Genomic DNA, 50,986 nt, shown 5'->3' with positions numbered 1-50,986 from the left:
TCTGAAGTCCCCTGAAACCAATGGATCGGCTCCTCCAGCATGAGTTTGCCAGTGATCGAGACCCAAGCGCCAAAAATCAAACCCGTTTTCGGCGCGGTATCGATTGGCTTGAGTACGCCAAGGTCGGCATCAGGCTTTCCCTCGCCAGTAAGCGTGGTCATTCCACCACTCCTCCATCCGGCGCCGCATTCGGGTCCGCGTTCGGATCGGCGGGCTCCTCCAGCAGCATAAACCGCTCCTCCGGAGGCAACTTCGCCAGCGCATCGGCAAGGCCCGGAATCGTCCCGTCTTCCTCAAGCATGTTCTGCACGCCCTCCGCCATGGCGACATCGGGCACGAGGTTCGTGTTGATGTAGATCTGGACCGTCTCTGCCTTGAGCTTGCCAGTCTCAGCCTGCTCCTTCGCGGACGGCGTCTTGAGCGGCGGGAACCTCCACCAAACGACGGCATCTTCCTTGCCCAGCGCTGACGGGATCAGTGCAAGGTCGAGCTGCTCCAGGCACGGGCGAAGATCCACTTCCCGGCGATTGTCGATTTCGTCCCGCCAAACGGTCATGTCGCCGTCGCCGGTCGCATTCATGCCATCGGGGGATTTGCCCAGCAGCACGGTCGCGGGCATGTTGCCGGCCGCTGCCACTGGATAGATGAACACCATCAACGTCTCGGGGATGCCCGCCCAATTCATCTGGCGGTACTCGATCGTTTCCGCGCCCTCCGCGTTCGGGCCGCCCTTGCCGTTGTCCTTGACGATCGCGCGCCAGATCGAGCGGGCCGCGTTGACCGCGGTCATGCGCGCCGTCTGGAACGCCTGGATATCAGACGTGGTCTGGAAGCGCTCCGTCAGCCCCGGAATGCCGATGATCACGTTGACCGCGTCCTTGATCATGCCGGCGAAGCTGCTCTGTGCCGTGTCGCAGTTGATCACCGCAGCCAGCGCCACCTCGACCTTGCTCGCGCCCCAGAACTTCTGTTCCGTGGTGGCGGTGTAGAGGTCGGGTACCTCCTCGGCCTTGAACACGATGACCCGGCTGGGGTGGAATCGCAGTTCGGTTTCGGTGGTGCCGCGCAGGAGCTTGTAGTCGTTGAGCTGGAAGTAGGACGGCGATCCATACCAGTCGTCCGCCATGTCGAAGATCATCTCACCCAGCACGATACGGCTGTGGTGACGGACGATGAGATTGCGGATCGCTCCCAATCGGATGCGAGACGGATCGAGCGGCTGGTCTGGCGAATCCCCATCGATCCACAGGAAGATCGCGCCGCCGCCGAGACCGCGGTGGATTTCGGCCTGCTTGACCTTCTCCCACACCTTCAGCCGCTTTTCCTCGGCCTCAAGCTTAGCAATCGTCGCCTTATCGCTCTGCCATGCGCGCCGGGTGCGGACCTGCTCCTTCGCCGGCTTGTCGATCAGCTTCCGCATGATCCACGACCCGCGATAGGACTGGTCTATTTCGGCGGCGGTGAGCGGACGATGGTAATGGCGGTTGAACGTGGACGGATCGACGCTTGTGCCCAGACCCGTCAACGGGTTGTAGACCGAGTCCCCCATTCGGCGTGCGACGGGAGCGGCCGGGGGCATGGGGCGGCTGAATGCGTCAGCAATGCGCGACAGGAGGCCAGCCATTGCGACGGGCTATGGCGGCGCGGCGGGCTTAGCTACCGCCGTCAAGCGGCTTCAGGCGAGCCAGACGGAGGGGTTGTAGGTCGAGCCGCCCAACATCAGCTCCGTCAGTGCCCACACCAAGGCATCAGCGCGATCGGGTGAATGTTCGCCCACGTAGCCCGACGCGGTGAAATTGCACAACTGGTCCTCAAGGTCGGGGAATACGCCCACATGGCTGACCTTGCCCTGCTCATAGAGGGCACTGATAGGCTCTGCACGCACCGCCTTGCCACGGCTGGCGACGACCTCCTTGAAAGCCGCCTTCTTGTCCGCCGTGGACACCGTGAAGCGCACCATATCGCCGCCGTAATTACGCTCGCCGATGATCCGATCGGCCTGCCAGTGATGATAGCGCTCGACAGCCCGACGACCCCATCCTTCGGGCGACATCTGGCACGTCGCATCCTCGAGAATGTAGGCGCGGCCGTCCACGCCAAGGCCGGCGGTGACGATACCGATATCGTCGCCCTTGCCATCGCCCTTGGTTCCAGAGGGATCGACCGCGACCACGATACGGCGCATCTCCGGCGCCTCGGTGACGCGTTGGGAATCGATGCCGGGCATGATCTTCCCGTCGCCGGCCAATCGGTCTTCCAGCGCCCACAGCGCGCCATTGACCTCGCTCGCCCACTCGCCCCGCTCGAACCTCTGGCGCTTCGCCTCGGACATGCTGGCGAGTACGTCGAAATATTCGGCCGGCAGGTTGTCCCGGTTGTCGTCCGGGTTGATCAGCATCTCCGCATAGTCCTGCGGGTTCGGCAGCGCCTCCTTGGTGCCGGGCTTCACCCCGCCCCGGAATAGCTGGTAGGACCAGTGCAGCTTGGACGGCGGGTTGCAGTCGAAATAGGCCTTGAGCGCGAGATGCGCGCGGCCTGTGGCAGCAGCGATAGCGGGATCAAGCGCGACCTTCTGCGCCAGTCGGGACATCGCCATCTCGATCGAGCCCCAAGGTATCTGGCTGCTCTCGTTGAAGTACAGGGTGGCATATTCGGCGCCGAGGATCTTCTCGACCCTCTCCTTGTCGTCCAGGCCGCCGATCCAGATTTGCGAGGCGTTGGGCAGCTCAACGTAGAAATCTGTCTTGTCGAACCGCACCCGCAGCGTGGGGAAGCACAGCTTGAGCACCTTGGGCAGCGTATCCGCCCATATGCTCGTCTTGGCGTGATTGAAGCGGAACCGGAATATCGCATGCCGGCTACCGGGTGCGTTGATAGCCCGCTGGATGATCGCGCGGATCAGAAGGAACGTCTTACCCGAGCGCGATCCCCCTCGCAGCATGACGTTGCGGACCGGGCTGGCAAGGAGGCGGTTGGCCTGCTGCTGTTTCGGGGTGAGGAGGGCGGTCACGCAGTCCGGTGGCGCTCATACACATGCCAGACGTAATCTCCGGCAATCAGGCTTCCTACGTGCGTCGATTCAGCTTCCACTTCCATTCCCGTGCCAAAGACAAGGAATGTTCGCCGCACAGCAGGTTGACGCAGATCATGCTCAACCCAAATGGCGGGATTAACGCTGGCAGGATCGCGCGCCACAAGACGAATGGCACCGCCATCCGGCATCTCCACGGAGACTACGGGAGACCGCAGCGGATATTTGTAAACAACCGTCACAGCCCCGCATCCTCGCTGCTGACGGTTAGAGCAATAGCCCCCGTATGCTCGTGCTCGATCTTGTCGCCGTAAACCTTGGGGCGAAGTTTGCCCGCCATCCACTTGCGTGCATCGATCCGCAGTTTGGAGCGCTGGATATGCTCGTGGTTCAGAACCTCCTCAGTAGATCCATCCTCACGGCGGCGCTCCATCCAGTCGTTTGAGCCATCGTCCGCGATGTCCAACATCTCGTCGAAAATGGCGTCGGCCTGGGCCTCGCGCGCGCGGGCGTAACGCTCCCGAAAACTCGCGTATCGCTCATCTGCCAGCCACCGAAACACCGTCGATTGCGACGGCATATCCGGGTCGCAGCAGATCGATCGCAAGCTGCGTGCATCCGCAAGGGCAGAGCAAATCTTGTCCGCTATTTCATCGCTATACTCGCTCATACCGCCCCCACATGTTCCGGAGCCGCAACCGCCCGACACTTCTTCCGAAACGCGATCTGCCTCAGGAACGCCAACCGCTCTGCCCCGACCGCATGGAAGTACCGCAGCGCCGGCCGCTTGCCGTACATGTGGTTCACGCGCGGCCATCCGCCATCAACGAAGTTCTCCTCGAACTCCGGCGGTATGGGCCTGACCCGCTTGGTCGAATAGGGGCGGAGCGGCTGATTACTCATCCCAAGCTTCATCCTCGTTGATGGCCGCGAAGCCGTTGCGGATCGCGCGCTGAAGCAGGGGGGCGGCATACCTGCGCGCCTCCTGGGGAGCACGGTTCCAAGCGCGGAACATCTCCGTTGCCAGCCTTGCCTCCGCGTCGTCATCGTCGAACTGTGCAGTTTCCTGCTTGTGCTCGGTAAGGACCCGCGAGGCTTGCTTCTTCCCCCAGCGCTCGTCCACGGCCCGTTTCAGCATGGGCAGGCGCTGCTCCGGATCGAGTTGCGCGAGGTACTTGTGGACCTGAAACGACAGGGCAGGAGCGCGGAGAGCAGCGGGGAAGGTCTCCGCCACCATGGCCGCGTCCTGAAGCTCCTTGCGATCCTCAGGCACGTTCTGCAGCAGCAGCTCCCATTGCTGCGGGAACAGCCTCTTGCCCGTCGCGAGGTGGTCGCCCATCGCCCACGTCAGGTTGCGCCGCTGTGCGGCAATGTCCCTCCCCTCCTCCAGCCAAGCCTCGAAGCTTGGCCCGATCTGTGCGGGTGGTTCGATCGTGGCTAGGGCTGTCATGCGTGCCTCCCTCAAAATGGAACGTCGTCGTCGAGGTCGACGCCGGCGTGCGCGGGTTCCTCACGACGGTCATTGACATGGCTGGTCGCCTGTTGCCGCGGCTCATACCCACCGTTGCGGGAATCCCCGTCACGGGCGCCATCGAGCAAAGTCAGCGTGGAATTGAACGGCCGCAGAACGACCTCGGTCGAATACCGATCCGCGCCGGACTGGTCCTGCCACTTGCGGGTTTCGAGCTGGCCTTCGAGATAGACCTTCGAGCCCTTGCGCAGATATTTCTCTGCGATGGTCGCCAGCCCTTCGTTGAAGATGGCGACCTGGTGCCACTCGGTCTTCTCCTTGCGCTCGCCGGAGGATTTGTCCTTCCAGCTTTCGGACGTGGCGATGCGCAGGTTCACGACCTTGCCGCCGTTCTGGAAGGACTTGGTTTCCGGGTCGGCGCCCAGGTTGCCGATGAGGATGACCTTGTTGACGGAGCCGGCCATTATGCCATCCCCTCATCGATGAGAAACGACCATGCGATGGCCGAAGCCTTCTCCTTCGTTTCAGCGAAGCAGCGGATCGTCTGGCGGCCATCCGACCAGCAGGTAACCAACCACCCATCGTCCAGTGCTTCCATCTCAATCTTCAACATTCCTATTCTCCCAATCCGCTCCGCCCCAAGCGGAAGCGGATATGTATGTAATACATAGGGACACTTCCGCATTTACTTCCGCGTGGAATTTCAATAACTTACCAAGTCACTTCCGCACTTCCGCAAACACTTCCGCATCAATGATTTCAAACACTTAGCAACTTACTTCCGCGCACTTCCGCAGGGTCAGTCCGGCCAGTTTTGGACCCTGATTCCGCGCAGGGAATTGCGCTTGTCGAACTCCTCGATCCCCAGAATTTGAGCGTCGAACCACTTGTCCATTTGGCTGTTCGCGACGGTTTTCGGGATGTGGAATTGGCGTTGAAGCCATCCCCCCAGGAACCTGCCACCTCCACTATTCGGGGCTGAGCTAAACGGTTCTTTCGCTATCCAGCGTCGGTCGATTTCACGCAGCGCGTCCAGTGCCTGCGCGTTGGTCAGCGCGCCTGGCTGGCTTGCGGCCTTCCTCCCAGCATCTGTCGCATCCATGAGGAGACCATTGTCGGCGCGCACATAGGTGTGGATTTCGAGGTCGTGCTGGTCATTCGCCTTAACCACCGCGCCATGCACTACACGCTTGCGCTGTGGCTCTACGCCGGCCTCCGCGCAGATGCGCTGCGTATCCTCGTCGCATGCTGCCCAAAGCGCATAGGTAGCGCGCGCGCCGTCTACGAGAGCCGTAGAGCCCCGAATGGTCTCACGGGCATCGTCGGCTGTCACGATCTTGGCAGCACCATCCTTGCGCATGTGGTGGCATGCCAAAACAGTAGCGCCGGTCCGGGCGCATATCTCCGCGAACGCTGACCACATGAACTGACCAGCCGCAGGATCCTTGGTGATGTCTGCCGTGACGAATGCCTGGAGGGGATCAATGATGATCAACCGAAGGTCCGGGATGCGCTCCAGTTGCCCTAGCAGCGCCTCGAATTTATCGGTCTTGAGGAAGGCCCCTGGGCCGCCAGCGACAAGCGGCATGGGCCCGCCGACTTCTGGCAGGGGGACGATGAAAACCTTGCCATTGGCCCCTTCACGGCGCCCCCCGGTGTCGATCGCGGCAAGCCGGCGGTGCACGCTGTCTTTGCTGTCCTCCGCGTTCAGGACAAGCACGCTCCCGCTGGCGAGAACCTTGCCGCCTAAAACGCGGCGCTCTTGCCCGAAAGCCACGGCCGCCGCTATTTCCAGCGCGAGGTCCAGGGCGATGAAGCTCTTGCCAACACCTCCCATGGCCGCGAACAGGGCCGGCACGCCCTGCGGGATGGTTCCCTCGCAAAGCCACTGAATGGGTGGGGCATCGCCATAGAATCGGTCTGTGGACCAGTCGGTGATGCAAAATCCGAGCGCGTCTGGTGGGGCGCTGTCATCGTCTATGGTGGACGGCTCCGCCGGCTGCTGAAAAACAGCCGCGACTTCCTCCAACCCGTATTCCCGCGCCATGTCGTTGAAGTCGTCGCCGCCATCGGTGACGAGCCCGGCCATGTCGGGAAAGACGGCCCGGCCGCCCAAGGTGCGCGCCATGTTGATGGCGGCTTCCTTGCCGACATTGCGCTTGAGCTTGGGATGATCGAGCAAGTGCCAGTCATCGTCACCCGCGACGATCATCTCTCGACCATACCACCGGTGCGTGGCCCAGCGCGCGACTGCGGCCATGTTGCCGGTGTTCACGCACATCACCACGAGATAGCCCGTGGCTGCGCGGATCGTCGCCGCGGTGGAGAAGCCCTCGCAGAAGACTACGGGCGACTTGCCATCGTCCTTGCCTACCAGGAAATGCGCGCCCTCATGGGTGCTTCCGGGCCAGAAACGCCGCTCGCCATCCTCACGGATCGCCTGAAGCGACATGGGCCGGTTCTCGGCGTCGGAGAGCGGAACGATGACGCACGGCACATCGCCGAGCCCGAAGCGCTTGCCGGATCCTTGGCGCGTGCCGAGCCCGACGATGTCCTTTTTCGCGAGGTAGGGATGCAGGCCATCGGTGAGGGCTGAGCATGACGACCAGAAGTCGGCAGCTTCCTCCGCTGCGATCTGAAACCCTCGGAGTTGGTCGAACCTGCGAGCCTGCCGACGACGCTCGATTTCGAGGCGATCAACGCTTTCGTATTTCCCGCCCGCGAACCATTTGTGCCGCGTGCCGTCGCGCCAGTCCATGAAGATGCCATTGGCCTTGCCATCGGCGTGCATGAGATAGCGGCCGGGCTTACTGCCCTTGTGGCGCGTGTCGGATATCCGGAAGCGATGCCAGCGCCCGTCCGCCACGATCGTGCCGGGGTCCGTCTGGCATGCCGCCATGATGAACTGGCGGAATTGCTCGGTGAGGTCGTCGAGACGCTGGGACGCCATCACAGCCCCCTCCCCACCGGCGCACCAACGCTAGCCAGCCACGCGAGCGCCCCCGCCGCAGTCCGACACACCGCAACGCGCTTCCCCATGCGGTGGAGCTTATTCAGCCGCGAAACCTGGTCCGGCCGCGGCTTCTCGGTGCCGTTTTTCATCTCGATCACGGCCGATCCGCCGACCCAATCGAAGCCAAGGTCGGGCTGGCCGGCGACGACACCCATCTTCTCCGCCCGGATGCGCGCCCAATCGGACTGGCGCCCGCCGTTGGGGACGGCGTGATAGGCCAGCCCCGGCACGTGCTTGACGCGGTTTATGAGCGCGATCTGGCGCGCATCCTCGTCGGCCGAGTCCTTGTCCTTCGGCTCGACATAAATATCGGCGTCCAGAACCTCGCGCAGCGGCTCGTCGTCGGGGAGGTAGGCGAAGGCGGTCATGCGGTCACACCCTCACGGCAATAACAAATAACAAGAAATATCAATGTCCCGATGTCGCACGCATCGCCAGTATTCAAAGTGAATAGTGGCACGCCTCTACCGATCGCGATTCTAAATCCTAAGAATGCTAGAATTGCGGCGCCTAGAATTGTGTCCATTCTGCCGTTCGTTATGCGATAACCGACAAACGCGGCGGCGCCCAACTGGAAGATGATAAGAAAAGCAGTCATGCCGTCCGCACCACCTTCTGCGCGGTGATTTCTTGCGCGACGTAAGGCGCGCGAAGCCCATAGCTTCGAGCGATGCTTTCCGGTTCGGCACGGGCCAACGCCTCATCGGTGCAGCCGACCAGCCACATCCTGAACGCCACCTCGTTCTGGCTCTTGGTCTGGCGGTGGGCTCCGAACTGGCGCTTCATGCGGCCCTCAGCCCAGAAAGCACGGTGGTATGATCGCGATCGAGCCATTTCCCGATCTGCGGCGTCGAAAAGCCATCGTCGCGCAGCCGGCGCATCACGGCGCGACGTGCGGCAACGACATCCCAACGGCGCAGCGGCGACAGAATTTCGCTGGCCGAGCACCCAAACCGAGCGGCTTCCTCGCGAGCATATTGACGGACGCGGGCGGTCGTCATGCTGCGCGCCTCCGCTCGTGACGCGGACGGCGCTGATCGCGATATTGCTCGGTATAGAGCAGGCTCGCGAGCCAATCGGTTTCCGCGGCCGTCAGGGCACGGTGGCGCGATATCTCGGTGAGGAGGTCGGCGACGGTCGGGCGCTTCACAGCTCCAACTCCCGCATTGACAGCCAACGACCATCACGTCGCGGATACTCACCCGTCGCCATGTAGCGCTCGCCAAGCGCCTCGATCCACCGATGCATGTGAGCACCGGAAGAGAAGCGCGAGCCGAACGGCAGCGCATCTATCGAAACGCCATTATGCTCGGCGATGATGGCCTTGCCCGCAGTGCTTAGCGGGTAATTGCCGGCGCTGCCGGAGAAGCCAACGGCCCGGAACGGGCATGGAGGGCCGTAGCTCACAGCCCCATCTCCAGCCGCCGCGTGGTTGCATCCCGCTTGGCGCGCTCGCGATCAAGCTGCACCGCGCGGGCGTGTGCCGCAGATGCATGACGCCGCGCTTGGTGGGCGATGGCCTCAGCATTCTTGGCGCGGATGGTGGCGCGCAGCCTGCGGGCAATCCCGTACTGGCGATACGCGCTGGCGGCGAATGCTCCACCGATGAAGGTGGCGAGCATCGCTGCTAGGACGATGAAGGGCTCGACGGGGGTCATGCCGCACCTCGCAGCTCGTCAGCTTCGCGCACGATCGCGATGGCGGCCGGCAGATGGGGCCGAAGTTTCTCGGCAACTCGCATCGTTTCGGAAGGATCGCGAATGCCATCTTCCTGTGCGCGGATCAGTTCCGACGCTCCGTCGAGCAGGCCGGCAGCCGTGTGCAGATCGTTCGCAGCCGCAGCGGATACAGGGACCAGCTTGAACCCGATGCTGCCCAGCAGTTCGTCGAGCGCAGTCGGGTCGAGCGCCAGAAGGTTGAGCGCTAGGTCGATCCGCAAGGTCGACTTTTGATCACGCGCGTTGCGGATGGTCTTTTCGTCACAGCCTGCCTCCAGGCCGACCCGCGACGGGCCGTGATCGGAGGTGAGCCGCAATAGCCCGAACGACAGGCCTTTACGGGCGTCCTCTTCCGTCAACCGCCGCACGGGCGGGCGTACCTTGTTGCGGTGCGTCATTATTTGACATCTCCATGTTGAACGAAACCGCCCTCCCCCTCGCCACCGCGATCCGCCGCGTTTTGGCGCGCGTGGTGGTCGAGATACCGATCGACGGCGTTGCCGAGGGCGTTGATGGCCCACAGGACCAGAGCGCCTCCGACGAGGCAGGCGACGATCTGGAGGTCGACGATGTGGTGCGGGCTCATGCGGCCTGCTCCCCAATTTCAGTCGGCATCGGGAGGCCCATGTGAGCCGCAATCGCGCGCATCTGGAAAATGACTTTGACGCGCGCCAACTCAGCCAGCAGCGCTTGATCTTCGGCATTCAGGGGCAGGCCAACGCAACGCGCCTGCCCCCGCGCCTTGCCGCCGACCGGGGGAGGGGCGGCGAAGGTCATGCGGCACTCCGTACGAACACGGAGCCGGCCAAATTAACTGCGATATTCGTTGACGCGGGAATTTTTGCGACACAACCGCAACCGTCACACCTGTTAGGATTGTCGGATTGTCGGAACACCTTGGAATTATGTGCGCGGAGGCGTCGGCGGACGTTCGCTACCTGCCGGAACAGAATCAGTTTTCCGTCACCGTCCACAGCGGGAGAAAAACAGCCGAGTTCCGCTACACGCCGGAACAATTCCTCGCGACATCGGTCAAGGCGCGGAAGGCCGTCGAGGAGTTCATCGCGCATACCGGCGCGGACCCGCAACGAATCTGAGTTGACTCTGTCCCCTTTCGGGCCTGTCTTATCCAAACCGGATATAAATCCGGAAAGGGGGAGGCGGCGATGGGCGCCAGAGAGGACGTTGTTCCGGAGGTTGTCCTTCAGATGGACAGCCCGGCCGAATGGTTTTGGATCGATGCTCAGACGGCCGGTTGCCGCTTCTGGAACGGGCCCACCGCCTACGAGCTGCGCTTCACGCGACAGACGGCATGGGCCAGTCTCGTCGCCTGCATCCGCACGTGGCGAAAGCGCCCGCGCCGATCGTGCGAAATCGTGGCGTTCCGGCGGTAGCATCAGGCGGCGCGCTCCATCTGCTCCAGGCGCGCCTTCGCCTTTTGCCACGTGTCGACGCGCGGATAGCTCTTTCCGGACTCCAGCTCGGAGAGCCGGTTGCCGTTACCAAGTAGCTTACGCGACAAGGTCGAGGGGCTGATCTTGGCTCGTTCGCAATATGCCTTGGCACGCGCAACGAATTCGGGGATGTCATCCATGACAGGAACATGTCTAAAAAGACATGGACCGTCAAGCGGTATTAGACATTCGCAGCCACGCCCCGAATCGTGTCACTCACCCTACGTGGATCACGATGCAATCAGAAACCGGATTAGGCAGTGCCTACGGGAGAAGGAACTCAGCCTCACGGGCGTTTGGCTCACTAAGGAGCCTCGCATCGGCCAAACAACGATCCGAAATTTCCTCGACAATCCGGACGCCTCGATAACGCTCGATACCCTCGCGAATTTCGCGTTTAAGGTAGGCATTCGTGAGGAATGGCTGATCTTCGGCATCGAAGATGGCCAAGCGCAAGAAGCGGCAACCGTGCCGATCACATCCTCCCAAATTTCTGAGGCGGTCAAGGATGGCCTGGTAGAGGGATTGGCTGGGCTGATAGCTGCGGCGATGCCTGATCGCGGCCTGCCCCGTCTGGATCTTGACCAGAAGTCGAAGCGGACGAGCGGGACGCAAAAACAGGAAAAGGCCAAACGCACCGGCTGATTGCCATCGCGAGAAATCGTGTATTTTTTCACCCGATAGCGCTTGACGTGTCGTAAAAGACACGGCATTGTCTCCCCACACCACAGCGTGTGGAGGAGAAGACGATGGGTCAGCCCAGCAAAGACGACGGTTACAAATGCGGCCCGGCTGGCGTGCGATATGTCAGTGGCAGATCGGCTGCAGCCGTTCGCGCCATCGAACCCCATGCGGCGATTATCCGGCATATCATCGAGGACCAGTGGGTTGTCTTCGGTATCGCGCTTGATGCGCTGAACCACTCGACCACTCCGCGCCTCTATGGGGCCGCCTAACCATGGCCGGCAGCACGAAGGGGGTGGCGAACCCACCAGCGTTTCCGGTGATCGCCGAGAACGGGCTGGGTCATGTCAGTGATGGCATGGACCTGCGCGACTGGTTCGCGGGGCGGGCGTTCGCTGCTTGCTTCAGCAACGCCACGGGCTTCGGCGACTTGGACCGCCACGAGAAGGACGCCCAATACGCTGAGCTGGCCGTGGAGGTCTACGCCGCCGCCGACGCGATGCTCGTGGCCCGTAGCGCCACCGGAGCCGACCGATGAGCGGGGTGGTGGTGATCCAGAGCGATCGGGAGGCTTGGATCAAGCTGGACGATCTGGACGGGTCGTGGGCGGACGCTTGTCGCAACGGCGCGTATGATCACACTGTCGGTGTTCAGTCCTTCGCCGCCCACCGCACCTCCGCCACGCAGGAGCTGGTGAACGCGCTGTCAGAAGCCGAAGTGCAAATCGTCGAAATGTACGATGCCGCTTGTCCGCATGGCCGGTATGACGGCGAGAATAGGTTCGCCGATGGTGATCCTGTCGTTCAGCACATCCGCGAAGTCCTCGCCAAACACGGGGCAGCCAAGTGAGCGCGCTGGCATCCTGGGACCGTGGCGACGGCTTCGATCCGAACGACCCGGCGGCCCCCGCCGTATTCTGCTGTATCGGCTGCGATGCCTATCGCCCGGTCGAACACATGTATTGTGCCGACTGCGAGGATGTCACGGGCTCATATGTCTGGCGCGGCGCATCTCGCGTGCTCCGGCTCGACCAATTCTGCCCGTGGGAATTGGGCAGCGCGGTTCGTGAATTCGCCGCACCCATCGGCTTCACCCGCGAGCCCTGCGGCCTGATCCACCACCACGAAGATGCACCCCGGAAGGAGGATGCTTGAGATGGCTGAATATACCGCGCTCGGCTTTGTTGCGATCTTCGGATCTGCCACTGCTTTCACTCTGTTCATGCTTGCCCGCAACTCGTGGGTTTTCAAGCAGCGGATGAAACTCATTCGCCAGTCTGCTTATGATCCGGCGACCAATACGCTCTCCCCGTATGCCAGCCTTCCATCCTACGAGGCCATGCTTTGGCGCTTTTGGATTTGGGATATTAATAAGTTCATTGGCGGTGCCGCATGACCGCCCACAGCCCAGTGGAGCGCGCGCCGTTCGACTTGAACGCAGCGCACATGGAAGCCCATCGCTGGGTGGAAGTCGCTCGCCCTCTGATCAAGGCGTATCTCGCGATCGATCAGATCCATGCCGATGTTCTCGGCGCATCCTATGGTGCCGGTGTCTACGCCTACTCGGTCAAGGGTGCTGCCGACGATATCGGCAAAGCGGTAGGCAAGCTGTGGGACGACATCGAGAATATCCGCGATGCGGTGCTCGCTGATCTGTCCCCGCCGGCCCCGAATTGGGGGCGCAATCTGCACGAATGCAGCCCGGAGGTCATCGATTACGACGACCTTTGCGACCAGTGGCAGGAGCGCATCGGCGATGTGCTGTCCGTCGATTCTGCAATTGGTCGGGAGGCGCGGTCCGATGACTGAGCCAACCATAGATTGGGCATCCTTCTCGGACTGCATCATGGCGACCAACTGGTCCCGGCCGATCGACCTCAAGAGGCAGTTCGGTTTCAGCCAGTCCACCGTGGACAGCGCGTGGCATGGACGCCCGATCGGTCTCGCACCCTTCCTTCGCATTTGTCGGGCAATGAAGATCAGCCCGCTCGATTTTCTTGGAGACGAGAAATGATCGACGAAATCGAATGCCCAGATTGTGATGGGCATGGCTTCATTCGGTCTCCCGGAAAGGGGTCGGGCGAGCGTGAATGTGAAGTCTGCCACGGCGAAGGCTGGCGCCCCATGACGGCCGACGAGCAGGACGCTGCCGCCGAACGACAAGCCGAAGATGCGATGTCCGAACCGCCGATGTCGCTCGACGAGCAACATGCGCGCGCTTGGGCTCAGAAGCAGGAGTTGAAGTCATGAGCCGCACCCTGAAGACCACATTGATGTGGCACGACAGCACTGGCAGCGAAGTCGAGTGCGATGTCGTCGTCGAGTACGACACCTATGCTGGTTATGCGGGCGACAGGATTGATCCGCCCGAGCCCGCGCACGTCGAGATTTGCGGCGTATCCCCGGTCGATCGGACGGTGACGATCCCAGATTATGCCATCGATCATGAACTGCTCGCCGACGAGTGCATGGAAGATTGGCACGATGATCAAATTGCAGGCGAAGAATACCGCGCCGAAATGCGGGCCGAAAGCCTAGCCGCAGAGCACCGCGCCCTCGCACAGGAGGGCCGGTGAGGTGGGCGCGCTCTGCAACCCCTGTGACGAATGGCCGTGGGCTTGGCCGAGCAACGGCTACGCCTTCCGGGCCGATCGTCGCCAGCCGATCACTATCGAGGGCTTCATTCCTCGCGAATTGCCTCGCGATCTAGCTCCTCGTTTTGCGACGCTCTTGCCGTTCGTTCAGACCGATTGGGCGCACTATTCCCACGATCTGGACTGGACCCTTGAAAGCGGACCGGAGGACGCGCCGTCATCGATCGATATCGTCGTGCCGTACAACTACCGGTGGGCGACCCCGGATAGCTATTGGCAGCCGGGCGATCCGGCCGAATGCGAACTCGGTACTCCTTGGTTCGTCGATGCCGACGGCGTGCGCTGCGAGGTCAACCTGACCGCCGCAGAGGCTGATCGCGTCGAACTCTACATCGCAGAGAACCCACCCGAGCCTGATTATGGGGAGGCCCAATAATGCCCCCGCTCCCCTTCCCTCCCAACCCGACCCCGCCGCGCTACCCCGTGGACGTGCCGGATGCGCATGCCGACATGACCGTCTGGCCGCTCCCGATCGCTGTGATCCGCTTCCGTCTCGCCTGCATGACACTGGCTGCGATCATCCTCGTGCCGCTCATCATCGCCACCGTGTGGGCGTGCGTCACTACTAGCGGTTGGAGGGTGTGGTGACAAAGTATTCTAATAGTTTCAACAAGGAGAACTCAAGTGGCTGCAGCTAAAGTCAAATCGCATCCGCGCACGACGCATGGATTGCGTGACATTCTGTTCGACGAAATCGACCGCATGCGGAGTGACCAAGCCGACCCTCAGCGGGCCATGGCCGTGGCGAACCTCAGCAAGCAGATCATCAGCACTGCGAAGGTCGAGCTGGAGTTCCATCGGACCATGGCGAACCTCGCGGAAAACGGCGCGCCGGTCAGCCTTGGCACCCTCGCGCTGGGGTCTGCTTAGGCAATTGCGACCTTTGTGGCCGAGTCTGTGATGGTTCTCTGATCCGTTACGACAAGAGATATTCTAGGGTTCTGAATATGATAACTGCCCCCGAAATACCGAGACTTGCAGGTGGCGGGATTGGCTTGTGCCATATCTGCCAGCGGCATATCGCTCATTCTGGCGGGTATTTGATGGTCCTTGCCAACGCTCTTGCAGGCAGGGCCCATGTCAGGTTCGCGATTGATCGGATTGTCCGCCAACTTGGCGCGCTCCCGCTCGGAATGCGCTGCGCGTATGCCGGGGGTGATCGCGAAACCGTCGTGGGCGCACTCAAGCGCCATGCCGATCGGCATGGGTGGGCACTTAATTTCACGCGGCGCGGCGCTAACCATCTCAGTGTCGCGAGGATCGCATGATCATCGCCACCCCCTCCCAGCGCCACGCCCCTCCCGGCGCAGGGCATCCGGGCGTCAACTCTAGCGACGGCTCTGCGCTGCCCGGTGCGCATCCGTCTGGGGGTGAGGGGTGAAACACGAGAACCTTTCAGACGAGGCCTTCCGCGCATCCGTCGTGGGCGCGTCAGAGGTGGCGGCGCTGTTCGGGTGCAGCCCTTGGCTCACACACTTCGAGCTCTGGCACCGCAAGGTTGGCAATATTTCCGTGCCCGAGTTCAACGCTCGGGGCGACGATGGCGCGCCCGTCAACAGTCGCATCCATTGGGGCGTAAAGCTCGAGCGGCTTGTTATCGAAGAGGCCTGCGAGCGCTGGGGCTATGTGCCGCTCGATACTCCGAAGCGGCTCGACAACGGGAAGGGCCTTGGCGGGCATCCAGACCAGATCGTTCAGTGCCCCATCCGCGGGCGCGGCGTGCTCGAGGTCAAGACGGTGGATTGGATCCAGCGCAAAAAGTGGGGAGACGAGCCCCCGCTACATTATCTGATCCAGCCGCAGGTTTATGCAGGCCTGGCGGGGACGGATTGGGCTGATGTCATCGTCATGGTGCTTGGCGGCAAGAGCGACCTTGAGCGGTTCCAGTACGATTTCCGCCCGGTCCTGTACGCCGACATCGAGGCGCGGGTCTCCAACTTCTGGCAGTCGATCGAGGACGGCAAGCCGCCGAAGCCCGATTACGCTCGGGATGGCGATGCGATCGCATCGGTCATTGGCGAACCAGACGACACACTGGTCGATCTACGCCGCAACAACCGTGCCGGCCTGCTTGCCGCTGACTTTCTTGACGCGAAGGCTCGAGCGAAGGCCGCCGATATGGAGGCAGATGCCGCCAAGGCTGAGTTGCTCGAGATTATCGGAACGGCCGGCGCTGCGATGCTCGAGGGATACCGCGTCGGCTGCAACATGACGAAGGGCTCGAGCGGCACCCTCGTCACCCCGGAAATGGTCGGAACCCATGTCGGCGCCCGCAAGGGTTGGCGCCGCTTTGATGTTCGCGAGGTGGCGGTGTGACCGATGATGGGATCAGGGAGCGGCACGGCATGTACTGCCTCCAGCGCGGCAACTTCATCTCAGAAGTCGTCATCGCCGAGCACGACGATGTCGTCACACTCAATGGCGAAAGCAGCGTCCGCATCATGACGCCAGCCCAAGCCCGCCATCTCGCCAGAAAACTTCATCGCCTCGCTCGCAGGATTGAGCGTCGTCAGCAGGAGCACGCATAATGGCCACTCAACTCGCAGAGCGTCGGGAAAACCCGCTTACCGTCATCCGCCAGAACCTTCAGGCAATGGCGCCCGAATTCAAGGCGGCGCTGCCCGCGCATGTCTCGGTGGAGAAGTTCACCCGCGTTGCCCAGACGGCGATCCAGAACAACCCTGATCTGGCGCAAGTCGATCGCCGCAGCCTGTTCGGCGCCATTGTCCGCCTCGCCCAAGATGGCCTGCTGCCCGATGGTCGCGAAGCCGCGATCGTGAAGTTCGGCGACAAGGCGCAGGCTATGCCGATGATCGCGGGCATCCTGAAGAAGATCAGGCAGTCGGGCGAAGTCGCCTACGTGTCGGCGCAGGTGGTCTATGAGAAGGATCACTTCGTCTGGAAGCTCGGCTTCGAAGAAGATGTAGAGCATACGCCGCCATCGCTCGAGCAATCGCGCGGCAAGGCGATCGGCGCCTACGCCACTGCGGTCCTGAAAGACGGCTCGCGGCTGCTCGAGGTAATGAGCCTCGAGGAAATCGAGAAGGTCCGCGCTGTCAGCCGGTCGAAGGGCGCCGGCCCATGGGTCCAGTGGTGGGGCGAGATGGCGCGCAAGACCGTGATGCGCCGCCTGTCCAAGCGCCTGCCCATGTCGAGCGACTTGGAGGACCAGTTGGACCGCGACGACACGCTCGATCATGAGCTCCGTCCGCACGAGCCGGCGACCGTGGTGGCAGTGCCTGCGAACCGGCTCGACGCGCTCGAGCATCAAATCCAAGGTGACGATGCTGCCGACGACGACCCCACGGAAGGCCGCGCCGATCGCGACATGGGCGACGCTCACGACGGCACTGCGGCGGATCTAACCAACGCCATCAACGCCGCCCCCGACGAAGAGGCGGTCGACCTCATCCTGTCAGACAACCGCGGGCTCATCGACACCCTCCCGGAAGCCCGCTCCATTCGTGCGACCGCTGCGGCCCGCAAGATCGAACTGAAGGGACAGCCCGCATGAACCGCCTTCTTCTCCTTGCGCCGCTCGCCCTCTCCGCCTGCGACCAGACGCCGCTCGAACGGGCGATGGCCAGCGGAAAGGTGGCCCTCGCAGCCCAAGCGCCCGACGGCACGAAGCTGTGGGCCGTGGTTCCGAAGGGCGAGGATCACCGCATCTATTTCGCCTCGACCGGGGCGTTCGGGCGCCAGCGTAAATCGCTGGACTGCGGGCCGGGGTGCAAGCCGTTCGTGGGCGACGACGTGCCGACTGCGCAGGTGCGGCCGTGAGCGTCGCCCGCATCGGGTTCACCCTTTGGGATAGGAGGGATAGCCGTGGCTGAGAACACGAAGATCGAATGGGCAGATCACACGTGGAACCCATGGATCGGCTGCACCAAGGTCGGTTCGCCCTGCGATAACTGCTATGCCGAAGCCCTCATGGACACGCGCTACGGTCGCGTCGTCTGGGGCAATGACGGCGATCGTGTTCGCACTTCCGACTCTACATGGGCGCAACTGCGCAAGTGGAATCGCCTAGCCGGCGAGGCTGGTAAGCCGGCCTTCGTCTTCTCTCTGAGCCTTGGCGACATCTGGGATAACCGGGTGCCAATGTCATGGCGGCGGGAGGCGTTTATGCGCGCCGCCGAGTGCCCCAACCTTGTTATGCTCTACCTGTCGAAGCGGATTGGAAACGCGATCGGCATGGCGATGGAGTGTGGAGGATTTCCGCCGAACGCAGCCCTTGGCGCTACCTTTGGCGACCAGCGCGATTACGACCGTGACGCCCGCAAGCTGCGGGATGCCGGTGAATCGCTAGGGGCGCTGTTTACCTTCGGAAGCTTCGAGCCGCTCCTGGGTCCCGTGATCGTGGACGACGACGCGCCAGATTGGATCATTGTCGGCGGTGAAAGCGGCAGAAATGCCCGGCCGATGAACCTCGATTGGGCGCGTAGCCTGCGCGATCAGGCAGGCGAGCGCGGCCGCGTCTTCAACTTCAAGCAGGTGGGCGGTCGCGGCGCCGACAAGGGCGGCCACGATCTGGACGGCCAGACCTATTTCAATCGCCCCGCCCTCCCCCAGCAGGACAAGCCCAATGGTTGAGCAGGAATTGAAGGTGGCCGATGCTGGCGAAATCAAGCACCTCGACCCCTGCGCGCTCGCATCGCTGACATGCGGCATCCTGCTCTGCGAGGACGGGTTCGGCATTGTCCACGAGGCGGCGGAATGGCTTCTCGGGCATGCCGTCTGGACGCACGAGTTCGTCGATCCGGGCATCAAGGCGGCACTGATCGCGGCGGTTAAGGCGCAATACCCGCAGCTCGCCGTCGAGAAGCCGGCAGACTGGCGCGCTTTGGTCGCTGACATCCGCGCTCAGCTTGGCGCGCTCGTTCCGGTCACCAAGGGCTCGCGTGCCCGTGAGCAGCACCCGGTGGAAACGCTAGTCCGACTGATTGGGGAGCGTGAGCAATGACAGCCGAACTCACAACGACGCGTGATGCCCTGCGGAAGTGTCGCGACCAGTTCGCGTTCTATGCCGATGAGCACACCAAGGCCGGGAAGCAAGAGAAGGCTGCTACCAACGCTGGCTTCCGTGATCTTTGCGATGTCGCCCTCACCGCCGCCGAGGAGCGCGCCGGGGAAAATGTTGACGGCGTTGCATTCGGCGAGTCGTTCACATGGCCATCCCTATATGATTGGGTCCGCCATACCGAGGAAGAGCGCGCCGTTATCATCCGCAAGTGGCAGCGCTTTCGTGATCGGCAGCCAGCCATAGCCGAGGAGCGCGCCGGGGAGGTGGAAAAAGAGCTTCGGGCGAAGATCATCAACACGCCTGAGACTGCCGACTTCATGGCTGGCGTGCCGATCGAAGCCGCTCATCAACGCGAGCGCTGGGGTGTTGATCACGATGCCGGCAAGACGCCGTTCGATTGGTTCTGGCTGATTGGCTATCTCGCGCAGAAGGCCGCCGATGCTGCCTGTCGTGGCGATATCGAGAAGGCCAAGCACCACACGATCAGCACCGCCGCCGCGCTCGCCAATTGGCATGCCGCACTGACCGGCAAGGACAATAGGTTCCAGCCGGGTATCACCCCTAAGCCTGCGGAGATGGTCGTATGAGCAAGTATCGCAAAACGGCTCTCGTCGAGGCCGAGCAGTTCTTGCCGCCCCATCAAATTCCCGAAGGCTGCTACCAGAAGGGCAATATCGCCGACGTTGCGCACGGGCACGGCGAATGGTTTCTCAAGACGTTGGAGGGCGAACACCCTCTGCGTTACGGCGACTATATTCCGATCGGTGTCGCTGGGGAGAGGTGGAACGTCGAGCGGGCAATCTTCGAAGCTAGCCACGAACCCGTAGACACCCCCGCACCGGCACTGCACGCGCCGACTGTTGAGCGCGAGACGATCATCAAGATCGGCAACGCCCTCACCACCGCCCAAGCACGCATCCGGGTGCTGGAGGAGGCGCTACAGCCGTTTGCCGAAATCCGCACGGAATGCGCGTTGGGCATCGCCTCATCCGATGTGGAGCAGATAAGCTGCGGCCATTGCGATGACCGGTACATGCTCTGTTTCAGGTATCGCCGCGCCCGCGAAGCCCTCTCCCGCACAGCCGGAGCGGTGGGTGGGGAGGAGCCATGCCAGAAGTGCGATGATTCAGGCTGGCAGGAATTTGCCAGCGGGGGAATTTGGACCGGCGAGAATATATCTGTTCGGCGAGAGCCCTGCGATTGCATCTGCGGCGACGATGTTCGCCGGGAGCAAGCAGCCCTCTCCCCCTCGCCTGCGGTGGCGGTGGATGGGGCGAGGGAGATCACGGATACCGATCTCCTCAACAAGCTTCGCGAGGAAAGTTGGGATCTGCGCTGCTTCGACGTACCGACTGGCGGCGGCGATGCAGATGTCGGTTGGCGGGTCGTTGGACATTGGCAGGCAGAACCGTGCGAGCGCATGATCGCGGAGGTTTTCCATGATGAGCCTCGCGACGCCATCCTCGCCGCCCTCGATCCCGCCGTGGCGGAGGGGTCGAAGTGAGGTGGCGCGCACCCTCTGAGCGGGTCCAAGGTTGGCTTATTGCCCCCTTCGCCGTGCCGGTCGTGGCGGTGGCAGCGGTGGTGATCCTGCCGGTTGTCCCCGTGTTGATGTTAATGTCATGGGCCGACCGAAAGCTACGGCCGTCAGAGGACTGGCACCGCTGGTTTGCGTGGCGGCCCGTTCGGCTGGGCCATTGGTCTGACCACGTCGGAAAGCGTGGCGGCTGGGCTTGGCTTGAGACGGTAGAGCGCCGCGCGCGCCCATACAATTGGCCGACCGAATATCGCCCCTCCGTCCCCGCCGGCACGCAAGGAGAGGTGGAGTGAGCGGCTTCATGCTCAAGCGCTGGCGCGTCCTCGTGTCTGATTGGGCCAACGAGGTGATGGTCGCGCCGTCACGCGGGCGGGCACTGGCCGACACATGGCGCTGCGACGTGTTCAACGGCTACACGTTCGGCCAGTTCTTGAAGATGGCCAGTTGCCGGAGAGAGCCTGATGACCCGCCGCGCTTCGGCGACCCTATCACCGTGTGCGGAAAGCCCGCCTTCTTCGTCGAAAATAACCGGGCCTACGTGATCTTTGCCTATCCCGGTGGCGATCACACGATGTCCGCGCATCCATACGACGTTGAGCCGGAGAGCTATAGGCCCGACACATATCGCGATCGGAACCCAGCATGACGCGCCCGACCCGAGAAGCGGTGGCGGGGATGGTCGATCCGGCGGCTTGGCAGGAGCGCGTTCGCCTATTGGAGCGCAAGAAGTCATGGGAGGGGCGCGAGATCAGCTTTGATTTCGTCGCGCTCTACTCGCGACAGGCTGACGAGGTTGTCGCGGACAGTCTCGCCATCTCCGACCAGATCCTCTCCCTCCTCGCCCCAGCAGCGGATGCAGAGCGGGTGATTGGGCGGGATGAGCTGGCGATAGCGATGCGCTCGACGACCAGTATGGTCAGCGGCCCGTTGGGTGACTTCGGCTGCAAGATCGTGATCGCGATGGACGAGGAAACCCATCTCTTTGAGATGCTGTCCAGCGCATGGGATCGAGCCCAAGCCGCCGCCATCCGCGTCCAATCCGAAGGAGGCGAATAATGCGCGCCGAACGCAAGCTGACGCTCTACCGAGACGATAGCACGTCGCAGGTGACATACGATCGCGTGAAGACGTGGTTCTGGACAGCCAACAACACGGTGCTCGTGGTCAGCCGGTATGACGGCGAGGTCGGTGGCGCCCACCATTACATTCACTGGCCGCGCGAACGCTTTTGCTGGTTCAAGGATGAACCGCGCGCCCTCCAGCCTGAAGGAGGCGATGATGTCGGTTGAGGTGGTGGTAACGGATGAACAGGTTGCGATCGCGTCCGCCCAAATGCGCGCGGTCCTAGACGCTGGGCACGATGACGACACAGCTTTTACGAGCGCGCTTGAGGCGATCGGCATAGCGGTCGACGCGTCCGCCCTCTCCGCGCTACCCGTCAACGAAACGGCGAAAAGCGAACATGTCGAGGGGGATGTGTTAACTTGGCAGCCGATCGAGACCGCGCCGAAGGATGGGACGGTCATCGACGTCTGGCGCAAGCAGGGCGGCCGCGAGACGGTGTCATGGGGGCTGCGTCCGCATGATTGCGGAGAGATGGGCCCGCATTGTGACAGCGACTGGCACAGCGAAAACAAGCCCGGGTGGGTCTGCGCCACGTTCGGCGAATTCGTCGGCGGCAAGCACAATCCGTTCACCCACTGGATGCCCCTTCCCCCTCCCCCTCGCGATGGGGAGCGGTAGGTGACATGGCTCTACGTCCCGAACCTTACCACACCCTTGCCCTCTGCGCCGGAGCCGGAGGGCTTGAACTCGGTGTCGAGCTTGCCCGACCTGGCGCGCGCTGCGTCGCTTACGTGGAGAGGGAAGCATATGCGGCCGGAACACTGGCCGCGCGCATGGAAACGGGAGAGTTGGCTCCGGCGCCTATCTGGTCTGACCTTGCCACCTTCGATGCTCGACTGTGGCGTGGCGTCGTTCATTGCGTCACTTCGGGAGACCCTTGCCAGCCCAACAGCGTCGCCGGCCGCGGGCTCGGCGCTGCCGACGAGCGGTTCCTCTTGGAGCGCGCCATCCAGATCTATGACGACAGCGGGGCTGCTCGTTTCTTCCGCGAAAACGTCACGGGGAATGCGGACGGACAGCTCGCCGTTGCGGTCCCGGCACTGGAAAGACTGGGTTGCCGCGTTGCGGTCTGCATCGTCCGAGCTTCGGATGTCGGATCAAGCCACCAGCGCGAGCGGCTCGTCATCATGGCCGACCGCGACGGCGCAGCAGTTTGCGGCAGCAGATCTAGACCGGCTTCTCGCGCGACAGGCCGAGTGCAAAGCGAAGGGCAAGAGCGGGAACGGCTTTGGGCTGACACTGGAGAACGCGGCGATGCTTTGGCGCACGCCGGGGGCGGCGATGGCGCTGCATGGACCGATGCCACCGGAGGTGCGGGCGGCGAAGGGCCAACAGGTCAGCTTGGACGATCAGGCGAGCCATTGGATGACGCCTCGGGTCGCGAAGGGGAAATACACACGCGACGGCGGCGATCGGAACAAGGAGCGCCCGACGCTGGAAGGACAGTCTACGAGTTGGTCTACGCCTCGGGCATCCGATGGCGAGAAGGGCCGCCCGAACCAGAGTTTCGGCGCGGGCGGGACACCGTTGCCAGCGCAGGCGGCGCATTGGGCGACACCAACGGCGCGGATGTACCGCGGCGGCGGTCAGGCGGTAATCCGCAAGGACGGCAAGAGCCGGCTCGACATGCTCGACTGGCAAGCCGAAGCCTGGTCCCAGCAATCTGCCCAGGCCCATCAGATGTACGATGGCTGGACATCCTTGACGCCGATCCCCTTCTCCGACCCGCCCTCGGACGGATCGATATCTGGGCCGTTGCTCGCCGAAATATCGGCCTACCGCCGGTGGTCGCAGCGATCGGGCGGCGCGGCGGGATGGCGTGGGATCTGGACGCGGCGACCACGGCGCTCGTTGAACGTGAGGTTCGCCGAATATCTGATGTTCTGGCCGGCAGGGTGGACCCGCTGCGACTCTGCGGAAACGGAGTTCACCCGCTGGCTCTCGCAAGGGCGTTCCTTGCTCTCGACGCTCTGCTCGCCGCCTCCGCCGGCGCAGGGCAATCTTCTGTGAAAGGTCTCGCAGCATGACCGACATCACCGCGATGGCGAATGGGTTGAGTGAGGCGCAGAGGAGGGCGATCACGCGCGAAGTAAAGCACTCGCATGGGCAGCTCTTCCTTCGGGTGGGCACACTCCGAACGATGGAAGCTCTTGAGCGTAAAGGGCTTACCGAATGCGAAACCGCGCTCACCCCCCTCGGCCTCGCCGTCCGGGCCCACATCCTCGGGCAGGAGCGCGGGTGATGGGGGAGAAGCCGAAAGATCAAATCGCAGCGGCCCTCCAGAGGCGATCGGAGGCGCTGATGATGAACGCGCTGGGCACCTCCGTCGTCGCCAACACGGCCCCGCAAGAGCCTCTGACGCTCGACAAGATCCATCGCATGATGCTGGCACTTCCACCGCGGCATGAGTTCTTGCAATCAAGGTTGTTCCCGAACGACAGTGCCTTTGTCGTTGAAGCGCCGGGTGTCATCTATACGCTCGCCGGCCCCGACTTTTGGGCGAAGGTGCGGTACGAATTGAACCGCATTCCCGCCAAGCCTGCCGGTGCGCACGGCACGCCGTTCGGCTTCAATATGACCCCGATCGAGATTGATCCTTGGCCGGAGGATAGCGAAGAGACGGCGAAATGGCGGGCGGCCTTCTGGCATGTCATCCGGGAAGCACTTGAGGTGGCAATGGTCCCTCTACCGGATTGGCTGCGCCCTACCCTCTCCAACAAGGCCCCCACGCCATGAGCGCGCTGGAGGAGATGGCGGGTGCTTGCGAGAGGGCGATGGGGCCGGATCGGGAGCTGGATGCGGATATCCATATCGCGGTTCTGGTGCCGGCGGATGCGCGCAGGGTGGATCGGCTGGGCGGCTGCGTCGGTTACGTCGCTTCGGACGGGCTCTACCGAAGTGCGCGCGATGCATTGCGCTACACAGCCTCGATCGACGCCGCGATGACTCTTCTGGATCAATACGGCGTGCTCATGCACCTATCGGACATTGGAGCCGATGGCCTTCCTTACGCGCGGGTCGGACGGCCCGATTTGTTCGAAGAGCCCAACATTTTCACTGGCATTTCGTCGGGCATCGCAAAGGATGCCACGCCCACCAGCGGATTGGCCCTAGCCCTCTGTGCAGCCGCCTTGCGCGCGAGGGGGGCGGAGTGATGCGAAACGCCCCGGACTGGCCGAGAATGATGAAGAAGGGCACTGCGGCGGCTTATTGCGACCTCACGCCAACGGAGTTTGAGCGCGAGGTGATCGCGGGAAAACTTCCCCTCCCCGTTCCGCTTGGCAACCATGAGCACTGGTCGCGCGCGGCACTTGACGACTATCTTGCAGAATTGGCGGGTGAGGCACGCCACGATTGGCGCAAGGACCAGCCGCTATATGCCGCATAAATCCTCTATTCCCGGCACGAAGCGGGTCCGTTCGAAGGGGCGTGTCTATTACTATTTCGACACGGGGCAGACGAAGCCGAACGGCAAACCGATCTACAAGCGGCTACCCGATCCGAAATCGCCGGGGTTCGGCGCGACCTATGGTGCCCTCATGGCGGCAAAGAAGCGTCGCGCCAGTTTGCAGGCCGATCCAGCCGCTCTCACCATTACGCAGTTGATCGAGCTTTACGAAAACAGCGCCAAATTCCGCAAGCTGGCCCCCAGCTCGCAGACGGCCTACCGCATCTATCTCAAGCAATTTCGAGAGGCGATGCCCACCGCGCCGGCCCATCTGGTTGAGCGCAAGGACATCATTCTGATGGTCGATAAGCGGGCCAACAAGCCGGGCGCCGCCAACCTGCTCGTCTGGACGATCGGGGCACTATACAAATGGGCGCGCGAGCGGGAGCACGTCACTAACGATCCCTGTCGCGATATTGACCCACAGGAAATCGGTGAACATGATCCTTGGCCCGAGGATCTGCTCACGAAGGCGCTTGCGGCCGAAGATGCTCAAATCCGGTTAGCGGTGCATCTGCTCTACTATACCGCGCTTCGTATCGGAGATGTTCTGCGCATCCGGTGGCAGGATATTCGAAACGGGGCGATCACGATCACGCCACAGAAAACGCAGCGCAGCAAGACGGGACAACTCGTCATACCTGTACACAGCGCCCTTGAGCGCGAGTTGTCATCGATCCGCCGAGACATCGGACCTGTGCTGATATGGCCGGATGGCCGCTCGCGCTCAAAGCAGACCTTGAGAGCGCAGCTTCAGGGATTCGCCGCCGCGCTGGGGTTTGAAGTGGTGCCGCATGGGCTGCGGAAGAACGCGGTCAACTCACTCCTGGAATGCGGCTGCACCGTGGCTGAGACCGCCTCGATCAGCGGCCAAACCCTTCAAATGGTCGAGCATTATGCGAAGGGTCGCCAGCAAGCCAAGCTCGGTCAGACCGCCATGGCGAAGTGGGAGAAGACGCAATGAACCGACCGGGAACAAGCAAACCATTGGAAAACCGTTTCTAGAAATGGCTGAAATCTGCTAATAGCTCGACCGCAAAATTAAGAAGGGCTTAAGGACATTTCCCGGAAAACTGCGGATGTTCGCCATCCGTTGCGGAAAAACCGACCGTTCTGAATCAAATACGTAGCCGGGGATTGGAAAACCGATTCCCGTTCCCCCAACCCCACGGAGGCGCTGGTGAGTGAGAAGAAATGGCTTGAGCTCCGCCCCCGGGAGAATGGCGACTTCGACGAACTTATCGCTCGCTTTTCTGACGGCATGGTCCATGTCGAAACGATGAGTGCCAGGGGCGTCTACATCGGTTTCTATTGCGATGACGGACGGGCCCACCAGCTATGGATCAGCAGCGACAAAAAGTTGCGCTACCATGAGGCTCCGGCCAACGGGGAGCCGCCGCGGTTCACCGCTTGGGGTGTGGAGCGTACCCCCACCCCGCCACGGCATTCGGGAGATTGAGAGATGGCGCGCGCCGAGATGGAGGAATTGATAGCGGGGCTGGAAAGGGTTGCCCGCATATCATGGCGGGAAGCATCCAATCCCGATCATTCGTGGACCAAGGAGCAGAACCTTATGATGGCGCAGAGGGCCGCCGTAGCTGCGCGCATATTACGGGAGGAATCCCGCCATGACTGACCTGCGAAGCGAGCTGGTGGACAATTCGGCCATAGACCAGATAGCCAGATCCTTGTTTAGGGCTGATTGCGAAAACGCAGGGCAAGAGGTCAACTGGGGGAGATCAAGCGAGCAACAACCTCGCGGGTTCAAGACCGAAGTTATGAGATGGCATAATCTGGCGCGGGCGGCACTGACCGCGATGCGTGTCCCCAATGACACTGTTTGCGCCGCTGGTGGGAGGGCGCTTCCGCCAGAATGGCTGGACAAGACATCGTCGCCTTCAGCCGATGCTTATCGTGTATACGAGGCCATGATTAACGCTATCGGGGAATAGCATGCGCAACATGATAGATTTAGGCGGGTGGCGCTTTGGTCGCCTTGAAGCTTTGGGAAGATCTAAACCAGCGAAGCGCAAAACAGTTGTATGGCTTTGTGTGTGCCAGTGCGGAAATTTCGCTAGTGCTACCACTGCGGACCTGCGGCGTGGGCGTGTGTCAAGTTGCGGCTGCTCACCGCCGAACAAGGACGCGCATAGCACTAAGGGTTTGAGCGATCACCCCCTATACATGAGTTGGATGTATATGATTTATCGCTGCCACGTTCCGCGCCATCACAACTATTGTGATTATGGAGGGCGTGGAGTTTTCGTTTGTGAAGAGTGGCGTGATTTCCGAAATTTTATTGCATGGTCAAAAGACAGGCCGGAGGGAGGCCGGTTGCACCGGATCAGTAATGACGGACCCTATTCTCCCTCGAATTGCTTCTGGTCTAAAGCCCCCGTGCGATTGGGCCGCCGCAGGTCGGCGCCCCGGCTCCTCTCTGATCGGAGACAAAGCAAGCAGGTTAATTCAGCATCTCTTCAACAGACAAGATGATACTTCCCGCTAGCACACCGCGCGCGATTCGTGTAGGGGGAAATTGCTGCGGCGACCCGAGAAGGGCGGCACCTAAGGAGGACCGCACTGGTGAGACTCCAGCTAGACCGCAGCTAGGAAGGTACAGTGGCGCAGCCGAGGCCGACCGAATTGATTCCTGCGTCCGGACTGGCGGACGAAATTGGTGAGTAGGTCGTGGCCGCAAGGCTAGAAGCAACGTCCAAAAGCCAAGCCGACACGTACCCCGGATTTCCGAGGGACCTATTAGGACGGAGTTCCTGCGACATTACGCAGGTGGCTTTCGGGTTTTCATCCGTCAGCCTGCCTAATGGCCAATCTCACTGAATTACGCGGCCGGCGCTCCGAACCTAATTACGGGAATTCCCCGTAATTACCCAAGCCCTAAGCGCCTGGTATCTCGCAGCCACCTCGCGCCCGAACGCCCGCAGATCGACGATGTACTGCCCCACGCTCGCATCGTTCGCAACGGCGGGCACGACAGGTTCAGCAGGCAGATCAGCGACCAGAGCCGGCGGCGGGGATGCGCTTACCGTCTTGATCTGCGGCGCGCAGGCCATCGAGCAGAGCAGCAAGGCCGGGGCTGCTAGGCGCAGGATTCTTCGCATCGATCGTCTCCGCTAAAATGGCAGCGTCTTTCCGGTTGTCGGTCGATACCTTCGCCAAGCCGGAGGAAAGCGCGGTGAGGCCAGCCACGTCGCGCTCTCGGGATAGCTTTTCGGCTTGGATCGCTTCGTTAAGGTGGGAATTGCTCACCTTAAGGTCGGCTATCTCCGCGCGCATTCCCCTGATCCACAGCACCACGCCCACAACCGCTACCAGCCCGGCGATCCACGGCAGGAACGGCTTGGCGAGGCGGTAGAGGGCGAGTGGGATCATACAGTGTCAGACCCACCCGCAAGACATTCGGCACGAGGTTTCAGGGCGTTTGGATCGCCCGCGGCGCACTGTGCTTGACGCAACCACCACGGGACATCGCCAGCATTGTCGCCCGCCCGAAGCGGGGGCGTCACGACAGGCCTCAATTCCCGCAGCGGCGGCGTCACCTTATTGAACACCAACCCGAGATGCGCCTTGATCGCATCCCACTGCTCAGGCGTCGGCGGCTGTTCGTGCAGCTCGGCAAAGCCGTTAAGCCAATAGGCGAATTGCAGAGCGTCCATTAGTCCTTACTCCCACCGTCGCCATAGTGACCACCCCAGCCTTCGATTCCGCCGTGTCCTTCACGCATTATTGCCTCCATTCTGGTTGACCGTGTCGGCCGTTAAGCCATCCTCGTATCGCCGGGGATCTTCGCGCCCTGTATGAGCTGCGCCAGCGTGAGCCCGCCGGTCCATTGGCAGTGCGGCCGATCCTTGATCGTGCGCCACTCCCCGCCCCACTCGAGGCCCTGTTCTTTGGCAAGCTTGCCGTAGAGCGCCCACGCCGCGTTCGCGACAGCCTGGTCCTTCTTGTTGTCGCCCCAGTTGTCGAGCGCCAGAAGCTTCTCGGGAACGCCATCATAGGCGAGGCGGAAGTTGTGGTAGCTCGTGCCGCCCTTGGCGTTCGTGACGATCTTGCCCGGCTTGGAACGCCCCTGCGCATAGAGCGCGTTCTGCTCCGCGACGGAGCGATACGTCGCCGTGATGCGGATCGGCATGCCGGCCGCTGCACACGCCTTCATATGCGCCTCACACTTGGCGCGGACGACCGGATGAAGCTCGCTGATGTCCCGACTGCTCATAGTTTTCCCCTCGCGCGAAGGTGGAGTTCGGCGGCGTCTCTGGCCCGGTCGCCCTTCTTGGCGTGCTTGTGGAGCCGAAACAGTCGCCCAGCGTGCATCATCAAAAGCCCGATCATGAAGACCAGCGTGGACCAATCAGAGAAGGGCGTTATCTCCGGAGAGTTCATGATGGCGGGTGAGCGCAAGACGATGGTGCCCGCCGAAATGGCCATCCCGGCGCGCTCGATCCAATTGAAGTTGTCCGGGTAAACCGTGACCTTCACTACCAGAACAGCGATCATCGCGACGCCGACCAGCACGGTCGCAAGGTGGATTAGATACAGCGTCATTTGGGCTGCTCCTGCTGAGAGCCGAACAGGCGGGATCCCCATTTGATGGCCAGCGAGATGAACGTGTTTGAGCCCGTCGCGAGCAGCCAGAAAAGGGCGCCCTGCGTCCGGTAGTCCGCTCCCCAGGATTGCACCCCGCGAACGACCACGGGGCCGAAGAAGTAGGAGAAGGAAAAGGACGTGAAGAGCGCCAGCAAGATCTGGTTGCGGCTCATGGTCTTGAGCGACAGGAAGCCCAGCGAGGTGATCGATCCTGCGACCGCCGCGAGCACGACATAAATCTCCCGTGCCATGCCGGAGTCATGCTCGACCATGGATCAGCGCTCGTTTTTGCTGGGTCTCCAAAAGAGGAGATAGGCCGCGACTGCGAAAGCGGCGTAGAGCCAAGGCGATATTTCGGCCAATTCCACCTCCCCCAAGGGCAAGGAAGATAGCTCCCTGCGCATAGAAACCGAAGTCTAGCAGGGCGTAATAGATTACCCTTTCGACATATCCGTGCTTGCGCATCCAGTGCAGAATTAACTCCGCAAAAAATGTGGCAGACAGCAGTCTGCCCCATAGCAGACGGCGCGCGAGAATGAGAGGGATAATGCCTCCGATTAGGTCATAACTAGACCACAGGTCGGGGCTCTTCACCTTGAAGCCAAGCAACATTGACGCGAAGTGAGCTGGATTAGTCGAATACTCAAACGACAGTGAGTAGAGCGCCCATATTGGGAACAATGAAGCAGCACAGATCACGGCAGCCCGCCGTTCGCTGGCAGGCGCATGCGCAGCCGCAATCACGGCAGCCGCGCACACCATGCTGTTGAAGGCGAGCGCCAGGTTCACTGGTCGGGATCTTGCCCATTATTGCCGCCGCCGCCGCTGTTCGCGACCGCGCCGCCGCAGTGCGCATCATAGGCCGCCTGGAGATGCGCCTTGATTTCAGGCGTCGGTGCATGCTCGATCAGGAATTGGAGCAGCTTGCAGAACATCTCAGCCTCCCGCGCGCCGGGGTGGCGCGATCAAGGGCTATGGGGCGGGGCATAGCGAAGTTACCGCCGTCAGTCGGCGAAGGCCCGTATCTCGTCAGCCTGCGCCGCCGTGATGACCTCCGCCTCCTCAAGGCACGTCAACAGCGCCTCGATCAGGTTCTCCGCCTTGGTCGGTGCGGGTGGAACGATATCCTTGAACCCGCCGCCATGTTCTGAGGTCCACTCGCTCGTTTCGCCATAGCCAACGGGCGCAACGATCGCACGCTGTCCTTGGCCGGGAACAGGCGATTCCTCACTCGTCCCGGCCAAGCTGTTGTCGGCGTTGATCAGCAGCCACATCAGTAGGTCACCCTCAGATAGGATTGCGAATAGTCGGGCCCTTCCACGATGCCGTAGGACGGGTTGAGCCGGATCAGGTAGGTCGTGATGTCCGTCGTGGCGTTGTTGAGGGTACCGGTCGCTACAGCTACTCCGCCATCACCTGGCGCGATGCTATCACTGCCAGCGGCGCCGAAATTATTCCATATGCCCGTGCCGGATGCGCTGTACTGTAATTCTGCGGTAAGCGTGCCGCCAAGGGTCGAGGTGGCGATCTTGATCTTACCCTCGCACACTGCACTGGCGCCGGGATCGAGCGTCACAGTAATCGTGGTGTTCCACTCTCCCGATATCGTCGTCTGCTGCGTGGGATAGACCGGCGTCTCCGTCGTGACCGGCCCAAGTACAAGCCGTTCGCCCACGAACCCACGGCGACGATACGACACGGCCGCCTCATAGGAGGTTGTCGGCTGGACGCTGGTAATGACCGTCTTGAGCGTCGGCGGAGGGGTCTCGGCGTAGACGATCCAATTATCGTCCGGGCCGGCGCCGGCATCATAGATCCGATACTCGAACACGATCGATTCCGCGACCGTGGTGTCGACGGCGCCCTCGATCACGATCGCCGGGACAGGATCGCCGGTGGTCGTCACCTTGTTGTCGGTGATAGCCCACGATCCGGATTGCGGGGTCGGGATGCTCGGGTCGAGCGATACGCCGGGCGTGGGCGGTGCAACCGTCGTCTGGCCCAGCGCGAACGCATGCTTGGCGTAGGTCTCCGATCGCGCCGTAAACGAGGCCACGCCCTGAACCGGATCGAAGTCGCGGTTGAGCAGCAGCACCTGTTGCGACACGAGCCCAATCTCCGGCAGCGTCACCGTGATGCAGTCGCCCGGCTTGTAGCCGATCCACCGGATCTTGAGCGGCAGGCTGATCGGGCCGAACTCGCGGGCATTCTCGATATCGTACCGGCATGCCGTCCCGATATGATCTTCCGGGATGAAGGCGTAATCCGCCTCCTTCGTGCGCCGGCCGCCATCGGTGCTCTCATAGGCGGAAACGCGCACCGCTTCGCCGGGTAGGAATTGCCAGTCGTTTCCGGGCTGCCAATAGCGGGGAACGATGCCGTTTATTCGGTCGCGCCGGGGCTGTGTCGCAGCTGCGCTTGCCGCGCCCACCACGTCGGCGGTCGTCACGGTGTCGAGGCTGACCTTAGGCGCATTGGTGAAGCAGGAGATGAGCGCGCCGAGCTGCATCGGTTCGGCCATGCCGGCTTGCAGCAGCCGCTTCAGCGTATCCCATTTGCCATCGCCGCTGTAGATCGCCCCCGCGGCCTTCCAGCCGTTCAGGTCGGAGATGTTCGCGCCATCGACGAAGCTCGCCACGTCGATCTGGCTGATCGGCGCCCCGATGCCGAACACACGCTTGCCGTTCTGGTGCCGCCCGATGACATAGGACAGCGCGTGCAGATGCGCGTTCTCGCTATAGGTCCAGGTGCTTTCGTCATCCCAGCGGTGCGAGCCCGACCCGCCCGGATAGGTGCTGTCGAGCCGGGGGTCGTAGACCATGACGCCCTCGATCACCCAACGCGGGTTCGGCATGCCGGTCTGGTAGACCTTGGCCTGTGGATCGAATCGTACGGTCCATGCCGCCGCCGCCAGCCCGGACAGCTTGCGCGACGAATCCCATGTCGGCGGCGTGCCGGCGGTCAGCCCGAAGTCGAGCGCCGCAGCCTCGGGAGACGCGCCGAGTTGCGTCTTCTGCCACATGTAGTTGACGTATGGCGCACTGGCATAGCCATCGGCGTCGAAGGTCACGGCGGTGCGGTCGGCGGTGAAGCTCAGGATGCTGTTGATCAGCCCGAGCGACAGGATGACGACCATCGCGCGCCGGTCGTTCGTCCCGTCGTCAGCCGTGTCGTAGGTCTTGCGAAACGCCAGCACGCCGCTCGTCGCGAACTGGCCCACGATGCACGGGACGAACGCGTTAGGGTCGGCGGTGAATTGCTGGGGATTGCCCGTTTGCGTGCCGCCGGGGGGCTTTTTGGCGGTGACAGCGGCGGCTAGCGTAAGGCCTACTGCGGCAAGCGATGCGTATGCAGTGACGGTCGCGACGGTCGCCAGAGCGGCGGCGGTGGCTGATCCCGCGGCAACGGTTCCAAATATGCCGGCACCCGCCGCCGCACCGATGCCGGTCCCGACGAGCGCCACCGCACCCACGATAAGAGCTGCGGTCCGCAGGGTTTTCGACATAGTACTTGACTATGGAGCGCGATCTTGGCCCGTTACCGCCGTTAGGAGAGTGAGATGCGGTGGCTGGCTCTAATACCCCTTCTGCTCACGGCGAGCTGTCACACCAGTGCCGGCATCCGCTCAATGCAACCCATCGCCGAGGCCGTCTCTGCAAAGGCGCCCGATGTGGTCGCCGGCTGCATCGCTCTCAACCTTGGCAAGTACCGCGATACGCCGGTTCGAACCGAGGCAATCCCGAACGGAATGTCGGTTATACAGTCCGTCCCGGTGAGCGCCTTTCGCTCTCCGATGACCACGATCGACGTGGTTGGCGCTGGGTCAGGATCTACCGTCACAGTGCGAGCAGTCGGGGCGCGGGGGCGGAGGATGCCATTATCCTCGGATATCACGGCCTGCCTGTGAGCGAGGCCCACTTAGCGCTCGGAGACATATCCCATCACGGTTACGGAGTAGCCCCTCCCTTCACAGAAGAAGCGCTAGCCCAACTCATATTACGGGCGGCCAAGCTATCTGACCTGATAGTTCTCGAAAAGGATTTTGCAGCATATCTCGCCAAGCACTGGCATAGCCGCATGATGCTTAGGGACTTCAAAAAGCTGCCCGGGCTATCTGACTATCTCTCTGATGATGCGCGTTCCGACATCGGAGAGTCGTGGCATAAACTGTACAGGGTTATCATAAGGACGGTGGGTTCGGCTCGATCACTGCGACAAACATGGTTCAATGCAGGTGTCGAGTTCCGCGTTGTTTTGCGTGAAGGTCAATCTCTTGAGGGCTCGTGCAAATGGGCGAGGGATCGTTTTGGACGCGCCAAATCGTTTCCGGAGATCGAATTGCTTCCCTCGCTATCCTGTGATCAGCCGGCCGCGTGCTCCTGCGTATATCAAATCAAAACGTAGGGCGGCCCCGGAGAGCCGTCTAAACCACCGCCCAAAGCGCAAGCCCGGCGCCGCCGACGAACAGCAAAATCGAGAGCGTCGCGACAATCAGCCCGACGCCATAGAATGCCATCCCCTGCCGATTGAGCTTTGCGAAGATGGCGGGGTCGATGGTCTGCGGCATGCCGGCAACGATGTTCTGCGCGTGCCACGCCTGCTGAAACGCCTGATTGTAGAATCGATCCTGCGACAGGAAAGCCAAAATGTGAGCCGCCAGCGCAAGGGCAAGCCCGATGCAAAACGCCCCGAACGCCAGCTTGAGGCGGCCGGCGCTGAAGTGGAGCGCGGCATCACGGCCCGCATTCCCCACGAAGGTGAAAAGGCCAATCAGCGCACCGCCGTGGGCGAGCATAAGGGCCTGAAGCGCGCGATCTGCCAACTGGACCTGGAATCGGACGCGCTCACCAGCGTCCGCCAGATTAGCGGCATATTCCTGCTCGGCCACGCGAATCCGCGCCGCAGAGAGTTCGGTCTCGCTCATACCACCCTCACCCGCCAAGCCGCCGCATACTCCACCGGCTGCAGCGTACAGGCGCCTTTCGCGTCCTCGTGGTAGCCGATCACGCGGCCATTGCCCAACGCGATCACCATCGAACCAAGCTCACTATCGCCGGGCAGCATGAGCACGTCCCCGACCACGGCAGCAGCCGGCGCGATGCGCTCGAACCCGAACGAGTCCATGGCCTCCGCCAGATTGGCGAACCCGCGCGCTTTCAGCTCGCGCAAACCGGACTTGACCGTTGTGTAAGCGCCCGACGCGGGCAGCACCACGCGATGGCCCAGCTTGCGCAGGTGCATCGCCACCATCCGCACGCAATCGTTCGTGCCGTACTTGAGCGGCTTGCTCTTGAAGCGATCAAGCGTCGCCTGCGCAGCCTTCACGCGCAGCTCGATTTCCGTCATGGCTGATACACCGGGCCGGTTTCGTAAGGCGTGCCTCCCCCGCCACCGGGATAGGAATAGATCGGCACGCTGGGGGCTTCTGCACCCCAATAGTCCGTCTGCGGAACCGAACTCATGTCATCCAGGCCGGTCTCTCCGGGCCAGACATCCTTGTGGAAATCGGGGGACAGGCGGATGCCCTCGTCATCCGTGAACAGGCGCTGGAACACGGATACTGCCTCGATTTCGAGCGAACGGGTGCCCTTGTCGGCCCGTAGCGTCGGCACGTCGATTTCAAGCGTCATCAATTCGTGGACGCCTATCACCGCGCCGGTCGCGGGATTGATCGCGCCGGCATGGATGTGGATCAGGGAGCCTTGGTGAGCGGGGGACGACATATCAGCCGCAGCCGCATCGGACGGCGGGAAAAAGGTGATCGCCAGCGCAGGCGCGGTATCCCCCATGCCCTCGCTCAATGTCTCGATCGCCGCGATCGTACCGTAGGTCGGGTCGCTCCCGGCGTAATCATATCCGCCGAACGATAACTGCCCCGCCCCATCGAGCAGGCAGATCGTGGCGGACGGAAGGTGCACGCGGATCGCACCGAACACGGTGGGGCTAACGCTGGAAAGCGCGGCATCAAGTGCCGGATCGAGGACGCTCATCTAGTTTCCTCGATCGTGAACGACATGCCTTGCCAATTGCCCGGCGTGTAGACCCACGACACGTCGGACGTGAGGAACCCTTCGATCAGAGGCGTCTCCAGCTCCACAATGTCATTGTCGTTGGGGGAGCGCCTGAGCATCGGGGTGATGGATAGTGTGAGCTGCCCTGATCCGTTGGCCGTAGCGGCGGCGTTGACCGTATAGAGATACCAGATGGCCGCGGTACTGACGCTAATCGCCTGCCCTTCATAGGCGTTGTAGCCGGGCGTGACTCCGTCGATTACGAGCGTGTTGCCGCTTTGCGCACCCCCATTCACGCGGGGCACGCCCTGAGTGCCGGTGTCCCCGCCATCCTGCGGGAAGGTGAAGATAACCCCCTGCGTCTGCCCTTGCAGAAGCTGCTGGCGGAGACGGCGTCCTTCCAGGGAGGAGCTGGACAGTTCCCCCACCTCGACCGTCACACCGAACCTGTTGCCGAGGCGGTTGAGTAGCTGGTCTGGGCCGCCCATCGTGGGGCGCAAGATGCCGCCAAAATTCAGGGGATAGATCGTCGCCTGGAGAAACGAACTTTGGCTGACCTGGACTGACATCGCGCACGGGATGGTGCGCAGGGACGGAGTGTTGGCTTACCGCCGTCAGCCTAGGCGGTAGCGGGCGCGGCGGGCCATTGCCATAATCATCGGCGCCCCAGTTGATAATTGGCCCGCCGCTGCATTCTAGCCATTCCCAAATTGGCCCCCGCGTCCGCGGCTACCGCGTCCATCATCTTCGCCTGCGCCAATATTTTGCCCGCCAAGTCGCTCGCGAATCCGGCGGGTGTAACGGAATTGTCGGCGCTGACGGAGATGTAATAGGTGTTCCCCCCACCCTGCGCCGCAATCGCGTGGTTGGGAACCACCGTCCCACCCTGTCCGCCCATGCGCAGCAGTTCGGGGCCGCGTTCGCCCACCACATATGTCTCACCGGCTGCAACAGGTCCGCCGGCCGCTCGAAACTTGATGCCGCTGTTTAGGCTGGCGATCGTACCCGACAAGCTGGCGGCTGACGGGGAGGCGACGGAAAGGCCCCCACCAAACAGGGATGCCAGTTGGGGAACGCTGCCGAGCAACGAAACGATTTTGCTCGCCGCCAGCTTGGCGAGGAAGCGGATGGCGGCCTGTTCAAGTGCGTCCCCGAAGCCCTTGGCCCCGCCCGTCAGGCCGGCCTCAAGTAGAGATGCGATCGACTTCACGTTCTGCTCGCGAACGCGCTGAAGCTCCTTCTCCTTATCACGCTGAAGGTTGAAGTTATTGAGCGTCGATTGCGTTCTGGCCTCGTCGTCCTCCTTCAGGCGCTTCCGCGTATCTGCCCATGAGGGCAGTTCGGGATTGGCAGAGATCGGGAGGAATTCGTCGATCGGCTTCTTGGCCATCTCGCGCGAGAGTTTTTCAAGTTCGAGAGGCGCATTGCGAACCTCGCGAACAAAGTCCGCATAGCTTGCCGCAGCCACCTTCACGGCGCGGGCATGCTCAGTCAGATCCTTGCGCCCTTGGCGGGCCGCCGCGTTGGCAACGTCTACGGCCTGGTTGGCCTCCTTCAGGCGGGCGGTCGCCTGCGCCTCCGTTATCTTCTTCGCGTCTAGCAGTATCTGATTTTCGCGCTCGACGAAGTTCCTGCGCTCCTGCGCCTTGGTCACCGCATCGGTCGCGGCAGCGGACGAAATACGCGCGCTGCGCAACGATTCGTCGGCCTGAAGCAGGCGCTTTACCTGAAGGTTGCTAAACCGATCATAGGCCTTATCCAGGCTTTCCAGATCAGCCTGCGCCTTTTGAGCATCGGTCGATGCTTGCTGGGTGAAGCGGGAAAGCTCCGAACCAGCCCGTCCGCGCACGTCGCTCAGCCGACCTCCGGCGCGCCCTGTGGTCGGCCCGCCGTTCGCTGCCACCCGCTGGCGCCCCTGTGCCTCCGTGAGCCGAAGCTGGGCCTCAGCGCGTGCCGCCGCATAGGTTGCATTGGCCTGCTCCAGCCTCGCCTGCGCAGCGCCGCGCGCATCATTGGCGATCACCTTCGTCTTATCAGCCGCATAGGCCTCGTTCAGCAGCTTGGTCGCAGCCGATGCCTTGAGGGTCTTGTCGCCCAGACCATCGGTTGCGATCTTCAGGCCATCCGCGTTCTTCTTTGCCTTATCAGCCGCATCGCCGAAGCCGAGCAATTGAGGCGCGAGGGTACCTAGGATCGATCCGACCGCAAGCAGCGCCGCGCCCATCGGGGTCACAAAGAAGGTGGCGAAGCGCGCAAGCCGGCCCCCGGTGTCCACGAGGGCATCGGCAAGCTGTGGCGCCTGTTGCGCAAGAATCAGGAATGGGGACTGCCCCCCTGATAGCTGGGTACCAATGTCGGCAATGTTTCGCCCGACATTGCGCGTGCCGTTTTGGATGCGCGCCGCCGAACGATCAACATCGTTGGCAGCACGGCTTACCTGCTTGCCGGATTGTTCGAACGTGTTGCCAAACCGCTTGATGTCAGCCGACGCCTTATCGACGCCCGTCGCAACGACATCGATAATGACCGAGCTGGCGTCAACCACGGCCTACTTCCGATCGGTAGCCGGGGCGGTCGCATCCACCAACACGCCGGCGTCCTCAGCCGCCTTGGCCGACTCCTCTCTTACCGGCGATTGGCCCTTCTTATACTCGATCGTCACCTGAGCCGTGCAGTAGGTCCAATCCTTGGCGAAAACGCGCTTTGTCATCATGGGGCTCCTTTTTTCAAAGCGGCCATGGCGCGCCGCATTCGCTCTGATCCGGCGGGATCTGGCGCTGGTTTCACGTCGGTATCATGCGCCGCATTCCAGCCCGCCAACGTCGTCCAATATTCAGCCCACCCGATCGCCTTCCAATCGAGGCCGTTCATCATCCGGCAGTTGGCGATGACCTCCGCGGTGTCCGTCGCTTCTTCGGGGCTCCGCCTGCCGGCTTTTCCGCCGGCTGATCTTTTTTTGGCGGTTCGTAGCCCTCGATCGCGGCGCGCAGAATGGCTGCGGCGAGGGTCCAGCGCTCGATGATCGGACGCGCATCCACGTAAAGGCCAACGAGCCGAACGGCCTCTGCAGGCCTCATACCGCCACCGATCAAGCCAAGGCGAACGACCTCACGGCAATCGGATGCCGACGCCTTGCCCCCGGTCGGAAACGCGACGAGCTGGCCATCCTGAATACCGAGACCGGCCAGCACGTCGGAATAGACCGCGACGATCCCGCGCTTGCGCCGATTGCCATCGTGATCGCGGTACCCGCATGCATCCTCCAGTTCAATAATCTGGGGGAGGAGCAGCGCGAACGTGTACGTTCCGTCCGCGAAATCGAGGTCAATGCGAGGATCGAGCGGCATTTAGCTCGCCGGGGTCCACGTCCAGGCGCCTTCGCTATTCAGCGTGATCTCACCGGATGAATTGCCGTTCGAATCGGTCGTGATATTGTTGGTCATCATCACGTAAGCGCCCGCGAATGTGCCGAGCAAAAGGCCAGCGTCACTGCCGTTGCGCTGACGGAGTTCGATTTTGTAGTTCCGAACCGTCCCCAGCAGAGCTGCGAAGCTGGTCATCCATTCGATGCTCATCGCACCGCCGCCGGTGATCGTTTGGGAGATGCCGTTCGTGATATTCTTGCGGGTCGCAAGCGCGCCGGGCTTGGCACAATCGCGGCGATATCGATCCGTGCCGCTGACAGCGACGTTCACGGAGACATTTTCAATGCCGCATATTGCATTGAATACCTCGGTGGGCGTCGCGCCATCGCCGGGCTTGATGATGGCGAAATCGGCTTCGGTAGGTACGGACATGCGCGCGCTCCTATTGCGCGCCGGAAGCTATGGGGCGGGGTGTGCCCCCTTTACCGCCGTCAGGTAAGGACGCGGATGCGCAGATTGCGGATCGCATGCCAGCTATTGGAGTCGGTGCCGTCGACGATGGTCTGGCCGCCAGTGGCCATGATCTTGGCCGTTCCAACGTGGGGGGAGGTCAGCGTGATGACCTGTCCGTCCAGAGCCTCGGACACCGCCGCCCCGATCGCCGACGCCGCTTCTTCACCCTTGGCGAAGCAGTGCACCGCAACCTCGATTTCCTGTCCGTCAAGGCAGGCGGCCCGCCGCGGAACATCGATCGCCACCCCATATTGGATGAAGGGCCAAGCCGGGAGCGCGGGTGGTTGCGGACCGAAGATGCTCTGAGCCGGAACGAGCGCCGTCACGGGCGCACTATTCACGAGGATCGTCACGACCCCCTTGCGGACGACGGTGTTGCTGATCCGGCCCATGGTTATCGTTGCTCGGCAGTATGAGACCAGGCGCGCCGAACATCGGGCCCACCATGCGCATGAAGGTGAGCATCGCCCAATATTCCGTCTGCTCGTAGGATGGCGGGCGAGGCATGCGGGCGCACCATAGCAAGGGATCGAGCGCGCGTCATTTCTTGTTCTTCGCGAGGATGCGGTTGACGGCGCCCTGGACGTTGGCCTTCAGCGTGTCCTTGTTCTTGAGGGCGGCGGGGCGCATATACGGGCGCTCGGGCAACTGCGCTGTACCTGTGTTACCCCCGAATTCCTGAATGGCAGCATAGGGCGCGTCAGCAATCACCTGCGCCTTGAACGGACCAACTTCCTGCGCCTGAATGCTGTCGGCGAGAGTGCCCGTATCGTTGTTGGGGGGCGTGCCGGGTGCAGATGGCACATGCCCCTTGCCGGAGACAGCGCCAGTAGTGAGGCTGATCTGAGCATCAACCTGAATGCTCTGCGCGGTGACAAACAGCGCCTTGCCAATCTCAGGCCCCACAATATCCGCGCTTATCCCCTTCAGCCGCGCGATATTCGCCTCAAGACCGCGCACCGGCATTACGCCCGCCTCCCCGCGCATTCGTAGCCGATACCCATGGGGTCCGAGCCGATCGCCGGAGTGAGCTTCCACCGAACGCCCGCATAGGGGCCGGTGTTGGCGGTGAAGAAATCATCGGAAGTAGGCGCCAGATCCAGCCCGTCGCGCAGGACGAGCAGCCGCACCTCGGCATCCGTGAAGACCGGGCTCGAACGCAGTCTTTCCGTGACCGCGTCGATCTGGACCGACACGTCAAGATATTCGGTGCTGTCGACCGTGCTGCCACCTGCCACCCATGTCTTGGTCACGCGCTCCAGCGTGCCGGGCATGAAAGGCCCGCCGAATGCAGCCGAAACCCCACGCGCGATGCCGGCAAAGGCCGCTGCCATGTCGATCATGATACGTAGGGCGGGATGAGCCCCCCGCAGCAGGCATAGCCGGGAGCGACGCCCGAGGTCGTCACCAGCGGGCCGCCCTTGTTGCGCCGAAGGATCGCGAGATAAGCTTTCCCGTACCGCGTTGAGGCCCACCCGCCCTCCGCCGAAGCGGTCGCCGCTGCATCCGACATCGAAACCGAGAACGAGCCCGAACGGAACGAGGTGACGCCGGCCGGAATTGCGGTCGCACCAGAGGTGAGCACCCCGCCCCGTGCCATTTCATGGCACGCCGCCTCGATGATCGCGACGGCGTAATCAGCCTCGATCCAGCTCGTATCCACATGACGGGCGGCCGCATCGGTGAGCCAATACTGGACCTGCGCGTCCTCGACCGCCGCGAACTCGGGATGCCGAAGCTTCAGGTCGGTGGGGGTAGGCGCGGTATAGGCCATGCCCTTCAATCAGGGCGGGACGCGCGCTCCGTTACCGCCGTCATGCGATGGTCCAGCCCACATGGCGCTCGCGCACCACGGCCTTGACCGCCTCGTGGAACGCCGTGTCCACGCCGCTCGCAACCACAAGCATCTCAATATAGCCGTCCCAGCCGTTGAAAACGGCGCCAGCGGCGTCGAGTTGGGACATCACCCTCAACACGCCTGACACATTGGCCGCCAGTGCGCCGGATAAAAGCGAGGTTCCGTCGCGATAAATGGTCGCGGTCGTGCCATCGTGAGTGAAAGTATAGAGATGAGGGCTCGCGTCGGTCACATTGGTGGTCGTGCGCAACCGGGTTGTGGCTGCGTAGTTCGTGTAAAGCGCAATCTGGCGTGTCGAGTTGAAGTCGACCACGACCGGGCTCGCGGCGGGGAGGCTGGCCGGAGTGGTGGCCAGCATCACCCCGGCCGCGCTCAGCGGCTGCTGCGCAACGATGCATATCGTCCACGGGGGGGCCGGGAGAACGAGATTGCTATTGCCCACCAGCGTGTCAACGGAACTCCCGCTATACGTGATGCCCACACGCGCATCGGTAGTTGTCAGCACCTTTGGCGCTTGCGACCCCGGTGTGAACTTCTGCTCGACACCAGCCGGTCCCTTGGTGAAGGCAAGCAATTCAGTAACTCGGCTTGATGCGTCCAGCGTGGCGAAGCCCGGCTCAATCCATGCAAGCCTGTCAGCGCGATCATAAAGCGCAGCCTCGGCGGCCGTGATGATCGGCGCGCCGTTGCCGACGACTCCCGTGCTATCGAACGCGCGCTGGGTGATGTAGCCTGCGGTCATTTCAACATGTCCTCAACTGGAAAGCATCCACGATTTTGCGGGCGAGGTGAGATGGAGCCTGAAAAGGCGGGCCTGGAGCTGATGGCCCAAGGCATTGAGGTGCACCGAAGCACCACCATTTGCCCGGAAGGACGGCGGCACGACGCCGGCCGCAACAGCGGCATTGTCGTCCGAGGTCGGCGTGAAGCCAGGCGAGAAGATGGCGGCATCCAACAGGGCGCGCGCCGACCCGAGATATTGGCGCACCGGCACGTAATCGGAGCCGTATGTCTGGCTAAGCCACTTCTCCAGATCGGCGATGAGAATGCCCTTCGGCGTGCCGGGCCCCTCGTCCAGACCTCTATCCAGAAGGCCCCACACCAACACCTTCCGCGGCGACAGGTGCGGCTCCGATGTCATCCGTCGATAATACGCCTTCACGTCGTCTATCGTGCCGGTGCCCGACAGGATCGGAGTCAGATTGTTGGTCCCCGCCCCAATGATCACGATGCCGCCCCAAGCGTCGCGGCCGGTCGCCGAGTGAATATTGACGAAGGACGGCGCCGATACGTCCGAGCCCGCGACAAGTCGCGTGAAGTTGAGCGACGTTGATGCTTCAACGAAGGCCAACGTGCCCCTGACGACCGTTCCGTCAAAGGCCTGAAGATCGGCGATTACGTTGCGCGAGCGCAGGATCGTGGGCGCCACATCAGTAATGGGGACCGAGCCGGAGGCCGGAATAACCCCGCCCACCACCTTGCCGATGACGGGAACCCCGAAGCGCGATGCAACCACCTCGATCGGATCGCCGGGCATCCCATAATTCTGGACCGTGATGCCGAGCTCCGTCCCGAGCAGCGTCGTCCAGCGCTGTGCGTCGCGGGTTTCGTCGGGCAGATCGGACCCGTAGGTAGTGCTGTCCCCGTAAGCCGAAATCTTGGCTGTGACAGTGAAGGGCGCGTTGACCCTACGCCCCGCTGCATCGGTATCCACGCTCGATGGCAACGAAAGAGACAGGAACACACGGGTCTTTAGAGCGGCCTTGCTCTCGGCCAGTGCTTCGATCGCGGCGATCTGGGCGGGAATGTCGCCGCTGGCGGTGGCCGCAACCACCCGTCCAGCGCCATCGGTATCGACCGATCCGGTATATTGCAGCGAAAGGAAGGTGCGGATTTTCAGGCCGGCCTTGCCCGCGATTGCCACATTCAAAGCCGCGATTTGCCCTTCGGGGCTGCTCCAGAATATCTTTCCTGAAACGTCGGTATCGACCACGCTTCCGGCGACGTAGGCTAGCGAAAGGAACTGGCGCACTATCACCTTCGGCAGGGCGTCGATGGCCGCCTTCGAGGGGAAGGCCAGCCCCTGCGCCACCGCCGATGAGCCCGAACGGCGATAGAGCGTCGCGTATGTCGTGCTGCCGGATGCACCTTGGAGAAGGAACGGCGCTCCATCCGCAACGCCTGCTACGCCAGCAGCGGTGGAGGTGAAGAGGGCGCCGGCTGCCGCGGCCTGCGCAGCAGCAGCGTATAGTGCGGCAGCGTCCTTGCTTGCTCCAGCCGATATCGCGCTACTCGTGACATCGGATTGCCGAACAATGACTTCAGCTAAGTCTGAGGCAACTTCTATGGCGTTGGCGGCCACCACAGCTTGATCGGCCGCAACCTGCCCCGCCGCGTCTAGAACCTCAGCGTGCTTTACCGCGATATCGTCAAGCGTCGTTCCGGCTTCATCTACGACCCCTTGTGCCGCTGCCGCTGCCGTGGTGGCCAGCGCAGCCGCTTCCTCCGAAGGCGCGCGCAGGTATGCGACAAGCGCCTCTGGCGTATCCTCGTCGATGATTTCGGCATCATAGGCCTGCCGGGACGCGGAATAGCCCTGAGGCCCGCGCGAGCCCCCACCTACAGAGATGCTAGGCCCGCCGATGATCTGAACCGCAATCGGCTCGATAGGCCCGATGCTACCAAGCCCCTCTCCAAGCACGTCCACCGCGAGCTGCGGGAACCCCTCGAACGGATCGACCGACGCGTCCGCCAGGACAAGATCCACGCCGATCACATGGGGCAGCAGCGAGAGGGCGGCAGTCACCGTGTCGTCGATCGAGATATCTACGTTGTCGCCGTCGCGCTCAACCGCGAGGTCGTATTGCGTCGCGCTGGTAGATGTCTGGTAGAGCGTCGCCTTCAACGTTTCGCCGTCGCCGAGATAATCAGCGGGGAACGCGATACGGAAGCTGTAGGGAAGCCCGCGTTCGATCGGGGCAGGAAGTCGCACCGTCCGGGCCATGGCATGTCATTGCGGGTGCGTTATGCGGCGATTACCGCCGTCACGCGCCCTATACGGTCTCGATGTTCACGAGATGCGCGCCCGTCGACGCGGAGGCGCCGGTCCCAGAAAACCGAACGCCGACGCGGCCAGCGGCCGTAATCGCGACAGTCGCCGTAGCCACCACTACACCGTTTGCCTTCAGTGTGACGCTGGTGCCGCTGAAGGTTACCTCGAAATCATAGTCGGTGTCGGGGGTCAGGGTGACGCTGGTTGTGGTACTCCCAGCTGCCGGAGACGCCAAAGTTCCCGCTGTCAGGGTCGCAATCTCAAACCGGCCCGTATTCTGAAAGCCAGCAACGACCATGGTGTTTGCCGCCGTATCCATGCGGCCCGCGAGGTAGAAGTTGTGCACCCCGGGGCTGCTGGACATCGTCCGGAAGCGGCCCTTGAGCGGCACATCGGCGACCGCAGGAAGGCTCGACCAAGCCGCCTTGTTGCCGCCGGAGAGATAGTACAGCCGGTTGTTGATGGTCTGCGGTGACGCCGTGTAGCTCGTGTGCGTCGTCCAGTCGTGGCCACTTTCGGCATTGATCAGCGGGAGCTGTTCGGCGTCCCCAGCAAAGACGAAAGTCTGGTAGAGACGCTGCGGCGTTGGGGTAAGGGCCGCCAGCGTGGCCAGATAAGCGGTCTTGGCCGCCGACGAGGGGAGCGCGGCGAGCGCATAGCCCGCCTCGTCAATGTTGGTCTGCGATGGAAACGCGACCGCGCGCTGGACAAGAATGTCCGTGTAGCTCTGTGCGGGCCAAGCGCCGGTATAGGCGTAGAGGCCCGCAGTGCGCACCAATTCGGCTCGGTACTCGTCATATGCAGCAGAGCCGTTGGCCTGATTATACGGATGGACGGCATCGTTGCTGCCAAGCGGCCCTAGCAGGACGCGGCGCCGCATTTGAAGCGAGTACAGGTCGACCCGCGGGATGCCGAGAGCTGCATCGAAGGCATGCGATGCGTAAGCCTGAACTGCTGGGCAAAGAAAGTTGAGGTTGAAATCGAGGGAGCCCGCAGACTGGTCGGATGGAGTGACATCCGGCGAGGTGTAGGCCCGAAATGTTGTGAGCACCGGAAGCACGACCCTGCCCGGAAAGGCGGTCAGGAGCTGCGCGACATCGGCGGCGATCTGCGTCCGCGTCGCGCCCGACGTGGAACTGTAGGGCCTGTAGATCGTGGTCGTGTTGCCGAGCACGTTTCCGGGAACATCGAAGCGCGGCATCGTGCCCCACGCACTCGCCTCAACCTGCGCCGGATAGGACTTGCAATCCGACACCGGCGCACCGGTCGCCGCATACAACATCACCACCGGGTCGTGGGCCGGGTAGACCCGCCGGAGCGCATCCTCCACGAGGTTGGGATAGCAGCCGTAAACCTCGAGGCTGGCGCCGAGGATGAGCCACATATCCTGCAGGTCGTTGGCCTGGCGCTGCCAGATGCCTGGGTAGAGGATATTCACGCCCCCGGTGGGGCCGGTGATCGTTACCCTGATCTTGCGGGCAGCGCCGGCCCCGATCAGCGCGAGCTGGCGCGTGTTCGCCGAGCCCGTGGTTCCGCCAGACGGGAAGACGTTGACGCCAGAGCCCGTCAGCGCCGTCCAGTTCGATCCACCATCCGTCGACTGCTCCGCAACCCATGTCACTGCGCTCTTGTCGGCAATGAAGGAGACGAAGGCGCCGGGCGACGATACCGCGTCGATATCCCAAGTCATCACCAGCGCCTGCGTCGCCGGCACGTTGACGGTCGGGCGCGTCGCCGACGCATTGTTCAGCAGCGCTGTCGCTAGGGTGGAATTGGCGACCGCGTTGACTGTCGCCGAGCTGCCCGTGACCAGCACGCGCCATGACGTGGGAGGCGGAATGTAGGCAGCGCCGCCAGAAACAGCCGCCTGCGTCGCCGCAATCATCAGAAGCGCGGTGGTGTCGAGCATCAGGTGAAGCTGCCTACGCCCACAACTGCGACATTCGTGCCGGTGGTGATCTTCCATGCGCCCGATGCGCTATTCGTCAGGAAAGGCACCGTGATAGGCGTGAGACTCGTTACCGACGTGGCACCGCCGGTAAAGGTGAACACCGTCGTCGCACCGTCCAGAACGATCACGTTTCCGGGCGATGTCGTCGCGGGCTGGATCAGGATGTGACTGAGATAGTCGCCGACAGCACCAATTGGGCCTAGGATCTGCGCGGTCTGCGATGCCGCTACGGTTTCATATGCGAAGCCGGCAGGCGCGACCGCGGTGGCTTCGATCGGTTGCCCTGCGCTGTTCTGGACGACGGGGACGCGCATCATTCAGTCCTTTGCGAAAGAGGTTGCGCCGCCGCCTTGGCCAATTCGAGCAGGCGATCATGACCGGCCTTATGATGCGCCGGCTTGCCCGTCTTGCGCAGGATGAGGGCGCGCAGTTCGTCGTCGGTCATGGCGCCGATCAGGTCGGCATTGTCGGCGTCGGCTGGGGGTGGCGCTGCCTGTTGCGGTTCCACTTCCCCCACCACCTCTACCGACAGAAACGGAAAGCGCTTAGTGCGCTCCTCATGCCCCGCCTTGATCACTAGGGTGCGGCTGTGCCCCGGCTCGATCTGGAGCAGGCCTTCCGGCGTCCAAACCCCCTGTAAGGCTTTCGAGTTGTTGGTGACCTTAGCCTTCACGGCGCATCTCCGAAAGAAAAGGCCGGGCCCCGAATGAGGCCCGGCCCTCTGAGCCCCCGCGCGAACAGGAAGTTATCAGGCCGGCGGAGCGGTCACTTCGTCGGCGTAGGCGGCAGCCTTCGGGAGGCGCCATTCGGTGCCGCCGGTGCGGGCGATGATGCCCTGCTCGAAGCCCATGATCGACTTCTGGCGAGCCTGGAGCACGGTGCGCGGCATCGGCAGGTGGAAGCGCACCACCTCCTCGTCGCGGCGATATGCCACCATGCGACCGCCGCCGTCCTGCGAGGCCGTCGCCAGCTCGCGCACGGGATAGATGTTGAGCGGCTGATTAGTCTCGGCGGTGTAGATGTTGCCCTTCTTGATGAAATCAAGCCCCGTCATCGCGCCGTCGCCAGCACCGAGGCGAACCGTCGCGAGCCGGCGGAACGCATCCGGGGGGAGAGCTAGGCTGTCCGCCCACTCGATTTCGTTCGTCTGCGTGCGGACACGGCTGAGCACGTCATTCACGTCCTTCAGCATCGCATCGACCGTCTTGGCAGGCCAGAACGTACCGGCGGTGTCCACGTCGGCGCGGGGCACATTGGTGTCGTTCGCGAAGCCGGTCCAGTTCTTCTCCGTCGAACCAACGAAGGCGATGCCGTTCAGCATGCGCTCGATCTTGTCGGTCGCGCTCATCGCATCGGTTGCGGACAGGTCGATGCCGTAGAGCGAAGCCTGGTTGATCTCCTCAATCGTCCATTCCCAGCCCGAGCCGATCATAGCGAAGTCATGGCTGGCCATGTCCTTCGTGGACTTGTTGAACGGCATGTCGGTGCCTGAGCCGGAGAGGAACTTGGCCTCGCCCGCGCTATCGACCGAGAAGAAGGTCGTGCCGATCGCCCACTGGTTGCCCTCGGTCACCACGGGAATGACCTGCGCATAGTTGTAGGTGGGGTAGCGCTTCTTATAGATGCGCGTCTCGATGTTGCGACCCTGCGCGATGACGAAGGGGAAGGCCGCCTGCGCGTCGGCGAAAGGAACGTGGCTCATTCTCTGGCTCCTGTCAGCGCCGATCAGCGCAGCTTGAGGGAGACTTCGACGATGTCGCCGTTGCCGCCCGAGGTGTCGAAGGTCGCATCCGGGATGCGGATATGCGTAGTGGTCGAGGTGTAGCGGCCGTTCGACGGGTTCCAGTACACGTCGCCGCCATCGACGACCGAAGCGCCGGCCGTGACGTACATCTGGCCCATCGTCATGAAGGCGCCGGTGAAATACTGCGGGTACCCATCGACCAGCGTGGCGCCAGAAGCCACGGGCGGAACCGCCTCGGTAAGGACCGAGAGCCCGACGAACTTGACGTTCGCGGTATAGGTCACGTCGATGAAGTAGGTATCGTTCGCCGTCATGGTGCCCGCGTTCGAGATGGTGAACGTGGTGATGCCGGGGATGGTCGTGTTGGCCGTCGCGACGTTGCCGGTGCCGACCACGACGCCGTCAGGGTCCGTGACGATGTACGGGGCCGTCGCCGAGGTGCCCGTAAGGACCGCCGTATAGCGTCCCGCCTTTGCGCCGGCCGTGATGGTCGGGGACGCGGTGATCGTGCCCGTGCCGACGTTGCCGGACTTCGCCGAACCGGCGCCGGTAGCGGCGAAGGTTCCGCCAAGGATCACACCATGGTCGCCCGACCCACGGAAGGCGGGCTGGCCGAAGGCGATGCCGGCCGAAGATTCGACCGTGCGGCTGACCTTGTTGCACTTCTCTTCGTTCGCGATCTGGCCCGGAAGGCCCTTCGCGGGAGTGACAGAATAGTCGGTCTGGTACGTCGCCATCTCGGGCTCCTTCTCGGATCAGTGCGTCAGGCGGCGGCGCGTTCGCCGCGCATGTCGGCGATCATGGCTGCACGGGCATCGTTGGCGGCCTTGTCGGCATCGCCGAGCGGCTGGTGGCTGATCGCGGTGGTCAGCCGGTCGGCGGACTCCACCTTCAGATCCTTGGTCAGCGTCTCGAACGCGATCTTGACGTGGTCGCCGGCATAGGTGTTGCCGGGCATCGCCTTGTCCACGACGGCCTTCATGATGGCCGCTTCGTCCATGGCGTCGGTCACGGTGACACCGGCGGCCTTGGCCTTGCCCTCGATCACGGCGAAAGCGCGCGCAGCGTCGCGGAGCTGCTGAAGCGTCGGCTTCGCGGCGGCGAGGTCAGCGGTCAGCTTGGCGATGTCGGCGTCCTTGGCGACGATCGTGGCGGCGTCGGTCACCGCCTTCGTTTCCAGCGTGGTCACCTTGACATGCGCAGCGTCGCGCTGCGCCTTGAGTGCATCGACGGTCGCAACCGCCGTTTCGGGGTTTGCCAAATCGACGGTCAGCCCGTCGAGGACATAGTTCTTCACGGGCTTCTCCTGGGTCAGGCTGTCGAGAAAGGATTGGGGGACGGCATCGCAGTGGGCGGCGTCTTTGATCGCACATTCGGAGCCGGCACGGCCGCGATCGACCACCGCGACATGGTTGCCATCAATCTGGGTTTGCTTGGCGACGTAGGGCTCACCCTTGGCGTTGATGCCATCGCCGATGACGATGTTGGCCCCATAGCCGCCGCTCAACTCGCGCTTTCCGTCGCGATATTTCGCGATCAGCGCCTTATCGGTGATGAGTCCCGACATGCGCGCATATTCGCCGTCGCGCAGCACTTCGCCGATCGCGCCCTTGGCCTTCTCGCGCCAGTTGTCGGCAGTCACGCCCGCGTTGGGGTGGTCGTCGGTGATCGGCTTGGCGAGGAAACTCCCCATCGCCCGCGGCGCGAAAACCTCATCTGCGGGGCGATCTACCGGGTAGAGGGTGTCGGCTTGGAAACGGCGATTGCCGGCCGCGTCCTTGTGCGCGCCGGCGGGGTCAATCTCATCGCCCCGGTACATCTGAATGCCGGTCCGTGCGAAACGCGCGGAAAAGCCGAGGAAGCCATCGCTGGTCTCCCACGTCTTGTCCATGATAAGCGTGTCAACGAACATGACGGCATGCGATGCCGCCTATGGATTTAGGGCATTACCGCCGTCAGGCTAGGTAGCGCTCGTCTCCGGTGGCGCGGTAAAGAAACCACTTCACCGAACCTTCTGCAAGTCCGGCATTGCGCTTGCCTCGTTTGCGCATCCATAGCTCGTGCTTGAGCCACGCAATCCACGTTGATCGGCTTTGGCGCCTTCGCTGCCGAGCCCTGTTGTTGGCGGTCCGGATGCGCATCACCCCTCCTCCGCCAGCGCCGCCGACAAAGCCGAAATCAAAGCCTCCACATCCTCCCGTTCATATACCATGAACAAGTCCGACTCCTCCGCAATACTTCGATCTTCCGCGAAGTGTATAGGCCCGGAATCCTCGCCCTGCTCCATACGCTGGGCAAGGTCGATCCAACCCGCATCATCCTGTTCAGTGTCTGGATAGGTCAGGTCGGCGGACCAATAGTTGCGATACTTCGTAGTCTCGCCCTTGATGAGCAAGCCAGACGTGTAGGCGGGCTTGTAGACGGAGAATACAGTCCCCGGCGGCAGCGCGAGAAAGGTGGGGCCATCAACGATCCGCATGGGTATCCTCCGCCAGCGCCGCGTCGATCATGGGGCTAGGCATGGTCTGGCTGCTTCATGACTCTTCCGTATGCCCTCTGCTTAGCGCTTTCCACGGCCTCCTCTGGGGTCATGCCGCGGAGAAGTCGCAAACGCAACGTACCTGATCTAATTCCGACCACCCTGCCGAACTCCGCCAAAGACATCTGTCGCCCCTCGTAAGTCAATCGGAACGTATTTCGCTTGTTGTTCGCCTGCACAAGCGGAAGAGC

At 62.6% G+C, this 50,986-nt stretch carries 82 protein-coding genes and 1 pseudogene (1 of these 83 cut by a window edge); 32 read left to right on the top strand and 51 right to left on the bottom strand.

Annotation, left to right across the window (positions count from 1 at the left end):
* The 18 genes from ABW043_RS17050 to ABW043_RS16965 all read right to left on the bottom strand — a co-directional run.
* Nucleotides 1–161 carry the 5' portion of a hypothetical protein gene (locus tag ABW043_RS17050; RefSeq protein ID WP_353922390.1) on the bottom strand. Its footprint begins 133 nt before the window's first position, so 161 of the gene's 294 nt are visible here — the first part of the coding sequence; the start codon lies at nt 159–161; its stop codon lies beyond the left edge, outside the window.
* Nucleotides 158–1,624 (bottom strand): anti-CBASS protein Acb1 family protein, encoded by a 1,467-nt coding sequence (locus tag ABW043_RS17045; RefSeq protein WP_353922389.1) that lies wholly within the window; start codon nt 1,622–1,624, stop codon nt 158–160. The genes ABW043_RS17050 and ABW043_RS17045 overlap by 4 nt, the downstream gene beginning before the upstream one ends.
* A 51-nt stretch (nt 1,625–1,675) precedes the next feature.
* Nucleotides 1,676–3,010, bottom strand: a complete 1,335-nt coding sequence (locus ABW043_RS17040; protein ID WP_502908663.1) for a phage terminase large subunit — start codon at nt 3,008–3,010, stop codon at nt 1,676–1,678.
* A complete protein-coding gene (locus tag ABW043_RS17035) occupies nt 3,007–3,273 on the bottom strand; it encodes a DUF7352 domain-containing protein (RefSeq protein ID WP_353922388.1) in 267 nt (88 codons plus the stop codon). Before ABW043_RS17035 ends, ABW043_RS17040 begins: the two co-directional genes overlap by 4 nt.
* Nucleotides 3,270–3,701: a terminase small subunit-like protein gene (locus ABW043_RS17030; RefSeq protein ID WP_353922387.1), complete on the bottom strand. Its 432-nt coding sequence runs from the start codon at nt 3,699–3,701 to the stop codon at nt 3,270–3,272. The genes ABW043_RS17035 and ABW043_RS17030 overlap by 4 nt, the downstream gene beginning before the upstream one ends.
* Nucleotides 3,702–3,926: 225 nt before the next feature.
* Entirely contained in the window at nt 3,927–4,481 is a 555-nt protein-coding gene (locus tag ABW043_RS17025) for a hypothetical protein (RefSeq protein WP_353922386.1), read from the bottom strand.
* An 11-nt stretch (nt 4,482–4,492) separates the two neighbouring features.
* Nucleotides 4,493–4,966: a single-stranded DNA-binding protein gene (gene ssb, locus ABW043_RS17020; RefSeq protein ID WP_353922385.1), complete on the bottom strand. Its 474-nt coding sequence runs from the start codon at nt 4,964–4,966 to the stop codon at nt 4,493–4,495.
* A complete protein-coding gene (locus ABW043_RS17015; RefSeq protein WP_353922384.1) occupies nt 4,966–5,115 on the bottom strand; it encodes a hypothetical protein in 150 nt (49 codons plus the stop codon). Before ABW043_RS17015 ends, ssb begins: the two co-directional genes overlap by 1 nt.
* Before the next feature lie 186 nt (nt 5,116–5,301).
* Nucleotides 5,302–7,452, bottom strand: coding sequence for an AAA family ATPase (locus ABW043_RS17010; RefSeq protein WP_353922383.1), 2,151 nt, complete (start codon nt 7,450–7,452; stop codon nt 5,302–5,304).
* Nucleotides 7,452–7,883, bottom strand: coding sequence for a VRR-NUC domain-containing protein (locus tag ABW043_RS17005; protein WP_353922382.1), 432 nt, complete (start codon nt 7,881–7,883; stop codon nt 7,452–7,454). The genes ABW043_RS17010 and ABW043_RS17005 overlap by 1 nt, the downstream gene beginning before the upstream one ends.
* A gap of 226 nt (nt 7,884–8,109) precedes the next feature.
* Nucleotides 8,110–8,301 (bottom strand): hypothetical protein, encoded by a 192-nt coding sequence (locus ABW043_RS17000; RefSeq protein WP_353922381.1) that lies wholly within the window; start codon nt 8,299–8,301, stop codon nt 8,110–8,112.
* Entirely contained in the window at nt 8,298–8,516 is a 219-nt protein-coding gene (locus tag ABW043_RS16995; protein WP_353922380.1) for a helix-turn-helix domain-containing protein, read from the bottom strand. The genes ABW043_RS17000 and ABW043_RS16995 overlap by 4 nt, the downstream gene beginning before the upstream one ends.
* Entirely contained in the window at nt 8,513–8,665 is a 153-nt protein-coding gene (locus tag ABW043_RS16990; RefSeq protein ID WP_353922379.1) for a hypothetical protein, read from the bottom strand. Before ABW043_RS16990 ends, ABW043_RS16995 begins: the two co-directional genes overlap by 4 nt.
* The gene (locus tag ABW043_RS16985) at nt 8,662–8,922 is read right to left on the bottom strand and encodes a hypothetical protein (protein WP_353922378.1); all 261 of its coding nucleotides are present in this window, start codon (nt 8,920–8,922) and stop codon (nt 8,662–8,664) included. The genes ABW043_RS16990 and ABW043_RS16985 overlap by 4 nt, the downstream gene beginning before the upstream one ends.
* Nucleotides 8,919–9,173 carry a hypothetical protein gene (locus tag ABW043_RS16980; protein WP_353922377.1) on the bottom strand — a complete coding sequence of 85 codons (255 nt, stop codon included), beginning with the start codon at nt 9,171–9,173 and terminating at the stop codon, nt 8,919–8,921. The genes ABW043_RS16985 and ABW043_RS16980 overlap by 4 nt, the downstream gene beginning before the upstream one ends.
* Nucleotides 9,170–9,631: a hypothetical protein gene (locus tag ABW043_RS16975; RefSeq protein ID WP_353922376.1), complete on the bottom strand. Its 462-nt coding sequence runs from the start codon at nt 9,629–9,631 to the stop codon at nt 9,170–9,172. Before ABW043_RS16975 ends, ABW043_RS16980 begins: the two co-directional genes overlap by 4 nt.
* Complete coding sequence (locus tag ABW043_RS16970) at nt 9,631–9,819, bottom strand: hypothetical protein (RefSeq protein ID WP_353922375.1); 189 nt, start codon at nt 9,817–9,819, stop codon at nt 9,631–9,633. Before ABW043_RS16970 ends, ABW043_RS16975 begins: the two co-directional genes overlap by 1 nt.
* Nucleotides 9,816–10,010: a hypothetical protein gene (locus ABW043_RS16965; protein WP_353922374.1), complete on the bottom strand. Its 195-nt coding sequence runs from the start codon at nt 10,008–10,010 to the stop codon at nt 9,816–9,818. Before ABW043_RS16965 ends, ABW043_RS16970 begins: the two co-directional genes overlap by 4 nt.
* A gap of 107 nt (nt 10,011–10,117) precedes the next feature.
* Here ABW043_RS16965 and ABW043_RS16960 point away from each other — a divergent pair, with 107 nt between their 5' ends.
* Nucleotides 10,118–10,330 (top strand): hypothetical protein, encoded by a 213-nt coding sequence (locus tag ABW043_RS16960; protein ID WP_353922373.1) that lies wholly within the window; start codon nt 10,118–10,120, stop codon nt 10,328–10,330.
* 299 nt (nt 10,331–10,629) lie between these two features.
* Here the strand turns inward: ABW043_RS16960 and ABW043_RS16955 are convergent, their stop codons facing one another.
* Nucleotides 10,630–10,827: a hypothetical protein gene (locus ABW043_RS16955; protein WP_353922372.1), complete on the bottom strand. Its 198-nt coding sequence runs from the start codon at nt 10,825–10,827 to the stop codon at nt 10,630–10,632.
* 85 nt (nt 10,828–10,912) lie between these two features.
* On the opposite strand from ABW043_RS16955, the gene ABW043_RS16950 reads away from it, so the two are divergent.
* The 12 genes from ABW043_RS16950 (at nt 10,913) to ABW043_RS16895 (ending at nt 14,894) form a co-directional block, all read left to right on the top strand.
* A complete protein-coding gene (locus ABW043_RS16950; protein ID WP_353922371.1) occupies nt 10,913–11,332 on the top strand; it encodes a hypothetical protein in 420 nt (139 codons plus the stop codon).
* Nucleotides 11,333–11,436: 104 nt separating this feature from the next.
* On the top strand, nt 11,437–11,643 hold the full coding sequence (locus tag ABW043_RS16945) for a hypothetical protein (RefSeq protein ID WP_353922370.1): 207 nt from the start codon (nt 11,437–11,439) through the stop codon (nt 11,641–11,643).
* 2 nt (nt 11,644–11,645) lie between these two features.
* A complete protein-coding gene (locus ABW043_RS16940; RefSeq protein ID WP_353922369.1) occupies nt 11,646–11,909 on the top strand; it encodes a hypothetical protein in 264 nt (87 codons plus the stop codon).
* Complete coding sequence (locus ABW043_RS16935) at nt 11,906–12,220, top strand: hypothetical protein (protein ID WP_353922368.1); 315 nt, start codon at nt 11,906–11,908, stop codon at nt 12,218–12,220. Before ABW043_RS16940 ends, ABW043_RS16935 begins: the two co-directional genes overlap by 4 nt.
* Nucleotides 12,217–12,525 carry a hypothetical protein gene (locus tag ABW043_RS16930; protein ID WP_353922367.1) on the top strand — a complete coding sequence of 103 codons (309 nt, stop codon included), beginning with the start codon at nt 12,217–12,219 and terminating at the stop codon, nt 12,523–12,525. Before ABW043_RS16935 ends, ABW043_RS16930 begins: the two co-directional genes overlap by 4 nt.
* Before the next feature lies 1 nt (nt 12,526).
* Nucleotides 12,527–12,766: a hypothetical protein gene (locus tag ABW043_RS16925; protein WP_353922366.1), complete on the top strand. Its 240-nt coding sequence runs from the start codon at nt 12,527–12,529 to the stop codon at nt 12,764–12,766.
* A complete protein-coding gene (locus ABW043_RS16920; protein ID WP_353922365.1) occupies nt 12,763–13,179 on the top strand; it encodes a hypothetical protein in 417 nt (138 codons plus the stop codon). The genes ABW043_RS16925 and ABW043_RS16920 overlap by 4 nt, the downstream gene beginning before the upstream one ends.
* A gap of 37 nt (nt 13,180–13,216) precedes the next feature.
* Nucleotides 13,217–13,384 carry a helix-turn-helix domain-containing protein gene (locus ABW043_RS16915; protein WP_353922364.1) on the top strand — a complete coding sequence of 56 codons (168 nt, stop codon included), beginning with the start codon at nt 13,217–13,219 and terminating at the stop codon, nt 13,382–13,384.
* Nucleotides 13,381–13,620 (top strand): hypothetical protein, encoded by a 240-nt coding sequence (locus ABW043_RS16910; protein ID WP_353922363.1) that lies wholly within the window; start codon nt 13,381–13,383, stop codon nt 13,618–13,620. The genes ABW043_RS16915 and ABW043_RS16910 overlap by 4 nt, the downstream gene beginning before the upstream one ends.
* On the top strand, nt 13,617–13,946 hold the full coding sequence (locus ABW043_RS16905; protein ID WP_353922362.1) for a hypothetical protein: 330 nt from the start codon (nt 13,617–13,619) through the stop codon (nt 13,944–13,946). The genes ABW043_RS16910 and ABW043_RS16905 overlap by 4 nt, the downstream gene beginning before the upstream one ends.
* 1 nt (nt 13,947) lies before the next feature.
* Nucleotides 13,948–14,400: a hypothetical protein gene (locus tag ABW043_RS16900; protein ID WP_353922361.1), complete on the top strand. Its 453-nt coding sequence runs from the start codon at nt 13,948–13,950 to the stop codon at nt 14,398–14,400.
* A gap of 248 nt (nt 14,401–14,648) precedes the next feature.
* Nucleotides 14,649–14,894: a hypothetical protein gene (locus ABW043_RS16895; RefSeq protein WP_353922360.1), complete on the top strand. Its 246-nt coding sequence runs from the start codon at nt 14,649–14,651 to the stop codon at nt 14,892–14,894.
* Here the strand turns inward: ABW043_RS16895 and ABW043_RS16890 are convergent.
* Nucleotides 14,891–15,229 (bottom strand): hypothetical protein, encoded by a 339-nt coding sequence (locus ABW043_RS16890; protein ID WP_353922359.1) that lies wholly within the window; start codon nt 15,227–15,229, stop codon nt 14,891–14,893. The two genes, ABW043_RS16895 and ABW043_RS16890, sit on opposite strands and share 4 nt — an antisense overlap.
* A gap of 172 nt (nt 15,230–15,401) precedes the next feature.
* On the opposite strand from ABW043_RS16890, the gene ABW043_RS16885 reads away from it, so the two are divergent.
* Nucleotides 15,402–16,340 carry a YqaJ viral recombinase family protein gene (locus ABW043_RS16885; protein WP_353922358.1) on the top strand — a complete coding sequence of 313 codons (939 nt, stop codon included), beginning with the start codon at nt 15,402–15,404 and terminating at the stop codon, nt 16,338–16,340.
* Nucleotides 16,341–16,399: 59 nt separating this feature from the next.
* On the opposite strand, the gene ABW043_RS16880 is transcribed toward ABW043_RS16885, so the two are convergent.
* A complete protein-coding gene (locus tag ABW043_RS16880; RefSeq protein WP_353922357.1) occupies nt 16,400–16,546 on the bottom strand; it encodes a hypothetical protein in 147 nt (48 codons plus the stop codon).
* A gap of 5 nt (nt 16,547–16,551) precedes the next feature.
* Here ABW043_RS16880 and ABW043_RS16875 point away from each other — a divergent pair, with 5 nt between their 5' ends.
* The 18 genes and pseudogenes from ABW043_RS16875 (at nt 16,552) to ABW043_RS16790 (ending at nt 26,616) form a co-directional block, all read left to right on the top strand.
* Nucleotides 16,552–17,538 (top strand): recombinase RecT, encoded by a 987-nt coding sequence (locus ABW043_RS16875; RefSeq protein WP_353922356.1) that lies wholly within the window; start codon nt 16,552–16,554, stop codon nt 17,536–17,538.
* Complete coding sequence (locus ABW043_RS16870) at nt 17,535–17,804, top strand: hypothetical protein (protein ID WP_353922355.1); 270 nt, start codon at nt 17,535–17,537, stop codon at nt 17,802–17,804. Before ABW043_RS16875 ends, ABW043_RS16870 begins: the two co-directional genes overlap by 4 nt.
* A 45-nt stretch (nt 17,805–17,849) precedes the next feature.
* Nucleotides 17,850–18,617 carry a DUF5131 family protein gene (locus tag ABW043_RS16865; RefSeq protein WP_353922354.1) on the top strand — a complete coding sequence of 256 codons (768 nt, stop codon included), beginning with the start codon at nt 17,850–17,852 and terminating at the stop codon, nt 18,615–18,617.
* On the top strand, nt 18,610–18,987 hold the full coding sequence (locus tag ABW043_RS16860) for a DUF7736 domain-containing protein (RefSeq protein WP_353922353.1): 378 nt from the start codon (nt 18,610–18,612) through the stop codon (nt 18,985–18,987). Before ABW043_RS16865 ends, ABW043_RS16860 begins: the two co-directional genes overlap by 8 nt.
* The gene (locus ABW043_RS16855; protein ID WP_353922352.1) at nt 18,984–19,634 is read left to right on the top strand and encodes a hypothetical protein; all 651 of its coding nucleotides are present in this window, start codon (nt 18,984–18,986) and stop codon (nt 19,632–19,634) included. The genes ABW043_RS16860 and ABW043_RS16855 overlap by 4 nt, the downstream gene beginning before the upstream one ends.
* Complete coding sequence (locus ABW043_RS16850) at nt 19,631–20,551, top strand: hypothetical protein (protein ID WP_353922351.1); 921 nt, start codon at nt 19,631–19,633, stop codon at nt 20,549–20,551. Before ABW043_RS16855 ends, ABW043_RS16850 begins: the two co-directional genes overlap by 4 nt.
* A 322-nt stretch (nt 20,552–20,873) precedes the next feature.
* A complete protein-coding gene (locus tag ABW043_RS16845) occupies nt 20,874–21,230 on the top strand; it encodes a hypothetical protein (RefSeq protein WP_353922350.1) in 357 nt (118 codons plus the stop codon).
* Nucleotides 21,227–21,640: a hypothetical protein gene (locus tag ABW043_RS16840; protein ID WP_353922349.1), complete on the top strand. Its 414-nt coding sequence runs from the start codon at nt 21,227–21,229 to the stop codon at nt 21,638–21,640. The genes ABW043_RS16845 and ABW043_RS16840 overlap by 4 nt, the downstream gene beginning before the upstream one ends.
* On the top strand, nt 21,640–21,873 hold the full coding sequence (locus tag ABW043_RS16835; RefSeq protein WP_353922348.1) for a hypothetical protein: 234 nt from the start codon (nt 21,640–21,642) through the stop codon (nt 21,871–21,873). The genes ABW043_RS16840 and ABW043_RS16835 overlap by 1 nt, the downstream gene beginning before the upstream one ends.
* A complete protein-coding gene (locus ABW043_RS16830; RefSeq protein ID WP_353922347.1) occupies nt 21,863–22,327 on the top strand; it encodes a DUF551 domain-containing protein in 465 nt (154 codons plus the stop codon). The genes ABW043_RS16835 and ABW043_RS16830 overlap by 11 nt, the downstream gene beginning before the upstream one ends.
* A 5-nt stretch (nt 22,328–22,332) precedes the next feature.
* A pseudogene (locus ABW043_RS16825) lies at nt 22,333–22,794 on the top strand (DNA cytosine methyltransferase); the annotation flags it as partial.
* Nucleotides 22,795–22,798: 4 nt separating this feature from the next.
* The gene (locus ABW043_RS16820; RefSeq protein WP_353922394.1) at nt 22,799–23,719 is read left to right on the top strand and encodes a hypothetical protein; all 921 of its coding nucleotides are present in this window, start codon (nt 22,799–22,801) and stop codon (nt 23,717–23,719) included.
* Between the two features lie 13 nt (nt 23,720–23,732).
* Entirely contained in the window at nt 23,733–23,951 is a 219-nt protein-coding gene (locus ABW043_RS16815) for a hypothetical protein (RefSeq protein ID WP_353922346.1), read from the top strand.
* Entirely contained in the window at nt 23,951–24,445 is a 495-nt protein-coding gene (locus tag ABW043_RS16810; protein ID WP_353922345.1) for a hypothetical protein, read from the top strand. The genes ABW043_RS16815 and ABW043_RS16810 overlap by 1 nt, the downstream gene beginning before the upstream one ends.
* On the top strand, nt 24,442–24,864 hold the full coding sequence (locus ABW043_RS16805; protein ID WP_353922344.1) for a hypothetical protein: 423 nt from the start codon (nt 24,442–24,444) through the stop codon (nt 24,862–24,864). Before ABW043_RS16810 ends, ABW043_RS16805 begins: the two co-directional genes overlap by 4 nt.
* 26 nt (nt 24,865–24,890) lie before the next feature.
* Nucleotides 24,891–25,097: a hypothetical protein gene (locus ABW043_RS16800; RefSeq protein WP_353922343.1), complete on the top strand. Its 207-nt coding sequence runs from the start codon at nt 24,891–24,893 to the stop codon at nt 25,095–25,097.
* Nucleotides 25,087–26,121: a site-specific integrase gene (locus tag ABW043_RS16795; protein WP_353922342.1), complete on the top strand. Its 1,035-nt coding sequence runs from the start codon at nt 25,087–25,089 to the stop codon at nt 26,119–26,121. Before ABW043_RS16800 ends, ABW043_RS16795 begins: the two co-directional genes overlap by 11 nt.
* Before the next feature lie 216 nt (nt 26,122–26,337).
* Entirely contained in the window at nt 26,338–26,616 is a 279-nt protein-coding gene (locus tag ABW043_RS16790; protein WP_353922341.1) for a hypothetical protein, read from the top strand.
* Nucleotides 26,617–28,166: 1,550 nt separating this feature from the next.
* Here ABW043_RS16790 and ABW043_RS16785 read toward each other — a convergent pair.
* The 30 genes from ABW043_RS16785 to ABW043_RS16640 form a co-directional block, all read right to left on the bottom strand.
* On the bottom strand, nt 28,167–28,547 hold the full coding sequence (locus ABW043_RS16785) for a hypothetical protein (RefSeq protein ID WP_353922340.1): 381 nt from the start codon (nt 28,545–28,547) through the stop codon (nt 28,167–28,169).
* Complete coding sequence (locus ABW043_RS16780) at nt 28,544–28,831, bottom strand: hypothetical protein (RefSeq protein WP_353922339.1); 288 nt, start codon at nt 28,829–28,831, stop codon at nt 28,544–28,546. The genes ABW043_RS16785 and ABW043_RS16780 overlap by 4 nt, the downstream gene beginning before the upstream one ends.
* A gap of 101 nt (nt 28,832–28,932) precedes the next feature.
* Nucleotides 28,933–29,391 carry a M15 family metallopeptidase gene (locus ABW043_RS16775; protein WP_353922338.1) on the bottom strand — a complete coding sequence of 153 codons (459 nt, stop codon included), beginning with the start codon at nt 29,389–29,391 and terminating at the stop codon, nt 28,933–28,935.
* Nucleotides 29,388–29,720 (bottom strand): hypothetical protein, encoded by a 333-nt coding sequence (locus ABW043_RS16770; protein WP_353922337.1) that lies wholly within the window; start codon nt 29,718–29,720, stop codon nt 29,388–29,390. Before ABW043_RS16770 ends, ABW043_RS16775 begins: the two co-directional genes overlap by 4 nt.
* The gene (locus tag ABW043_RS16765) at nt 29,717–30,034 is read right to left on the bottom strand and encodes a hypothetical protein (protein WP_353922336.1); all 318 of its coding nucleotides are present in this window, start codon (nt 30,032–30,034) and stop codon (nt 29,717–29,719) included. The genes ABW043_RS16770 and ABW043_RS16765 overlap by 4 nt, the downstream gene beginning before the upstream one ends.
* Nucleotides 30,021–30,551 carry a hypothetical protein gene (locus tag ABW043_RS16760; RefSeq protein WP_353922335.1) on the bottom strand — a complete coding sequence of 177 codons (531 nt, stop codon included), beginning with the start codon at nt 30,549–30,551 and terminating at the stop codon, nt 30,021–30,023. The genes ABW043_RS16765 and ABW043_RS16760 overlap by 14 nt, the downstream gene beginning before the upstream one ends.
* A complete protein-coding gene (locus ABW043_RS16755; protein ID WP_353922334.1) occupies nt 30,548–30,697 on the bottom strand; it encodes a hypothetical protein in 150 nt (49 codons plus the stop codon). Before ABW043_RS16755 ends, ABW043_RS16760 begins: the two co-directional genes overlap by 4 nt.
* 69 nt (nt 30,698–30,766) lie before the next feature.
* Nucleotides 30,767–31,036, bottom strand: coding sequence for a hypothetical protein (locus ABW043_RS16750; RefSeq protein ID WP_353922333.1), 270 nt, complete (start codon nt 31,034–31,036; stop codon nt 30,767–30,769).
* The gene (locus ABW043_RS16745) at nt 31,036–33,267 is read right to left on the bottom strand and encodes a phage tail protein (RefSeq protein ID WP_353922332.1); all 2,232 of its coding nucleotides are present in this window, start codon (nt 33,265–33,267) and stop codon (nt 31,036–31,038) included. Before ABW043_RS16745 ends, ABW043_RS16750 begins: the two co-directional genes overlap by 1 nt.
* A 918-nt stretch (nt 33,268–34,185) precedes the next feature.
* Nucleotides 34,186–34,686, bottom strand: a complete 501-nt coding sequence (locus ABW043_RS16740) for a hypothetical protein (RefSeq protein WP_353922331.1) — start codon at nt 34,684–34,686, stop codon at nt 34,186–34,188.
* Nucleotides 34,683–35,108: a DUF6950 family protein gene (locus ABW043_RS16735; protein ID WP_353922330.1), complete on the bottom strand. Its 426-nt coding sequence runs from the start codon at nt 35,106–35,108 to the stop codon at nt 34,683–34,685. Before ABW043_RS16735 ends, ABW043_RS16740 begins: the two co-directional genes overlap by 4 nt.
* Nucleotides 35,105–35,752, bottom strand: a complete 648-nt coding sequence (locus ABW043_RS16730; protein WP_353922329.1) for a hypothetical protein — start codon at nt 35,750–35,752, stop codon at nt 35,105–35,107. The genes ABW043_RS16735 and ABW043_RS16730 overlap by 4 nt, the downstream gene beginning before the upstream one ends.
* Entirely contained in the window at nt 35,749–36,342 is a 594-nt protein-coding gene (locus ABW043_RS16725; protein WP_353922328.1) for a hypothetical protein, read from the bottom strand. Before ABW043_RS16725 ends, ABW043_RS16730 begins: the two co-directional genes overlap by 4 nt.
* An 86-nt stretch (nt 36,343–36,428) precedes the next feature.
* On the bottom strand, nt 36,429–38,318 hold the full coding sequence (locus tag ABW043_RS16720; protein WP_353922327.1) for a phage tail length tape measure family protein: 1,890 nt from the start codon (nt 38,316–38,318) through the stop codon (nt 36,429–36,431).
* Nucleotides 38,319–38,321: 3 nt separating this feature from the next.
* Complete coding sequence (locus tag ABW043_RS16715; protein WP_353922326.1) at nt 38,322–38,483, bottom strand: hypothetical protein; 162 nt, start codon at nt 38,481–38,483, stop codon at nt 38,322–38,324.
* 160 nt (nt 38,484–38,643) lie between these two features.
* Nucleotides 38,644–39,120 (bottom strand): gene transfer agent family protein, encoded by a 477-nt coding sequence (locus ABW043_RS16710; protein WP_353922325.1) that lies wholly within the window; start codon nt 39,118–39,120, stop codon nt 38,644–38,646.
* Nucleotides 39,121–39,570 (bottom strand): hypothetical protein, encoded by a 450-nt coding sequence (locus ABW043_RS16705; protein ID WP_353922324.1) that lies wholly within the window; start codon nt 39,568–39,570, stop codon nt 39,121–39,123.
* A 59-nt stretch (nt 39,571–39,629) separates the two neighbouring features.
* Nucleotides 39,630–40,043: a DUF3168 domain-containing protein gene (locus tag ABW043_RS16700; protein ID WP_353922323.1), complete on the bottom strand. Its 414-nt coding sequence runs from the start codon at nt 40,041–40,043 to the stop codon at nt 39,630–39,632.
* A gap of 148 nt (nt 40,044–40,191) precedes the next feature.
* Nucleotides 40,192–40,617, bottom strand: a complete 426-nt coding sequence (locus ABW043_RS16695; protein WP_353922322.1) for a phage virion morphogenesis protein — start codon at nt 40,615–40,617, stop codon at nt 40,192–40,194.
* The gene (locus ABW043_RS16690; protein ID WP_353922321.1) at nt 40,617–40,994 is read right to left on the bottom strand and encodes a hypothetical protein; all 378 of its coding nucleotides are present in this window, start codon (nt 40,992–40,994) and stop codon (nt 40,617–40,619) included. Before ABW043_RS16690 ends, ABW043_RS16695 begins: the two co-directional genes overlap by 1 nt.
* Complete coding sequence (locus ABW043_RS16685) at nt 40,991–41,425, bottom strand: DUF4054 domain-containing protein (RefSeq protein WP_353922320.1); 435 nt, start codon at nt 41,423–41,425, stop codon at nt 40,991–40,993. Before ABW043_RS16685 ends, ABW043_RS16690 begins: the two co-directional genes overlap by 4 nt.
* Before the next feature lie 40 nt (nt 41,426–41,465).
* Nucleotides 41,466–42,251 (bottom strand): hypothetical protein, encoded by a 786-nt coding sequence (locus ABW043_RS16680; RefSeq protein WP_353922319.1) that lies wholly within the window; start codon nt 42,249–42,251, stop codon nt 41,466–41,468.
* Between the two features lie 12 nt (nt 42,252–42,263).
* On the bottom strand, nt 42,264–44,513 hold the full coding sequence (locus ABW043_RS16675; protein ID WP_353922318.1) for an SGNH/GDSL hydrolase family protein: 2,250 nt from the start codon (nt 44,511–44,513) through the stop codon (nt 42,264–42,266).
* 49 nt (nt 44,514–44,562) lie between these two features.
* Nucleotides 44,563–46,470 carry a hypothetical protein gene (locus tag ABW043_RS16670; RefSeq protein ID WP_353922317.1) on the bottom strand — a complete coding sequence of 636 codons (1,908 nt, stop codon included), beginning with the start codon at nt 46,468–46,470 and terminating at the stop codon, nt 44,563–44,565.
* Nucleotides 46,470–46,826: a hypothetical protein gene (locus ABW043_RS16665; RefSeq protein WP_353922316.1), complete on the bottom strand. Its 357-nt coding sequence runs from the start codon at nt 46,824–46,826 to the stop codon at nt 46,470–46,472. The genes ABW043_RS16670 and ABW043_RS16665 overlap by 1 nt, the downstream gene beginning before the upstream one ends.
* Nucleotides 46,826–47,185, bottom strand: coding sequence for a hypothetical protein (locus ABW043_RS16660; protein WP_353922315.1), 360 nt, complete (start codon nt 47,183–47,185; stop codon nt 46,826–46,828). The genes ABW043_RS16665 and ABW043_RS16660 overlap by 1 nt, the downstream gene beginning before the upstream one ends.
* Before the next feature lie 75 nt (nt 47,186–47,260).
* Nucleotides 47,261–48,214 carry a DUF2184 domain-containing protein gene (locus tag ABW043_RS16655; RefSeq protein WP_353922314.1) on the bottom strand — a complete coding sequence of 318 codons (954 nt, stop codon included), beginning with the start codon at nt 48,212–48,214 and terminating at the stop codon, nt 47,261–47,263.
* Nucleotides 48,215–48,237: 23 nt separating this feature from the next.
* Nucleotides 48,238–48,993, bottom strand: coding sequence for a structural cement protein Gp24 (locus ABW043_RS16650; protein WP_353922313.1), 756 nt, complete (start codon nt 48,991–48,993; stop codon nt 48,238–48,240).
* A 26-nt stretch (nt 48,994–49,019) separates the two neighbouring features.
* Nucleotides 49,020–50,168, bottom strand: coding sequence for a DUF2213 domain-containing protein (locus ABW043_RS16645; protein ID WP_353922312.1), 1,149 nt, complete (start codon nt 50,166–50,168; stop codon nt 49,020–49,022).
* A gap of 228 nt (nt 50,169–50,396) precedes the next feature.
* Complete coding sequence (locus tag ABW043_RS16640; RefSeq protein WP_353922311.1) at nt 50,397–50,735, bottom strand: hypothetical protein; 339 nt, start codon at nt 50,733–50,735, stop codon at nt 50,397–50,399.
* Nucleotides 50,736–50,986 lie beyond the last annotated feature (251 nt).

Origin of the sequence: Devosia sp., assembly GCF_040509215.1 — a bacterium.
GTDB lineage: Bacteria > Pseudomonadota > Alphaproteobacteria > Rhizobiales > Devosiaceae > Devosia.
This window is presented reverse-complemented; position numbering and strand designations above follow the sequence as displayed.

Bases quoted from the DNA above. Each gene is read 5' to 3' on its own strand.
- ABW043_RS17045 (WP_353922389.1), bottom strand. From the start codon at position 1,624: ATGGCTGGCCTCCTGTCGCGCATTGCTGACGCATTCAGCCGCCCCATG.
- ABW043_RS17030 (WP_353922387.1), bottom strand. From the start codon at position 3,701: ATGAGCGAGTATAGCGATGAAATAGCGGACAAGATTTGCTCTGCCCTT.
- ABW043_RS17025 (WP_353922386.1), bottom strand. From the start codon at position 4,481: ATGACAGCCCTAGCCACGATCGAACCACCCGCACAGATCGGGCCAAGC.
- ssb (WP_353922385.1), bottom strand. From the start codon at position 4,966: ATGGCCGGCTCCGTCAACAAGGTCATCCTCATCGGCAACCTGGGCGCC.
- ABW043_RS17015 (WP_353922384.1), bottom strand. From the start codon at position 5,115: ATGTTGAAGATTGAGATGGAAGCACTGGACGATGGGTGGTTGGTTACC.
- ABW043_RS17010 (WP_353922383.1), bottom strand. From the start codon at position 7,452: ATGGCGTCCCAGCGTCTCGACGACCTCACCGAGCAATTCCGCCAGTTC.
- ABW043_RS17005 (WP_353922382.1), bottom strand. From the start codon at position 7,883: ATGACCGCCTTCGCCTACCTCCCCGACGACGAGCCGCTGCGCGAGGTT.
- ABW043_RS17000 (WP_353922381.1), bottom strand. From the start codon at position 8,301: ATGAAGCGCCAGTTCGGAGCCCACCGCCAGACCAAGAGCCAGAACGAG.
- ABW043_RS16995 (WP_353922380.1), bottom strand. From the start codon at position 8,516: ATGACGACCGCCCGCGTCCGTCAATATGCTCGCGAGGAAGCCGCTCGG.
- ABW043_RS16980 (WP_353922377.1), bottom strand. From the start codon at position 9,173: ATGACCCCCGTCGAGCCCTTCATCGTCCTAGCAGCGATGCTCGCCACC.
- ABW043_RS16975 (WP_353922376.1), bottom strand. From the start codon at position 9,631: ATGACGCACCGCAACAAGGTACGCCCGCCCGTGCGGCGGTTGACGGAA.
- ABW043_RS16970 (WP_353922375.1), bottom strand. From the start codon at position 9,819: ATGAGCCCGCACCACATCGTCGACCTCCAGATCGTCGCCTGCCTCGTC.
- ABW043_RS16965 (WP_353922374.1), bottom strand. From the start codon at position 10,010: ATGACCTTCGCCGCCCCTCCCCCGGTCGGCGGCAAGGCGCGGGGGCAG.
- ABW043_RS16955 (WP_353922372.1), bottom strand. From the start codon at position 10,827: ATGGATGACATCCCCGAATTCGTTGCGCGTGCCAAGGCATATTGCGAA.
- ABW043_RS16945 (WP_353922370.1), top strand. From the start codon at position 11,437: ATGGGTCAGCCCAGCAAAGACGACGGTTACAAATGCGGCCCGGCTGGC.
- ABW043_RS16940 (WP_353922369.1), top strand. From the start codon at position 11,646: ATGGCCGGCAGCACGAAGGGGGTGGCGAACCCACCAGCGTTTCCGGTG.
- ABW043_RS16935 (WP_353922368.1), top strand. From the start codon at position 11,906: ATGAGCGGGGTGGTGGTGATCCAGAGCGATCGGGAGGCTTGGATCAAG.
- ABW043_RS16925 (WP_353922366.1), top strand. From the start codon at position 12,527: ATGGCTGAATATACCGCGCTCGGCTTTGTTGCGATCTTCGGATCTGCC.
- ABW043_RS16920 (WP_353922365.1), top strand. From the start codon at position 12,763: ATGACCGCCCACAGCCCAGTGGAGCGCGCGCCGTTCGACTTGAACGCA.
- ABW043_RS16915 (WP_353922364.1), top strand. From the start codon at position 13,217: ATGGCGACCAACTGGTCCCGGCCGATCGACCTCAAGAGGCAGTTCGGT.
- ABW043_RS16910 (WP_353922363.1), top strand. From the start codon at position 13,381: ATGATCGACGAAATCGAATGCCCAGATTGTGATGGGCATGGCTTCATT.
- ABW043_RS16905 (WP_353922362.1), top strand. From the start codon at position 13,617: ATGAGCCGCACCCTGAAGACCACATTGATGTGGCACGACAGCACTGGC.
- ABW043_RS16890 (WP_353922359.1), bottom strand. From the start codon at position 15,229: ATGCCGATCGGCATGGCGCTTGAGTGCGCCCACGACGGTTTCGCGATC.
- ABW043_RS16875 (WP_353922356.1), top strand. From the start codon at position 16,552: ATGGCCACTCAACTCGCAGAGCGTCGGGAAAACCCGCTTACCGTCATC.
- ABW043_RS16870 (WP_353922355.1), top strand. From the start codon at position 17,535: ATGAACCGCCTTCTTCTCCTTGCGCCGCTCGCCCTCTCCGCCTGCGAC.
- ABW043_RS16860 (WP_353922353.1), top strand. From the start codon at position 18,610: ATGGTTGAGCAGGAATTGAAGGTGGCCGATGCTGGCGAAATCAAGCAC.
- ABW043_RS16855 (WP_353922352.1), top strand. From the start codon at position 18,984: ATGACAGCCGAACTCACAACGACGCGTGATGCCCTGCGGAAGTGTCGC.
- ABW043_RS16850 (WP_353922351.1), top strand. From the start codon at position 19,631: ATGAGCAAGTATCGCAAAACGGCTCTCGTCGAGGCCGAGCAGTTCTTG.
- ABW043_RS16840 (WP_353922349.1), top strand. From the start codon at position 21,227: ATGACGCGCCCGACCCGAGAAGCGGTGGCGGGGATGGTCGATCCGGCG.
- ABW043_RS16835 (WP_353922348.1), top strand. From the start codon at position 21,640: ATGCGCGCCGAACGCAAGCTGACGCTCTACCGAGACGATAGCACGTCG.
- ABW043_RS16830 (WP_353922347.1), top strand. From the start codon at position 21,863: ATGTCGGTTGAGGTGGTGGTAACGGATGAACAGGTTGCGATCGCGTCC.
- ABW043_RS16820 (WP_353922394.1), top strand. From the start codon at position 22,799: ATGTCGGATCAAGCCACCAGCGCGAGCGGCTCGTCATCATGGCCGACC.
- ABW043_RS16815 (WP_353922346.1), top strand. From the start codon at position 23,733: ATGACCGACATCACCGCGATGGCGAATGGGTTGAGTGAGGCGCAGAGG.
- ABW043_RS16810 (WP_353922345.1), top strand. From the start codon at position 23,951: ATGGGGGAGAAGCCGAAAGATCAAATCGCAGCGGCCCTCCAGAGGCGA.
- ABW043_RS16805 (WP_353922344.1), top strand. From the start codon at position 24,442: ATGAGCGCGCTGGAGGAGATGGCGGGTGCTTGCGAGAGGGCGATGGGG.
- ABW043_RS16800 (WP_353922343.1), top strand. From the start codon at position 24,891: ATGATGAAGAAGGGCACTGCGGCGGCTTATTGCGACCTCACGCCAACG.
- ABW043_RS16795 (WP_353922342.1), top strand. From the start codon at position 25,087: ATGCCGCATAAATCCTCTATTCCCGGCACGAAGCGGGTCCGTTCGAAG.
- ABW043_RS16785 (WP_353922340.1), bottom strand. From the start codon at position 28,547: ATGATCCCACTCGCCCTCTACCGCCTCGCCAAGCCGTTCCTGCCGTGG.
- ABW043_RS16780 (WP_353922339.1), bottom strand. From the start codon at position 28,831: ATGGACGCTCTGCAATTCGCCTATTGGCTTAACGGCTTTGCCGAGCTG.
- ABW043_RS16775 (WP_353922338.1), bottom strand. From the start codon at position 29,391: ATGAGCAGTCGGGACATCAGCGAGCTTCATCCGGTCGTCCGCGCCAAG.
- ABW043_RS16770 (WP_353922337.1), bottom strand. From the start codon at position 29,720: ATGACGCTGTATCTAATCCACCTTGCGACCGTGCTGGTCGGCGTCGCG.
- ABW043_RS16765 (WP_353922336.1), bottom strand. From the start codon at position 30,034: ATGGTCGAGCATGACTCCGGCATGGCACGGGAGATTTATGTCGTGCTC.
- ABW043_RS16755 (WP_353922334.1), bottom strand. From the start codon at position 30,697: ATGTTCTGCAAGCTGCTCCAATTCCTGATCGAGCATGCACCGACGCCT.
- ABW043_RS16750 (WP_353922333.1), bottom strand. From the start codon at position 31,036: ATGTGGCTGCTGATCAACGCCGACAACAGCTTGGCCGGGACGAGTGAG.
- ABW043_RS16745 (WP_353922332.1), bottom strand. From the start codon at position 33,267: ATGTCGAAAACCCTGCGGACCGCAGCTCTTATCGTGGGTGCGGTGGCG.
- ABW043_RS16740 (WP_353922331.1), bottom strand. From the start codon at position 34,686: ATGAGCGAGACCGAACTCTCTGCGGCGCGGATTCGCGTGGCCGAGCAG.
- ABW043_RS16735 (WP_353922330.1), bottom strand. From the start codon at position 35,108: ATGACGGAAATCGAGCTGCGCGTGAAGGCTGCGCAGGCGACGCTTGAT.
- ABW043_RS16730 (WP_353922329.1), bottom strand. From the start codon at position 35,752: ATGAGCGTCCTCGATCCGGCACTTGATGCCGCGCTTTCCAGCGTTAGC.
- ABW043_RS16725 (WP_353922328.1), bottom strand. From the start codon at position 36,342: ATGTCAGTCCAGGTCAGCCAAAGTTCGTTTCTCCAGGCGACGATCTAT.
- ABW043_RS16715 (WP_353922326.1), bottom strand. From the start codon at position 38,483: ATGACAAAGCGCGTTTTCGCCAAGGATTGGACCTACTGCACGGCTCAG.
- ABW043_RS16710 (WP_353922325.1), bottom strand. From the start codon at position 39,120: ATGCCGCTCGATCCTCGCATTGACCTCGATTTCGCGGACGGAACGTAC.
- ABW043_RS16705 (WP_353922324.1), bottom strand. From the start codon at position 39,570: ATGTCCGTACCTACCGAAGCCGATTTCGCCATCATCAAGCCCGGCGAT.
- ABW043_RS16700 (WP_353922323.1), bottom strand. From the start codon at position 40,043: ATGGGCCGGATCAGCAACACCGTCGTCCGCAAGGGGGTCGTGACGATC.
- ABW043_RS16695 (WP_353922322.1), bottom strand. From the start codon at position 40,617: ATGCCGGTGCGCGGTCTTGAGGCGAATATCGCGCGGCTGAAGGGGATA.
- ABW043_RS16690 (WP_353922321.1), bottom strand. From the start codon at position 40,994: ATGATCGACATGGCAGCGGCCTTTGCCGGCATCGCGCGTGGGGTTTCG.
- ABW043_RS16685 (WP_353922320.1), bottom strand. From the start codon at position 41,425: ATGGCCTATACCGCGCCTACCCCCACCGACCTGAAGCTTCGGCATCCC.
- ABW043_RS16680 (WP_353922319.1), bottom strand. From the start codon at position 42,251: ATGACCGCAGGCTACATCACCCAGCGCGCGTTCGATAGCACGGGAGTC.
- ABW043_RS16675 (WP_353922318.1), bottom strand. From the start codon at position 44,513: ATGGCCCGGACGGTGCGACTTCCTGCCCCGATCGAACGCGGGCTTCCC.
- ABW043_RS16670 (WP_353922317.1), bottom strand. From the start codon at position 46,470: ATGCTCGACACCACCGCGCTTCTGATGATTGCGGCGACGCAGGCGGCT.
- ABW043_RS16665 (WP_353922316.1), bottom strand. From the start codon at position 46,826: ATGCGCGTCCCCGTCGTCCAGAACAGCGCAGGGCAACCGATCGAAGCC.
- ABW043_RS16655 (WP_353922314.1), bottom strand. From the start codon at position 48,214: ATGAGCCACGTTCCTTTCGCCGACGCGCAGGCGGCCTTCCCCTTCGTC.
- ABW043_RS16650 (WP_353922313.1), bottom strand. From the start codon at position 48,993: ATGGCGACGTACCAGACCGACTATTCTGTCACTCCCGCGAAGGGCCTT.
- ABW043_RS16645 (WP_353922312.1), bottom strand. From the start codon at position 50,168: ATGTTCGTTGACACGCTTATCATGGACAAGACGTGGGAGACCAGCGAT.
- ABW043_RS16640 (WP_353922311.1), bottom strand. From the start codon at position 50,735: ATGCGGATCGTTGATGGCCCCACCTTTCTCGCGCTGCCGCCGGGGACT.